Annotated in this window: 57 protein-coding genes and 1 tRNA gene (2 of these 58 cut by a window edge); 20 read left to right on the top strand and 38 right to left on the bottom strand. The window is 58.3% G+C overall.

Annotated elements, in window-relative coordinates:
• The 7 genes from J3P75_RS14995 to J3P75_RS14965 all read right to left on the bottom strand — a co-directional run.
• A protein-coding gene (locus J3P75_RS14995; RefSeq protein WP_434707239.1) for a phage tail protein crosses the window boundary here: on the bottom strand, positions 1-145 show its beginning. The gene continues 332 nt to the left of window position 1, outside the view; 145 of the gene's 477 nt are visible here — the first part of the coding sequence; its start codon is at positions 143-145; its stop codon lies off the left edge, out of view.
• A gap of 34 nt (positions 146-179) precedes the next feature.
• Positions 180-494 carry a phage holin, lambda family gene (locus tag J3P75_RS14990; RefSeq protein ID WP_434707238.1) on the bottom strand — a complete coding sequence of 105 codons (315 nt, stop codon included), beginning with the start codon at positions 492-494 and terminating at the stop codon, positions 180-182.
• 45 nt (positions 495-539) lie between these two features.
• Positions 540-752 (bottom strand): tail protein X, encoded by a 213-nt coding sequence (locus J3P75_RS14985; protein WP_434707237.1) that lies wholly within the window; start codon positions 750-752, stop codon positions 540-542.
• Positions 752-1,222, bottom strand: a complete 471-nt coding sequence (locus J3P75_RS14980) for a head completion/stabilization protein (RefSeq protein ID WP_434707236.1) — start codon at positions 1,220-1,222, stop codon at positions 752-754. The genes J3P75_RS14985 and J3P75_RS14980 overlap by 1 nt, the downstream gene beginning before the upstream one ends.
• Before the next feature lie 118 nt (positions 1,223-1,340).
• Complete coding sequence (locus J3P75_RS14975; protein ID WP_434707235.1) at positions 1,341-2,039, bottom strand: terminase endonuclease subunit; 699 nt, start codon at positions 2,037-2,039, stop codon at positions 1,341-1,343.
• A 10-nt stretch (positions 2,040-2,049) separates the two neighbouring features.
• A complete protein-coding gene (locus J3P75_RS14970) occupies positions 2,050-3,057 on the bottom strand; it encodes a phage major capsid protein, P2 family (protein WP_434707234.1) in 1,008 nt (335 codons plus the stop codon).
• Positions 3,058-3,089: 32 nt separating this feature from the next.
• Entirely contained in the window at positions 3,090-3,920 is an 831-nt protein-coding gene (locus tag J3P75_RS14965; RefSeq protein WP_434707233.1) for a GPO family capsid scaffolding protein, read from the bottom strand.
• Positions 3,921-4,075: 155 nt separating this feature from the next.
• On the opposite strand from J3P75_RS14965, the gene J3P75_RS14960 reads away from it, so the two are divergent.
• Together J3P75_RS14960 and J3P75_RS14955 are read left to right on the top strand one after the other, a co-directional pair.
• Complete coding sequence (locus tag J3P75_RS14960) at positions 4,076-5,833, top strand: terminase ATPase subunit family protein (RefSeq protein ID WP_434711307.1); 1,758 nt, start codon at positions 4,076-4,078, stop codon at positions 5,831-5,833.
• 11 nt (positions 5,834-5,844) lie between these two features.
• Entirely contained in the window at positions 5,845-6,855 is a 1,011-nt protein-coding gene (locus J3P75_RS14955; protein ID WP_434711305.1) for a phage portal protein, read from the top strand.
• Positions 6,856-6,880: 25 nt separating this feature from the next.
• On the opposite strand, the gene J3P75_RS14950 is transcribed toward J3P75_RS14955, so the two are convergent.
• The 3 genes from J3P75_RS14950 to J3P75_RS14940 form a co-directional block, all read right to left on the bottom strand.
• Positions 6,881-7,270 carry a hypothetical protein gene (locus J3P75_RS14950; protein WP_434707232.1) on the bottom strand — a complete coding sequence of 130 codons (390 nt, stop codon included), beginning with the start codon at positions 7,268-7,270 and terminating at the stop codon, positions 6,881-6,883.
• 130 nt (positions 7,271-7,400) lie between these two features.
• Positions 7,401-7,910: a hypothetical protein gene (locus J3P75_RS14945; RefSeq protein WP_434707231.1), complete on the bottom strand. Its 510-nt coding sequence runs from the start codon at positions 7,908-7,910 to the stop codon at positions 7,401-7,403.
• Between the two features lie 1,090 nt (positions 7,911-9,000).
• Complete coding sequence (locus J3P75_RS14940; protein ID WP_434707230.1) at positions 9,001-10,005, bottom strand: hypothetical protein; 1,005 nt, start codon at positions 10,003-10,005, stop codon at positions 9,001-9,003.
• Positions 10,006-10,497: 492 nt separating this feature from the next.
• Here J3P75_RS14940 and J3P75_RS14935 point away from each other — a divergent pair.
• A tRNA-Leu gene (locus J3P75_RS14935) sits at positions 10,498-10,584 on the top strand.
• Between the two features lie 66 nt (positions 10,585-10,650).
• On the opposite strand, the gene J3P75_RS14930 is transcribed toward J3P75_RS14935, so the two are convergent.
• The 8 genes from J3P75_RS14930 to J3P75_RS14895 all read right to left on the bottom strand — a co-directional run bounded on the left by J3P75_RS14930 (position 10,651) and on the right by J3P75_RS14895 (position 16,595).
• On the bottom strand, positions 10,651-10,809 hold the full coding sequence (locus J3P75_RS14930) for a hypothetical protein (protein ID WP_434707229.1): 159 nt from the start codon (positions 10,807-10,809) through the stop codon (positions 10,651-10,653).
• A gap of 268 nt (positions 10,810-11,077) precedes the next feature.
• Positions 11,078-11,308, bottom strand: a complete 231-nt coding sequence (locus J3P75_RS14925; protein WP_186529111.1) for a hypothetical protein — start codon at positions 11,306-11,308, stop codon at positions 11,078-11,080.
• Positions 11,309-11,426: 118 nt separating this feature from the next.
• Entirely contained in the window at positions 11,427-11,657 is a 231-nt protein-coding gene (locus J3P75_RS14920; protein WP_090283254.1) for a hypothetical protein, read from the bottom strand.
• Between the two features lie 102 nt (positions 11,658-11,759).
• Entirely contained in the window at positions 11,760-12,797 is a 1,038-nt protein-coding gene (locus J3P75_RS14915; RefSeq protein WP_434707228.1) for a DNA topoisomerase IB, read from the bottom strand.
• A 70-nt stretch (positions 12,798-12,867) separates the two neighbouring features.
• On the bottom strand, positions 12,868-13,947 hold the full coding sequence (gene modC, locus J3P75_RS14910; protein ID WP_434707227.1) for a molybdenum ABC transporter ATP-binding protein: 1,080 nt from the start codon (positions 13,945-13,947) through the stop codon (positions 12,868-12,870).
• 3 nt (positions 13,948-13,950) lie between these two features.
• Entirely contained in the window at positions 13,951-14,631 is a 681-nt protein-coding gene (gene modB, locus J3P75_RS14905; protein ID WP_434707226.1) for a molybdate ABC transporter permease subunit, read from the bottom strand.
• Positions 14,632-15,399, bottom strand: a complete 768-nt coding sequence (modA, locus tag J3P75_RS14900; RefSeq protein ID WP_434707225.1) for a molybdate ABC transporter substrate-binding protein — start codon at positions 15,397-15,399, stop codon at positions 14,632-14,634.
• Positions 15,400-15,530: 131 nt separating this feature from the next.
• Positions 15,531-16,595, bottom strand: a complete 1,065-nt coding sequence (locus J3P75_RS14895) for an NAD(P)H-dependent flavin oxidoreductase (RefSeq protein WP_434707224.1) — start codon at positions 16,593-16,595, stop codon at positions 15,531-15,533.
• A 260-nt stretch (positions 16,596-16,855) separates the two neighbouring features.
• Between J3P75_RS14895 and acuI the strand changes: the two genes are divergently transcribed.
• A complete protein-coding gene (gene acuI, locus J3P75_RS14890) occupies positions 16,856-17,839 on the top strand; it encodes an acrylyl-CoA reductase (NADPH) (RefSeq protein ID WP_434707223.1) in 984 nt (327 codons plus the stop codon).
• A gap of 19 nt (positions 17,840-17,858) precedes the next feature.
• Here acuI and ada read toward each other — a convergent pair whose 3' ends face one another.
• The 4 genes from ada to J3P75_RS14870 all read right to left on the bottom strand — a co-directional run bounded on the left by ada (position 17,859) and on the right by J3P75_RS14870 (position 20,185).
• The gene (gene ada / locus J3P75_RS14885) at positions 17,859-18,926 is read right to left on the bottom strand and encodes a bifunctional DNA-binding transcriptional regulator/O6-methylguanine-DNA methyltransferase Ada (protein WP_434707222.1); all 1,068 of its coding nucleotides are present in this window, start codon (positions 18,924-18,926) and stop codon (positions 17,859-17,861) included.
• An 81-nt stretch (positions 18,927-19,007) separates the two neighbouring features.
• Positions 19,008-19,679 carry a DNA oxidative demethylase AlkB gene (gene alkB / locus J3P75_RS14880; RefSeq protein WP_434707221.1) on the bottom strand — a complete coding sequence of 224 codons (672 nt, stop codon included), beginning with the start codon at positions 19,677-19,679 and terminating at the stop codon, positions 19,008-19,010.
• An 8-nt stretch (positions 19,680-19,687) separates the two neighbouring features.
• Positions 19,688-19,852 (bottom strand): hypothetical protein, encoded by a 165-nt coding sequence (locus J3P75_RS14875; protein WP_203422154.1) that lies wholly within the window; start codon positions 19,850-19,852, stop codon positions 19,688-19,690.
• Positions 19,853-19,882: 30 nt separating this feature from the next.
• The gene (locus J3P75_RS14870) at positions 19,883-20,185 is read right to left on the bottom strand and encodes a DUF1883 domain-containing protein (protein ID WP_007912251.1); all 303 of its coding nucleotides are present in this window, start codon (positions 20,183-20,185) and stop codon (positions 19,883-19,885) included.
• A 210-nt stretch (positions 20,186-20,395) separates the two neighbouring features.
• Here J3P75_RS14870 and J3P75_RS14865 point away from each other — a divergent pair, with 210 nt between their 5' ends.
• Positions 20,396-20,752 (top strand): hypothetical protein, encoded by a 357-nt coding sequence (locus J3P75_RS14865; protein WP_203417816.1) that lies wholly within the window; start codon positions 20,396-20,398, stop codon positions 20,750-20,752.
• 71 nt (positions 20,753-20,823) lie between these two features.
• Positions 20,824-21,054 (top strand): hypothetical protein, encoded by a 231-nt coding sequence (locus tag J3P75_RS14860; RefSeq protein WP_090283265.1) that lies wholly within the window; start codon positions 20,824-20,826, stop codon positions 21,052-21,054.
• Positions 21,055-21,057: 3 nt separating this feature from the next.
• Here the strand turns inward: J3P75_RS14860 and J3P75_RS14855 are convergent, their stop codons facing one another.
• Entirely contained in the window at positions 21,058-21,345 is a 288-nt protein-coding gene (locus J3P75_RS14855) for a hypothetical protein (protein WP_434598389.1), read from the bottom strand.
• Positions 21,346-21,482: 137 nt separating this feature from the next.
• Complete coding sequence (locus J3P75_RS14850) at positions 21,483-21,668, bottom strand: hypothetical protein (protein WP_090283267.1); 186 nt, start codon at positions 21,666-21,668, stop codon at positions 21,483-21,485.
• A gap of 256 nt (positions 21,669-21,924) precedes the next feature.
• Between J3P75_RS14850 and galU the strand changes: the two genes are divergently transcribed.
• Both galU and gorA read left to right on the top strand, forming a co-directional pair.
• Positions 21,925-22,764 (top strand): UTP--glucose-1-phosphate uridylyltransferase GalU, encoded by an 840-nt coding sequence (gene galU / locus J3P75_RS14845; protein ID WP_053120371.1) that lies wholly within the window; start codon positions 21,925-21,927, stop codon positions 22,762-22,764.
• Between the two features lie 128 nt (positions 22,765-22,892).
• Positions 22,893-24,251: a glutathione-disulfide reductase gene (gorA, locus tag J3P75_RS14840; RefSeq protein ID WP_434707220.1), complete on the top strand. Its 1,359-nt coding sequence runs from the start codon at positions 22,893-22,895 to the stop codon at positions 24,249-24,251.
• Here gorA and J3P75_RS14835 read toward each other — a convergent pair.
• Complete coding sequence (locus J3P75_RS14835; protein WP_434707219.1) at positions 24,248-25,255, bottom strand: DNA-binding protein; 1,008 nt, start codon at positions 25,253-25,255, stop codon at positions 24,248-24,250. The two genes, gorA and J3P75_RS14835, sit on opposite strands and share 4 nt — an antisense overlap.
• Before the next feature lie 176 nt (positions 25,256-25,431).
• On the opposite strand from J3P75_RS14835, the gene J3P75_RS14830 reads away from it, so the two are divergent.
• The 3 genes from J3P75_RS14830 (at position 25,432) to ahpF (ending at position 28,757) form a co-directional block, all read left to right on the top strand.
• Positions 25,432-26,370 (top strand): site-specific integrase, encoded by a 939-nt coding sequence (locus J3P75_RS14830; protein ID WP_093101773.1) that lies wholly within the window; start codon positions 25,432-25,434, stop codon positions 26,368-26,370.
• A 137-nt stretch (positions 26,371-26,507) separates the two neighbouring features.
• Positions 26,508-27,071, top strand: a complete 564-nt coding sequence (gene ahpC / locus J3P75_RS14825) for an alkyl hydroperoxide reductase subunit C (RefSeq protein WP_101157203.1) — start codon at positions 26,508-26,510, stop codon at positions 27,069-27,071.
• 123 nt (positions 27,072-27,194) lie between these two features.
• Positions 27,195-28,757, top strand: a complete 1,563-nt coding sequence (gene ahpF / locus J3P75_RS14820) for an alkyl hydroperoxide reductase subunit F (RefSeq protein ID WP_434707218.1) — start codon at positions 27,195-27,197, stop codon at positions 28,755-28,757.
• A gap of 273 nt (positions 28,758-29,030) precedes the next feature.
• Here ahpF and gloA read toward each other — a convergent pair whose 3' ends face one another.
• Entirely contained in the window at positions 29,031-29,552 is a 522-nt protein-coding gene (gloA, locus tag J3P75_RS14815; RefSeq protein ID WP_434707217.1) for a lactoylglutathione lyase, read from the bottom strand.
• A 138-nt stretch (positions 29,553-29,690) separates the two neighbouring features.
• Here gloA and J3P75_RS14810 point away from each other — a divergent pair, with 138 nt between their 5' ends.
• A complete protein-coding gene (locus J3P75_RS14810; protein ID WP_434707216.1) occupies positions 29,691-30,209 on the top strand; it encodes a DUF4946 domain-containing protein in 519 nt (172 codons plus the stop codon).
• 216 nt (positions 30,210-30,425) lie between these two features.
• Here J3P75_RS14810 and J3P75_RS14805 read toward each other — a convergent pair whose 3' ends face one another.
• The 3 genes from J3P75_RS14805 to J3P75_RS14795 form a co-directional block, all read right to left on the bottom strand.
• A complete protein-coding gene (locus J3P75_RS14805) occupies positions 30,426-30,791 on the bottom strand; it encodes a histone-like nucleoid-structuring protein, MvaT/MvaU family (protein ID WP_203417824.1) in 366 nt (121 codons plus the stop codon).
• Positions 30,792-31,024: 233 nt separating this feature from the next.
• A complete protein-coding gene (locus J3P75_RS14800; RefSeq protein WP_434707215.1) occupies positions 31,025-32,560 on the bottom strand; it encodes an EAL domain-containing protein in 1,536 nt (511 codons plus the stop codon).
• 98 nt (positions 32,561-32,658) lie between these two features.
• Positions 32,659-33,531, bottom strand: a complete 873-nt coding sequence (locus J3P75_RS14795; protein ID WP_434707214.1) for a LysR family transcriptional regulator — start codon at positions 33,529-33,531, stop codon at positions 32,659-32,661.
• 76 nt (positions 33,532-33,607) lie between these two features.
• On the opposite strand from J3P75_RS14795, the gene J3P75_RS14790 reads away from it, so the two are divergent.
• Together J3P75_RS14790 and hppD are read left to right on the top strand one after the other, a co-directional pair.
• Complete coding sequence (locus J3P75_RS14790) at positions 33,608-34,546, top strand: DMT family transporter (protein ID WP_434707213.1); 939 nt, start codon at positions 33,608-33,610, stop codon at positions 34,544-34,546.
• A gap of 248 nt (positions 34,547-34,794) precedes the next feature.
• Positions 34,795-35,871 carry a 4-hydroxyphenylpyruvate dioxygenase gene (hppD, locus tag J3P75_RS14785; protein WP_101157216.1) on the top strand — a complete coding sequence of 359 codons (1,077 nt, stop codon included), beginning with the start codon at positions 34,795-34,797 and terminating at the stop codon, positions 35,869-35,871.
• 126 nt (positions 35,872-35,997) lie between these two features.
• Here hppD and rarD read toward each other — a convergent pair whose 3' ends face one another.
• The 4 genes from rarD to J3P75_RS14765 all read right to left on the bottom strand — a co-directional run bounded on the left by rarD (position 35,998) and on the right by J3P75_RS14765 (position 41,830).
• The gene (gene rarD / locus J3P75_RS14780; RefSeq protein WP_434707212.1) at positions 35,998-36,879 is read right to left on the bottom strand and encodes an EamA family transporter RarD; all 882 of its coding nucleotides are present in this window, start codon (positions 36,877-36,879) and stop codon (positions 35,998-36,000) included.
• Between the two features lie 169 nt (positions 36,880-37,048).
• Positions 37,049-39,160 carry an acyltransferase family protein gene (locus J3P75_RS14775; RefSeq protein ID WP_434707211.1) on the bottom strand — a complete coding sequence of 704 codons (2,112 nt, stop codon included), beginning with the start codon at positions 39,158-39,160 and terminating at the stop codon, positions 37,049-37,051.
• Between the two features lie 110 nt (positions 39,161-39,270).
• Positions 39,271-40,284 carry an aldo/keto reductase gene (locus tag J3P75_RS14770; protein ID WP_434707210.1) on the bottom strand — a complete coding sequence of 338 codons (1,014 nt, stop codon included), beginning with the start codon at positions 40,282-40,284 and terminating at the stop codon, positions 39,271-39,273.
• A gap of 232 nt (positions 40,285-40,516) precedes the next feature.
• Positions 40,517-41,830: an MFS transporter gene (locus tag J3P75_RS14765; protein WP_394597022.1), complete on the bottom strand. Its 1,314-nt coding sequence runs from the start codon at positions 41,828-41,830 to the stop codon at positions 40,517-40,519.
• Positions 41,831-42,001: 171 nt separating this feature from the next.
• Between J3P75_RS14765 and J3P75_RS14760 the strand changes: the two genes are divergently transcribed.
• From J3P75_RS14760 to J3P75_RS14745, 4 genes are all read left to right on the top strand, one after another.
• Entirely contained in the window at positions 42,002-43,120 is a 1,119-nt protein-coding gene (locus J3P75_RS14760; protein WP_434707209.1) for a sugar diacid recognition domain-containing protein, read from the top strand.
• 216 nt (positions 43,121-43,336) lie between these two features.
• Positions 43,337-44,476 (top strand): glycerate kinase, encoded by a 1,140-nt coding sequence (locus tag J3P75_RS14755; protein WP_434707208.1) that lies wholly within the window; start codon positions 43,337-43,339, stop codon positions 44,474-44,476.
• Positions 44,477-44,673: 197 nt separating this feature from the next.
• Positions 44,674-46,299, top strand: a complete 1,626-nt coding sequence (locus J3P75_RS14750; protein WP_434707207.1) for a methyl-accepting chemotaxis protein — start codon at positions 44,674-44,676, stop codon at positions 46,297-46,299.
• Positions 46,300-46,340: 41 nt separating this feature from the next.
• Entirely contained in the window at positions 46,341-47,528 is a 1,188-nt protein-coding gene (locus J3P75_RS14745; RefSeq protein WP_434707206.1) for a pyridoxal phosphate-dependent aminotransferase, read from the top strand.
• Between the two features lie 143 nt (positions 47,529-47,671).
• On the opposite strand, the gene J3P75_RS14740 is transcribed toward J3P75_RS14745, so the two are convergent.
• The 5 genes from J3P75_RS14740 to J3P75_RS14720 form a co-directional block, all read right to left on the bottom strand.
• On the bottom strand, positions 47,672-48,649 hold the full coding sequence (locus J3P75_RS14740; protein WP_434707205.1) for a 2-hydroxyacid dehydrogenase: 978 nt from the start codon (positions 48,647-48,649) through the stop codon (positions 47,672-47,674).
• 12 nt (positions 48,650-48,661) lie between these two features.
• Entirely contained in the window at positions 48,662-49,960 is a 1,299-nt protein-coding gene (locus J3P75_RS14735) for an MFS transporter (protein ID WP_203417838.1), read from the bottom strand.
• Between the two features lie 58 nt (positions 49,961-50,018).
• Entirely contained in the window at positions 50,019-51,044 is a 1,026-nt protein-coding gene (locus J3P75_RS14730) for a sugar kinase (RefSeq protein ID WP_434589040.1), read from the bottom strand.
• A complete protein-coding gene (locus tag J3P75_RS14725) occupies positions 51,037-51,819 on the bottom strand; it encodes a sugar phosphate isomerase/epimerase family protein (RefSeq protein ID WP_434707204.1) in 783 nt (260 codons plus the stop codon). The genes J3P75_RS14730 and J3P75_RS14725 overlap by 8 nt, the downstream gene beginning before the upstream one ends.
• 151 nt (positions 51,820-51,970) lie before the next feature.
• Entirely contained in the window at positions 51,971-52,999 is a 1,029-nt protein-coding gene (locus tag J3P75_RS14720; RefSeq protein ID WP_434707203.1) for a LacI family DNA-binding transcriptional regulator, read from the bottom strand.
• Between the two features lie 213 nt (positions 53,000-53,212).
• On the opposite strand from J3P75_RS14720, the gene J3P75_RS14715 reads away from it, so the two are divergent.
• On the top strand, positions 53,213-54,016 hold the full coding sequence (locus tag J3P75_RS14715) for a hypothetical protein (protein ID WP_434707202.1): 804 nt from the start codon (positions 53,213-53,215) through the stop codon (positions 54,014-54,016).
• A 29-nt stretch (positions 54,017-54,045) separates the two neighbouring features.
• A protein-coding gene (locus J3P75_RS14710) for a hypothetical protein (RefSeq protein WP_434707201.1) crosses the window boundary here: on the top strand, positions 54,046-54,843 show its 5' portion. It continues 1,296 nt past the right edge of the window; the window shows 798 of its 2,094 coding nt (coding positions 1-798); it begins with the start codon at positions 54,046-54,048; the stop codon falls past the right edge of the window.

Genomic DNA, 54,843 nt, shown 5'->3' with positions numbered 1-54,843 from the left:
CGAAGCTGTACTCGAACGACAGCGTCTGCGCGGCGGTGCAGCGGATCTTGCCGTTGTCGATGAAGATCAACAGTCGGTCGGGGTTGTGCTTGAGTTCGGCCACTGTGGCGAGCAGGTGCGCTTTCAGGCTGTCGGGCTTGTTCATTGGCGGACCTGTTGGTGATGGTAAATCATGTCCGCTAGACCTTGCGGTTGAAAAACTTCTTGGCTGCAGCACGGGTGCCTTCAACGCCCAGAAGGCCGATCACACCCCCGAAAAAAGGTGCGGCAGAAATGGGAATCCCCAGCAGCGAAAGCCCATGACTGGCCGACAGAGCGAGTGCGCCGCAAAGGGGAGCCTCGATCGCCATTCGGCGCACGGTGCCGCTGCCATAGATCACGCGAAGGCCCGCGATGACTACGGCCAGCAGGCCGGAGTAAATGGCGGACCAGTTCTGTTCGAGCCAGGCGGCGAGCCAGGCCCAGGTGTCGGGACGGTCAGGCATGCGTTTCATTCCATGATCCAGAGTGGTTGGGTCCAAGGGCGCGGTGCGGGCGGTTCAGTCCCATAGGTTCGCCATTTGCCGTTGCGGGGCGGCGGCTTGGGCTTCTGGCATTTGCACCAGGAGGCCTTGCGGCAAGGTCGGGCCGTGGTCGGCAAGGCCGGGGTTGGCTTCGAGTACTGCTTCGGTCACGCCGGCGGTGCGGCCGTAGTGACGCCAGCACAGGGCATCGACGGTGTCGCTCTGCTGGGCGCGGATGCAGACGACCATCAGATCAACTCCACGGTGGTGCGGCCGAGGCCGAGAAAGTCGCGCACGGCCCAACGTTGGTCGCGGCGCAATTCGTCGATGCTCGGGGTCAGTTCGTCGGCGTTCTGGTTGCCGCTGTTGGTGCTGTCGTAGGAGCGGTAACGCTCGCAGATCTCCGCGCCGGTCGCGGCGTAGATCGCCCGTTGATAGAGGTGAACGAGTTCAGATTTGTCCTCGATTTGTTCGGCTGGTACGTCCGTGAGGGTGGCATAGCCTTCGGCCTGTTTGGCGCGGCGCCATTTGGCGAACTCACGGTTCACGCTGATGGCCGCAGCGATGGTCGCGGTTTCCAGTCGGATAGGCGTGACGCTGGAGTCGATACGCAAAGTGCCGCGCACGTCGTCGAGGTCGATCGACGGCCAGAAGGGGTCGGTGTTGATGTGGCCGCTGGTGGCCGGATTACCGCTGCTGCCCGCTACGAATCCGCTCATGAATCTGCGCTCTGTTGTAGGTCGCCGGTGGTCGAGGCTTCACGTACAGGACGAGTGTACTGGCCGATCCGCCCCGAGCCGGCGGGGTGCGTGGGGACGCTCGGTTAGCTGCCCTGATTCACTGACCAGAGCCAGCAAGTTTGTTGAGCAAGCGTTCGGCCCGCTCCAGATCCTTTTTGCCACCGCAGGCGTCGTGCAGGTCGATGGCTTTTTTCAGCAAGTCGATGCCGGCTTGAACCTGGCCGGGTTGGCCGGGCTTTTCGTCGGTAATGCCTTCGAGTGTTGCGCGGCCCATGGCGAGGAACAGCTTTGCGCGGGCCTGATCGGGCATGTCCTCGGCGTCGGTAAGTTCCGCGGTACGGTGCAGAATGGCTAGGTCAAACGGTTCGCCGACTTTCAGCGCCTTGAGCGCGACGGTGGCAACTTCTTCCGCGACCAGGCAGCCGGTGGTGCGTTCGAACCGGTCAGGCATGATCAATTTGTGTTTGAGCACGTAGTCGGCAATGTCGAGGGCGCCGCTGAAGTCTTCGGCGTCGATGCGCCACACCATAATGGTGGTCAGCACTTCATCCTGTGCGCCTTTGCCGCCCTCGAGCACGCCTTGCACGTAGGGGATGTAATCGGGCAGCAACTGACGCTTGAGTTCGGCTTTGCCCTGATTGGATTGCACCTGTTTCAGGCGCAGACGGTCCTGCAGCAGTTGATTGAGCTGATGTTCGTAGGCCGTGGCGCCGGCCATGGTTTGAGTGGGATTGGCCGCTGCCGCTTCGATGGCGGCACTGACACGAACAAAATGGCGACGGCAGGGATTGGTCATGGTGTCCGCCTCAGCTCAGGGTGATGTTTTCGGCCATAGCGGCGCAGCCCAGGTCTTCGATCACGTAGCTTTCGTTGACTGATTCGAAGTTCTCGATGCGGTCGCGTTTGGCGTTGTCGACGACGGTTCGGCGGCGGGTGCCTTCCTGCCAGTAGATCGACAGGTTGTCGAGGCGAGTCACCAGCAGGCCGTTGGCCGGGAAGTGCGGTACGCGCACAGCCGGCAGATTGCCCAAGCGCTTTTGGCTGGTGACGATGTCAGCAGCGAGCATTTCGGTCGGCGCTTGGGTTTTGTTGATGATCGGGAAGTATTTGTCGGCCAACAGCTGACGGCCGCAGATGACCACCAGATCGGTATCTTCCTGATACCAAGGGTCGATGAACTCGTTGACCATGCTGACAACCAGCGCATCGATGTTTTCGAAGTCCTTGCCGGCGCCGATCTCGATCTTGCCACTGCCTGCCACAACTTCGGCCATGACGCGGGCTTCGTTCTCTACGCGCATTTTTTGCAGCCAGCCGATGTTGACGTCCTGTAACAGCGGGTTGGTGGCCGGGTTCGACGTGGCGGCGCGACTGGTACCGTTCCAGCCGATCATGATCCGGTTGAGTGCCTGAACTTTGATGATCGCGTCGCGGATGCGCGCTTGGAAGTCTTTGAACTTCGCCCACTGATCCAGCTTTTGGTAACGCAGGCCGGTGTCGAAGTTGGTTTGCGTGCAGGTGTACCCGCGATTGTCCAGGCTGCTCGGATCACGGGGTTCGCGATCCTTCACGGTGGTGTCGGTGGTACTGGCAATGGTGCCGTCGATACCGATGCCGATCTTCTCACCGGACTGCTCGGACACGCCGTAGATGTTGATCGAGGTGAGGAACGCGCTTGATTCCTGAATGCGGGTTTCGAGCGTTTGGGCAACGCTCGGTGCAGCGGTGAATTTGGTGGTGACGTCGCTCACGCCGTGCAGTTGGGCGAGCTGTTGCAGGTACGCGTTAAAGAGAACGCGTGTGTCGTTGCGCATGATGGTCGTCCTTGGTTATGCGGGGCTGACTTTCAGCAGTCAGTCACTACCGAGTTGTCGCCGCCGGTTACCGGAGGGCGCGTTTTCTGGTTGGGATCCTGGGTGGTGGAAAGTTGGGTTTTCAGTTCGGTGAAGTCTTTGCTCAGTTGATCCAGTCGGATCTGTAGGCTTGTCGAAAACTTTTTCTCGGCTGCCATTTGCGCGGGCAGATCCTTGACGTGTTCGGCGACGGTTTCGACTGCTTGGCTGATTTGAGCGAACTCGGTGTCATCCTTGCTCTGCTTGCCGCCGAGCAGGTTTCTGACCGTGCTGAGTAGGTGAGCGCCGATGCTCGGTTTTTCTTCGAATTCCTCGAACGTCAGCTCTGTTTCCAGCGCCTCGGTGAACATCGAAGTCGCAGAGTAGTGGCGATCCTTGAACGGACTGACGTCCGGTTTCTGGGCCGAGAACGACAAGACGTCGGTGCCAAGGCTGGCCGGTGAGTCAGTCACACCGAGACCCACGATGTAGGCCTCACCGGTATCGGCGAAGCTGTCGTCGATTTCGATTGAGGTGTAGATCTTCTGTTTTGCTTTGTTCATGGCGATCAGGTCAGCCGTCGGCTCGACCTGGGCGAACAGGGCCAGTTTCTTTTGGCCGTTGATGTCCACTTCCTCGGTTCTCACCGCCAGAACATCGCCGTAGGCCTTGAATGGGCTGTCGGGCAGCAAGCTGCGGAAATGCTCAAGCCAGATTCGCGCGCCGTAAGTGGATGGGTTGAAGTTCTTCGCAGCCTGTTCCAGCCAGTTGCGTTTGATGGTGCGCTTGTCCGAGGTGGCGCCCTCGACGGCGACGCGGAACCAGTTGCTGCGGAATTTCTTCATTCCGTGAAGTCCTCAATTGTGGGGGTGCTGAATGCCTGCGATGAGGGGCATGGTCGTGACGCGCGCGAGTTGCGGCAATGAGGCGGGACTGTAGGGAAGGGCGGTACAAGAGGCGGCGCTATTGAGTCTTCGGCATGGGCGGCAGCATCGCGGCCATGACTACGACCGCACTGCTGCCCATGGATCCGCGCCGCCAATCCAAGTTTCTGTATTGGATGGGGTGGCGCGTCTGGGAGATTGCCGAGGCTACGGGCGAAAAGGAAAAAACGCTACACAGCTGGAAAGCCCGAGACGAGTGGGACCGCGCCGACAATGTCGAGCGCATCGGCGGGGCGCTGGAGGCACGGTTGGTGCAACTAATCCTTAAGGAGGGGAAAAGCGGCGGCGATTTTAAAGAGATTGATTTGCTGCACCGGCAGTTGGAGCGGCAGGCGCGCATCCAGCGCTTTCAGGGCGGCGGTACCGAAACCGACCTAAATCCGAACCTGGCCAAGCGCAACGCCGAGCCGAAGAAGAAGGCCGTCAAAAACGAGATTGATGAAGACCAGATCGAGCTGCTGCGCGAGGCCTTCATTGATGGCTGTTTCGATTACCAAAAAGACTGGTACCGGGCTGGCAATCAGCGCACTCGCGTCATCCTCAAGAGCCGGCAGATCGGAGCGACTTACTACTTTGCCCGTGAGGCGTTCATTGATGCGCTGGACACCGGGCGCAACCAGATTTTCCTGTCGGCTTCGAAGAACCAAGCCTACCTGTTCCGGGGCTACATTCAGGCGTTCTGCCGCGAGATTATCGGCGTCGAGCTGACTGGCGATCCTATCGTTTTGCCCAACGGCGCCGAGCTTTTTTTCCTCGGTACCAACGCGCGTACCGCCCAAGGCTACCATGGCAATTTCTACTTCGATGAATTCTTCTGGACGTTCAAGTTCGAGGAGCTGAACAAGGTCGCCTCGGGCATGGCGATGCACAAGAAGTGGCGCAAGACCTACTTTTCCACGCCATCGAGCATGGCCCATGAGGCGTACACCTTCTGGACGGGCGAGCGCTTCAACAAGGGCAAGCCCGCCGCGCAGCATACGAAGGTGGATGTGTCCCACGGCGCGCTCCAGCAGGGCCGGTTCTGTGAGGATCGATTGTGGCGGCAGATCGTCACGATTCTGGACGCGGAGCGGGGCGGTTGCGATCTGTTCGACATCGAAGAGCTGCGCCGCGAATACAGTCCCGAGGCGTTCGCCAACCTGCTGATGTGCGAGTTCGTCGACGACGGAGCGAGCATCTTTCCGCTGACCCTGTTGCAGTCGTGCATGGTGGACAGCTGGGTGGAGTGGGCCGAGGACTACAAACCTTTCGCAATGCGCCCGTTCGGCGACCGTCAGGTCTGGATCGGTTACGACCCGGCCGAGACGGGCGACTGCTCCGGCATGGTCGTGGTCGCGCCGCCGCTGGTACCGGGCGGCAAATTCCGCATCCTCGAACGCCACCAGTTCCGTGGCATGGACTTCGCCGCGCAGGCCGCGTTCATCAAAAGCGTCTGCGATCGCTACTGGGTGACCTACATCGGGATCGACGTGACAGGTCTGGGCAGCGGCGTGGCCCAGCTGGTGCGCCAGTTCTTCCCGGCGGTGACCACCTTCAGCTATTCCCCCGAAGTCAAAACACGCCTGGTACTCAAGGCTTACGACGTGATCCACAAGGGCCGGCTCGAATTCGATGCCGGCTGGACGGACATGGCCCAGTCGCTGATGGCGATCCGCAAAACCGTCACCGCCGGCGGACGCCAGTACACCTACACCGCCGGCCGCAACGACAACACCGGCCACGCCGACCTGGCCTGGGCGCTCTTTCACGCATTGCACCACGAACCGCTTGAGGGGCAGACCACTGCCAACACCGGGCGCATGGAGATTTACTGATGACCGAACAAATGGCCAACCAGACGTTGCCCGCGACCACATCCGCCACCGGCGCCGGGACTCAGGTGTTTTCCTTCGGCGAGCCGACGCCGGTGCTGGGTGGTCGGGAGGTTTTCGACTATCTGGAGTGCTGGTTCAACGGGCGGTGGTATGAGCCTCCGCTGTCGCTGGATGGGCTGGCCCGGTCGGTGGGGGCGAGCGTGCATTTGCATTCGGGTTTGATGTTCAAGCGCAACCTGTTGAGCAAGACGTTTATCCCGCATCCGCTGTTATCACGGGCTTCGTTTGAGCAGTTTGCGTTGGACTTCTTGTGCTTGGGCAATGGTTACCTTGAAGGGCGGCGTTCGCGGTTGGGTGGAGTGCGCAAACTGGAGACGCCGTTGGCCAAGTACATGCGTGCGGGGCCGGATGGGCAGTTTTACCAGGTACGCGGGTGGAAGGATGAGCATGCGTTTGAGCCGGACAGCATTTTTCACCTGCGTGAGGCGGATCTGCACCAGGAGATTTATGGGTTGCCGGAGTGGATCAGCGCTTTGCAGTCGGCGTTGTTGAATGAGTCGGCGACCTTGTTTCGGCGCAAGTATTACGAGAACGGAAGTCATGCCGGGTTCATCCTTTACATGACTGATGCGGCGCAGACCGAGGCGGACATTGATGCATTGCGCAAGGCGTTGAAGGAATCGAAGGGGCCTGGCAACTTCCGCAACCTGTTCGTCTACTCGCCGACCGGCAAGAAGGACGGGATTCAGTTGATCCCCGTCAGCGAGGTGGCGGCGAAGGATGAGTTTAACTCGATCAAGAATCAGACACGGGATGACGTGCTGGCTAGCCTGCGCATTCCACCGCAGCTGATGGGCATTGTGCCGCAGAACGCGGGTGGGTTCGGGTCGATTCGGGAGGCGGCGCAGATCTATACAGCCAATGAGCTGGAGCCGATACAGGCGAGAATGGCCCAGTTGAATGGCTGGTTGGACGAAGATGTTATGCGGTTCAAGCCATATAATCTGGACCCGGTCATTTAGACCGGGACGCAGTTTTCGGTCAATATCAATCGTCAAAAACGACATCGCGTTGGTCGATCATTCCGTCATTGGAAATTGATATCTGGAATCGTTTAAAAAGGGTAAAAAATTCCACAATAGGCATCTCAAATCGGATTTTACGGACTTTAAGCGGTTCGCCTGAATAAACAGCCGCTTTAACGTTCTCGTAGCCTTCGTATTCTGTTGCCAGAATGGTTACGTCAATATCAGTGACTTGGCTCTTTCCCGCCAATTCAGTTGAGTACGTTTCTATACCTACGAGAGACTCACCCTCCTTTAGCAGCCCTTTGTTTGCAAGATATTTGTGGATGGTATTGACGTCATGGTGGTCAGCCGCAGCAGTTCCTTTGAAATCGTTGTATTGGACGCTTGCGTGAAAGTTTTCCTTGCCCATGTATGCTACTCCTATTTTTTCTTTGTTGGTATTGCGTGATCGAGCACAAATTCAATTTTTGGTCGCTGTGCATCGGTGTTTGGCTTAGGTTTTTGCTCTTCCTTTGGACTGTCTTTTTTATCACTCATCGCTACGCTCCTTTGGTGGCTAAAATCAAAAAGTAAATAATCAGTGAGGCTGAGAGAAGATACGCTGATGCGGATATTTCTTTGTAGGCACTAAGTAGGAGCTCTGTCTTTTTATCCAGTTGTTTTCTGGCTATTTGCTGAGCTTCTTGGCAAGTTTTAGCCATTTGATAATACGATGTAATAAGATCTTCTTTCTCAATTATTTGAGTGGTCAGGTCGTCTATTGCAACCCGAGGGCTTCTAGATAATTGGATGCTGCGAAATAATCTGGCACAGGCTGAAAATAATGCAATGTAAGTTAGTACTGAAAGAGTTATAAATATATAGCTAAGCATGCCGGACACGGGGAATATCTTGGTGGACGCTGCGTTGTTCAAAGCTGTGTAACCCACGATGGTGATGCTGAGTATGCTAAGGAATCTTCCTGCCTTCTCTTCGAGCTTTTTGAATCGATCAAGCTCTTCATTTAACGCTTGTCGAGATAAGTCGTAAAGAAACTTATATCTTTCCATTAGTGCGGCTCTTATTGCGCGACGTTTTTTTGCTAAATTATTAGTTCTTTTTTAAATTTTTTCTGAAAAAAATTTTGAGCAATCTAGTTTATGGCTTTTTGCTATCCTCTTCGAGCCTACGTTATCTGTATCAGAAAATCACCCCTAGAAGCGTCCCCAAAAAATTCTCGCACCAATATGGCTCGTAAAATGACTGGCTGGGTGAGTGCCAACTTCGCGCGCACCGTCGTCCCCCCACCTCGCCTGCGGGCTAAATGGGTCTTTTTTTCCGCAGTCCTGCACTTGGCCAAGCGCCCCCACAGCCGGGCGCTGTAGTGGTGGCGTCGAAGGTCAAAAAGCCCGCGGATCCCTGCGAAGGGTGGATGTCTGACAGGGGACCTGGCGAAGCGGAAGGCAGGTAGACGAAACCTTCCGATGCGGGTTTTTCAGGAACGCCATCGGAGAAAAGTAATGTGGTAATTCGCATATCTGGCCACCGGCGAAAGCCCCGTATTCATTAGCTTTGCTCGCCTACTTCGAAAAGTAACTTTGAGTAATGAAAAAGGTAATGTGGCTGTAAGTGGTTGAATTAAAAGGAATTAATAAAAACGAATATTACTTCCTTAAAAGGTAATTACCTTACTTCTACATTACTCAAAAATTACTTCATGCTCATCCTTTGCAGCCCAGTGAAATCAAGGCTTTCAGCCAGCTTGACCGCTCGGCTTACCAAAATTACCTTTTTCCGATGCCTCTCTCGAAAAAGGAACATTGCCTATCAGGCGGTACAGCCGATCACCTCGCCACTCACTCAAGCAGATGACGAACAGACATTCGTGCGCAGCCGTTTTACCCGCGACAAAAACGTTTGTGGGAAGTGCTTGGGATTGGAGCGACAGGTGTGTGTGCCGACGATACGAGAGGTATGTCGCTTGTCCCGCCTGGGGAAAAAGAAATGGGGTGATACGAAAATGGTACGCGCGATTCTTGATGATGCAGGAGGCTACGGATTTAGCGGTCTACAGGATTAGCCATTCCAATCAATCATCGGATCGCATAGAAATCCGAAACAGTGCCGATGGACTGAGGTCATTCGGCACCGAACCTATACTTAACCCTCAGACGGTAATCGGACCTGCCGATACTGAAGCGGAAGATTCAACTGGTGGGTTAAATATTTGAGATATCGCTCATCTTCGGCACTCAGGTTCGTCCGTCCAACTGCTACCAGACGGATTGCTTTTTCTGAGGGTTCATCCCAGTAATATGCGTATTCGAGCAGTTGCCCTATTGCCAAGCGAAGGACTCTGCGGGTACAAAAATCTGACTTGACCTCGAAAAGAATTTTTTCCGTTGCAGTCGTTACGGTTACATCGATGAAATTTTCTTCAAAGACGATGCTCGAATCTGGGTACTCAATCTTCAACTCCTCATGTAGAGCTGCCTGCATCATCCCGTGCTCCGGGGAGCATTCTCGCCCCGAACCTCCGCTGTTAAAATAGCTATCTTGAATGGGGGGGGAAGTTTGACCTACCCTGGCTGGGCGGCGTGTTCGCACGTCTTCTGGCAGGAATTCTTCATCATTTAGCTCAACTAGCTGATAGCGGTTGTATTGTTGCACTGGGTCTCCGGCTGCAGCAAAAGTGTTGGGTGGAAACCACTCAACATCTTCAGGGCGGAACCGGACATTCAACACGTAAGGAGCCCATTCACCATTTCCCAAGCCACTTCTATTGCCATTTACGGCATCTATTTCTTTCAACATGCGGTCGTACCAGCCCATCCGCTTGTAATGATCCAGGGCAGCGACGCCTTGAGCATCATCTAGGAACTCGATATGGCGAATACGGGCTACATAACGGCGGCCATGAGGTGCGAGGGTATAGAGCACGACATCACCGGCACGTTCACCCTTGGCTAGCCGCGACTCCCAGCCTTTGTTGACGCCCTGAAGAAAGCCATATTGCCAACCGCCAATTTGCCATTCAAATCGAAAAAGCCACTCTTCATGGCCATAACCATGGTGTGAGTAAAACGTTTCAGGTGCTTCAGCCGCGCTCCTGGTGGGGTATTGCCAATTAGATGCGTTATCGCAGATCCGCGTGATATAGCTCATTACAGTCCTTGTCGTTGAGTTGAGGCGAAACGCCATCAGCCAGCATGGCAAAAAGGATAATTCAATCCAAGCGATTTCGGGGGCGGGAGAGTCATGGCAAAAAATGGAGGGGGTATGGTTTGGACAAGCGAAAATCGTTCCGCAACCCCAAAGCTCGGCCTTGAAAGGCGTGGTCTGGCGCCCGAATAAAATCAGTAGCTTGCGGAACGCATCACGTGCTAACCTATTGATCTACTTAGCTTTGTAGCGTGGATTGCAAATCCACCTACGCCGGTTCGATTCCGACCTCGGCCTCCACTTTGAACAAGCTCCGTAGATCCATGATTTACGGAGCTTTTTTATTTGCATTGCGCTGCAAGATTCAGTCTTGAAATACAGCCATTGCAAACTTGCTTCAACGGGAAGTGATGTATATATTTCCCGCACTGCTTCAAGGGCTGGATCCTGTCAGGATTGCTGCTCTGATGCAGGCAACAGCAGCACCGCGCTACCGCCCGAATGGCGAAACTGGTAGACGCATGGGACTTAAAATCCCCCGCTCGTAAGGGCGTGCCGGTTCGATTCCGGCTTCGGGCACCATGAATATGAAGGGCCTGCATGAGATATCTCATGCAGGCCCTTTTTTTTGCTTCGCAGTTACCAGGTTCAGCGCGAATTCATCTCTTTGCTGAGTCGAGTGGACTTTACCCTGCGCCTGCGCATCCAGCTCGCGAGTGCATGTAGCGGATGCAGAACGGCCGCAAGCGCGCCCACAACCAGGATTGAAAAAAGCGTGATCAGCGCGAGGCCTTCGTGCGAGAACATGGTGGGTTACTCCTGTAGTCACTATGCTGGAACCCGCAGGCTAGACGCTTTCGTTGATATTTGCGGTGAACGTATGTTCATCTTTTTCCGGCTGGATTGTGCTACGGGAAAATCGCGTGGGGGCTGGCGGGGTAAAAAGCGATGTCGGCTTTTGACTGGCGGGAAACCGGTCAAGACGGGAAAACAATCCTCACACGCAAGCGAACTGGCGGTGACTGCAGCGTCACCGCTCGTGCAGTTAACCTCGCGTCCGCTTGTTCAATCGCGGTCATCTGAACCTGGGCAATGGTCGATCGATGGGTTTCAACGTCGATAGCGTATTGCGAATCAACGGAGCATCCTTTTCGATGTCGTTGAGCCGGTCGCGGATGCGCAGGGCGGTTGGGTGGCCGCCTTGATGATCGACCCAGTCGGCGATTTCCTTGCAGGCGGCTGCGAGCCGGGCCTGGCGAGCGTCGAGCAGGGTGAGGAGGGTGGTGATGGACTCTTTTTCGGACATGGAACACCTCCGTTCTATCTAAGCTGAATGGCAGCAAAAAGCCCGCGCTGGCGAGCCTCATGCCGTGGGGGTGCTGCTCCCTCAGCTGGTTTGAGTATAGACCCGCTTTTGATCGATATCAGGCGCAGGGCCGGCGGGCAACTGACGGGGCGCTGGCTGCGTTCAGCCGCTGACATTCATTTTCCGCGTCGTACTCTTTGTCGTAGCCATCGCCGATGAAGCCGCCTGTGCGCGTGTCGCGGATTCGAAACCAGCTTTGCGCTTCAGCGGGATCTTGCTGACTGTCCCCGGCGCGGCGGCCGTGGATAATGATTTTGGTGCAACGCTGCACGACGAAAATGTCTTCCATGGCGCCACCGCACTGATTCGTGTCACAACAACTATAGAAGCCTGTAGCGATTGCGCAAAAAATAGACAGTTCAGAGCATCGGCTGCCAGCTCAAGTCAGACATCAACTGGCGTCCGCCACCTCGATCATTTGTTCAAGAAACATCGCCAGCGCCACTTCCTCGGTCCGTAAGCCTTTGCGCACGCGCGGTTTCGGCAGTTCGGCAAGGGCGCCGCGCATGAATTTTTCCACCACGCCGGGATGGATGTAGCACTTGCGGCACACCGCCGGGGTGTTGCCCAGTTGCTTGGCGACGTTTTTCACCATCTCCACCACGTGCCGTTTTGCCTCGGCTTCGGACTCCCATTGCAGTTCCCGCAATGTCGACAGCGCCAAAGCGCTGCCGGCCCAGGTGCGGTAATCCTTGGCGGTGAAATCGGCACCGGTGAGGGTTTTCAAGTAGGCGTTGACGTCTGACGAGGTGACGGAGTGGCGTTCGCCGTTTTCGTCCAGATACTGAAACAGGTTCTGCCCGGGTATCTCCAGGCAGCGCTTGATGATGCGCGCCAGCCGTCGGTCCTTGACGGTGATCTGGTGTTCAATGCCGCTCTTGCCGCGAAACTGGAACAGGATGGCACTGCCATTGACCTCGACGTGGCGGCTGCGCAGAGTGGTCAGGCCGTAAGAACGGTTGTCGCGGGCATACTGCGTGTTGCCGACCCGAATCAGCGTAGCGTCGAGCAAGGTGATGACGGTGGCCATGACTTTGTCGCGACTGAAGCCGGGCGCCGCCAGCAGCGCTTCCAGTTGCTTGCGCAGCTTTGGCAACGCCAGACCGAAATCGCGCAGCCGCGAATACTTGTCGGCATCGCGCACCTCACGCCAGCGTGCATGGTAACGATACTGTTTGCGGCCGCGCGCATCGCGGCCGGTGGCTTGCAGATGACCGCACGGGTCCGGACAGATCCACACATTGGTATACGCCGGAGGGACGGCGAGGGCGTTGATCCGTTTGATTTCATCCGGGTCGGTGATGCGTTGTCCCGACGGTGAGAAGTAGCAGAACTTACCGCGCAGTTTCTTGCGAGTGATACCGGGCTGGGAGTCATCGACGTAATGCAGATCGGATGGCAGTGCAGCAGTCAGCTCGGTGTCGGGCATGGCAAGGTCCTTGGGTGGCAGCGGTCAGTAAAGTCATTGACCGCACGCCATTGCCGTCGTGCCAAATGATTCAGGCCAGGACCGCGACCGCTTTGATCTGCGCCCACAACCGCTGGCCCGGATGCACACGCAATTGGTCTCTGGAATAGCGGGTGATCCGTGCGAGCAACGGCGTGCCGCCGGCATCCAGGCGAATCAGCACGTGCGCGGCGTTGTCGGCTGCTTGCTCGCCGATCACCGTGACGGGCAGTCGATTGAGAATGCTGCTGGATTCGCTGTCATGCAGCGCCAGGCTGATGTCCCGCGCATGCACCTTGCAGCGCAGCGTCTGGCCGATATTCATCGGCGCATGCGTGACGCGAATGCTCATTTCGGTAGCCGGCAGTTGCAGACTCAGCAATTGATACTGCGCATCGTAGGCGCTGACCTGGCCTTCGATGATCACGCCAGCGTCATCGCCCAGCGCCATTGGCAAGTCCAGCCGTGCGAGGGTTGCGCCGATCGGGCCGCTGGCCAACACCTTGCCTTCGCTGAGCAACACCAGATGATCGGCCAGCCGCGCCACTTCGTCCTGGGCATGGCTGACGTACAGCACCGGAATGTCCAGTTCGTCGTGCAGGCGCTGCAGATAAGGCACGATTTCGTTTTTGCGCTGGCTGTCGAGAGCGGCCAGCGGTTCGTCCATCAGCAACAATTTCGGACTGGTGAGCAAAGCGCGGGCGATGCCGACACGCTGCCGCTCGCCGCCGGACAAATGCTCTGGGTGGCGTTCCAGCAGATGCGCGATGCCCAGCAGTTCGGTGGCTTGCGTTATCTCGACCTGACGCTGTGATTTGTTAATACGTTTGAGGCCGAACTGCAAATTGGCCATGACCGACAGATGCGCAAACAGGCTCGCTTCCTGGAATACATAGCCGATTGCTCGCTTGTGCGGCGGGACGAAAATGCCGTTTTCGCTGTCTTGCCAGACCTCGCCGTTAACCTCAACAAAGCCTTGCCCGGCGCGTTCGAGTCCAGCGATACAACGCAGACAGCTGGTCTTGCCTGAGCCTGAAGGTCCATAAAGCGCGGTCACGCCGCGTCCCGGCACATGCAAGTCGACATCGAGGCTGAACCCCGGCCAGACGGTTCTCAAATGAGCATCGATCATCATTCAACTCCAGCCCGCGCGGGTCTTGCGGCTGGAATACAGCGCCAGCAACACCAGGAACGAAAATATCAGCATTGCCCCGGCCAGCCAGTGGGCCTGTGCGTATTCCAAGGCTTCGACGTGGTCGTAGATCTGCACGGAAACCACACGGGTCTTGTCGGGAATATTGCCACCGATCATCAACACCACGCCAAATTCACCGACGGTATGAGCAAAGCCGAGGATCGCGGCGGTGACGAAACCGGGGCGGGCCAATGGCATCGTCACGCTGAAAAACGTGTCCCAGGGACCGGCGCGAAGAGTAGCGGCGACTTCGAGTGGACGTTGGCCAATGGCGGAAAAGGCGTTTTGCAACGGTTGCACCACGAACGGCATGGAATAAATCACTGAACCGATCACCAGTCCCGTGAAGCTGAAAGTCAGCGTGCCCAGGCCCAGCCATTGGGTGAATTGGCCGAGAAAGCCGTTCGGGCCCATCATCAGCAACAAGTAAAAACCGATGACGGTGGGCGGCAGGACCAGCGGCAGGGCGACGATCGCCCCGATCGGGCCACGCAGCCATGAGCGGGTGCGCGACAACCACAGGGCAATCGGTGTGCCGATCACCAGCAGGATCGCCGTGGTCACCGACGCCAGTTTCAGGGTCAGCCAGATCGCGGCGAAATCGTCACTGGTCAGCGCCATTTACAGTTGATAACCGTAGGATTTGATCACCGCAGCGGCTTTCGCGCCTTTGAGGTATTCGACCAGTGCCTTGGCGGCGGGATTGTCTTTGCCTTTGTTCAGTATCACGGCGTCCTGTTTGATCGGATCATGCATCTCGGCCGGCACGACCCATGCCGAACCGCTGCTGACTTTACCGTCCTTGTAGATCTGCGACAGGGCGACAAAACCCAGTTCGGCGTTGCCGGTCGAAACGAATTGATAAGCCTGTGTGATGTTTTGTCCCTCAACCAGCTTGGCTTGGGTAGCTTCGGTCAGTTTGAGTTTGGCCAGTACCTGGGTGGCCGCCAGGCCGTAGGGCGCAGCTTTCGGATTAGCGATGGACAGATGCTGGTACTGGTTTTTCTGTAAAACTTCGCCAGCGTCATCGACATAACCTGCTTTCGCCGACCACAGCGCCAGGGTACCGATCGCATAAGTGAAGCGCGAACCTTTGACGGTGTCGCCTTCTTTCTCGAGCTTTTGTGGGGTGCTGTCGTCGGCGGCAAGGAACACTTCGAACGGCGCGCCGTTTTTGATTTGCGTATAGAACTGGCCAGTGGCGCCGTAGGCTGCAATCAGTCTATGGCCGGTGTCTTTTTCGAAGTCGGCGGCGATGGCCTGGATCGGCGCGGTGAAATTCGCGGCCACTGCCACTTGTACTTCATCGGCCAAAGCGCCACTGCTGGCGAATACAGCGATCAGAGACGCCAGGCAGGCAGGGACAAATCGTGAGGCACGCAGGGTCATGCAACAGCTCCGTGGTTGGCGTGTAAGCCGGGCAGCACTGTCAGGTGAGGCTGCTTCGCGGCAAGTGTGCTTTCGCTATATACGGAAATATATAGCGAAAGCAGGCCAAACAGGAAATGTTCTGTGCCACGTCAACGATGCTTGAGTTTCGCCAGTGCGCCTTCGGCCAACTGCCGGGTCAGTTCAGCACTGTCTGTATCCTTGCCCAGCGTGAACGCCTGACCGGCCCATAGGTTGGCGAACTGTTCCTCTTTCACCGCGCGCAAAGGCATCAATGCCCCGCCAGCCAGGGGGAACGCCGGGGCTTGAGCCGACATCGGGCCGAGTTCGCGCATCACCCGGTTGAGAATGCCCCTTGCTGGCCGCCCGGTAAAAAGGTTGGTGATCGCGGTTTCGCTTTCCTTGGCGGTGCGCAGCGCCTTGTGGTGGCTGGCGCTGATTTTCGCTTCGGTCGTAAACAGATAAGCGGTGCCGACCTGTACGGCTGAGGCGCCGAGCATGAATGCTGCCGCCACGCCGCGCGCATCGGCAATGGCGCCTGCGGCAATCACCGGAATTTTTACCGCATCGACCACCTGTGGCACCAAGGCAAACGTGCCGACCTGACTGCTCAGGTCCTCGCTTAAGAACATGCCCCGATGGCCGCCGGCCTCGTAGCCCATGGCGATGATTGCGTCGCAACCGTGCTGTTCCAGCCAGACGGCTTCATCAACCGTAGTGGCCGAAGAAAGGATTTTTGCACCGGTAGCCTTGACCCGCTCCAGCAGGGATTTCTCCGGCAGGCCGAAATGGAAACTCACCACCTCGGGCCGGAACTCTTCCAGCACTTCGCAGGCCGCCGCATCGAAAGGTGCACGGTTGGACACCGGCGTCGGTGCGTCGAAATCGACGCCCAATTCGCGGTAGTACGGCTCCAACAGGCTTTTCCATTCGCGCGCGCGCTGCTCATCGGCTGTCGGTGGCTGATGACAGAAGAAATTGACGTTGAATGGCTTGCTCGTGTGTTGGCGAATGGTTTTCAGTTCTTCGCGCAATTGCTCGGTACTCAGCATTGCCGCCGGCATTGATCCCAATCCACCCGCATTGCATACGGCGATCACCATGGACGAATTCGTCGCGCCGGCCATCGGCCCCTGGATGATCGGTAATTCGATGCCGAGCAAATCTACGATGCGAGTGTCTGGCCATGGGCTCATGAAGCTGTTCTCCGAACGAGGAAGCGGGCAGGGACGGCAGAAGCGGTTTGTAACAGCAAACGCGCGTTTCGAGCCAGTCCGAAATTGAGAACAACCCATGCAGTTTTTCAGCGCCGAAAGACCCCGCCACTTGTCCTGCGTGCGCAGCTGCGCCTTCTCCTGAGGCAGATTCGCTGTTTGGCCCATGGTCGAATGCGGCAATGTGTTTCGATGTGCTATTAAACGGCACGACATTCTGAAAACAGTCATGCGAGGCAGTCATGTTCAACGCCATTGTGATCGACAAAGACGACAGCGGTTACCGCGCCAATCTGCGGCAACTTGACGAAGCGCAATTGCCTGAGGGAGACGTTTCGGTAGCTGTCGCCTATAGCACGCTGAACTTCAAGGACGGTCTGGCGATTACCGGCAGCAGCCCGGTGGTGCGCAAGTTTCCGATGGTGCCGGGAATCGATCTGGTCGGTACCGTGGAGCACAGCTCTCATCCGGATTACCAGGTCGGCGACCAGGTGCTGCTCAATGGCTGGGGCGTTGGCGAAAATCATTGGGGCGGTCTGGCACAAAAGGCGCGGCTCAATGGCGACTGGCTGATTCCTTTGCCCAAGGCTTTTACGTCGGCGCAGGCCATGGCGGTTGGTACGGCCGGTTACACCGCGATGCTGTGTATTTTGGCGCTCGAACGCAATGGTGTGACGCCAGCCCAGGGTGAGGTGCTGGTCACCGGCGCCAATGGCGGTGTTGGCAGCTTCGCGATCGCGCTGTTGAGCAAACTCGGTTATCGCGTGGTGGCGTCCACCGGGCGAGTGTCGGAGCATGAATATCTGCGGCGATTGGGCGCCAGCGAAATCATCGACCGCGCGACGCTGTCCGAACCGGGCAAGCCGTTGGCCAAGGAGCGCTGGGCCGCCGTGATCGATTCCGTCGGCAGTCACACCTTGGCCAACGCCTGCGCCAGCACTCGCGCCGAAGGCACCGTCGCCGCCTGTGGTCTGGCGCAAGGCATGGATTTCCCGGCATCGGTGGCGCCGTTCATCTTGCGCGGGGTGACGCTTGCCGGCGTCAACAGCGTGACCCAACCGAAAGCGCGACGTTTGCAAGCGTGGGAGCGGCTGGCCGAGGATCTGGATTTCTCGCTACTGAGCTTGATCAGCCATGAGATCGGCCTGAGTGAGGCCATCGCCGCCGCGCCGCAGTTGCTGGCGGGGCAACTGCGCGGACGCGTTGTGGTTGACGTCAATCGCTGACTTGAACGAGCGCCGGACGCTAAGGCTGGGTTTCCCGCTCAAGCAAGTGCAGTTTGCGCTCAACGCCCCAGCGATAGCCTGACAGGTTGCCATCGCTGCGCACCACACGGTGGCAAGGGATCGCCACCGCCAGCCGGTTGGCCCCGCAAGCCTGCGCCACCGCGCGCATCGATGTTGGCGCGCCGATGCGTTGGGCGATCTGCGCGTAACTGGCCGTCTGCCCCGGCGGTATCTCACGCAGCGCTTGCCATACGCGCTCCTGAAACGCAGTGCCGCGCACATCAAGCGGCAAGTCCAGGCCGATCGCTGGCGCTTCGACAAACCCCACGACCTGGGCGATGAGTTGCTCGAACCCGGTATCGGCGCCGATCAGGTTGGCCAGACGGAACTGATCCTGCAGATCACACACCAGACGATGTGGATCGTCGCCCAACAGAATCGCACATACTCCGCGATCGCTTTGCGCAACCAGAATCGCCCCGAGCGAGCATTGGCCGACGGCGAAGCGGATATCCATGTTCTTGCCGGCGGCGCGGTAATCGCCGGGTTTCATACCGAGCAATTGATCGGCTGATTCATAGAAGCGGCTATTGGAATTGAATCCAGCGTCATATAGCGCTTCAGTCACCGATCCAGCTTTTGCCAGGTGTTGACGCAACTTGCGCGAGCGGTGCGCGGCGGCGTAGCCCTTGGGCGTCAAACCGGTTACGGCTTTGAAGATGCGGTGGAAATGAAATGGGCTCAGGCCAGCGGTCTGGGCCAGGTCGCTGAGCGCCGGCACTGTCTCGGCGGCCTCGATGTGGCGGCAGGCGATGGCGATAGCCTTGGCATGCTGCGCGGCGATGTGGCTCTGATCCATGCCGGCGCGTTTGCTGGCTCGGTAACCGGCGGCCTCGGCCTGTTCAGCGGTGTCGAAAAACTCGACGTTCTGCGGCTTCGGCAGGCGCGAGAGGCTGCTCGGCCGGCAATAGACGCCCGTGGTCTTTACCGCATAGACGAATTGCCCGTCCGCTGTCGGGTCGCGGGCCACCACTGCGGCCCAGCGCGGATCGGTTTCGATGCTGATGGTGTTGGCTAGCGTGTCCATAGGGGGGTAATCCGTTGACCTGTTTGATTCAGGTTAACTGGCGTCGATTGCCTCGACACTCCGGGCCTTGCGGTCAAACTTTCACGCGCTGCCGGCGACGCGAAAGGTGAGGTTGATGCGACGTTCGCCCAGGCGCGGATGATAGCCTGGCTTGATCGGCAATACGCCGTGGAATCGCAAGCGGTCAACGCCGCCCCAGATCACCATGTCGCCATGCAGCAGCGGGATGCGCTGGCACTTGTCACTGCGTTCAAAGCCGCCGAACAGAAACATCGCCGGCAAGCCCAGCGACAACGAAACGATCGGCGCGGCGTAGGCTTTTTCATCCTTGTCCTGATGCAAAGACATTTTTGCGCCAGAGACATATTGGTTGATCAGGCAGGAATCGGCCGCAAAATCAGTGAATCCGGCTTGCTCTGCGGCGGTGCGCGCCAGATCAGTGAATCCCGCGGGTAATGCAGGCCAGGCCAGACCGCTAAGCGGATCGACGCTTGAATAGCGATAACCCCTGCGATCGGTGATCCAGCCCAGGCGTCCGCAACTGCTGGTGCCGACCGACATGCTGAAACCGCCGGGGGTGACCATATGGCGGAGCGGGGCGGCCGCAAGCACCGTGTCCAGCTCCGACAGCAGCCGATCAATCTGTGACAAGGCAAACCCGCGCAACACCCACGATTGCTCGCCGATCTGCTCGGCCCGGGCTTGCTGGACGGGCTCGTGGTCGGCGAACAGGTCAAACATGGTCGGTTGCATGGTGTCGATTACAGCGCTTTGCTGACCTTGATGTCACTGACTTCTTCGTTTGTGTGCATTTTTTCAAGGGCCGCTTTCGCTTCCTCTTCAGTGCCGTTTTCAAGCTCAGCGAACTCGAAAAGTTGCTTCCCGTCGAGCTTGTACTTGATGACGTATTTGATCTTCTGCGCCACGGTCATGTTTCCTTTTCTGGTAAGCGTTTATCAACTGAGTTTGGTGCTGGAGCGACGAATGATCTTGATCGAATGGGTCAGCGTCGGCTTGCGCGTCACGCTGATTGCGCGGCGGTTGACGGTGTCGATGGTGATGTTCCAGAAACCGGTGCTCGGCGCGGTGATGCGGGCCGGGAACGTATCGAAGGCACCGCCGTGATAAGTGTGGCGGCCGCCATTTTTGAAACTGCGGAAGTTGGCGTCGTTCATCAAACGGATGTTGCACATTTGCGAGCACTGAATGACGACAATGTCGTCTTCGTTGAGGTGTTCGCGCTGGTGAATGAATTTCATGGGCGCCTCCAGAAGGGCTTTTGCTACAAAATCAAAACGATAGCTTGTCGATGAGCGCAGTTTATCAGCCCGCACGGGTTATTATCTGGCCGTCGGGCATCGGTTTGACAATTTTCAACAGATATTCGCAATCGGATGCGGGTTAAATGCAAAAGGCGTCGGAGAAAAACAGCGTTTGTGCTGTCGGACGGTCTTTAACGGAGGTTTTGTATGAAGTGGGGTGTGGTGTGTCTGCCGTTGATATTGGCGGTCGGTGGTTGTGCGAACGTTTCCGAGATCAATGAAACGCTGCCGACCATGAGCGTAATCTCCGGCAAGAAGCCCCAGGAATATGCTGAGTGTCTGGCCGAAAAGCTGGCCGACAGCCGCGGCGCGCTGCAAGTGCAGCCGCACAAGGAAGGCGTGCGAGTGATCGTGCCGGGCAAACTTTCCACCGGTGCGGCGGCCGTCTTCGATATCGAGGATCGCTCCGGCGGCAGCAGCATCAAATTGCACGAGCGCATGTCGAATGTGCCAGTGCGTCCGCATGATGTGCAAAAAGCCGCCAACGCCTGTATTTCCGGCTGATAGACTTGTCGTCGTCAGCACCGATGCCGTCGCAGTGATGCTGTGACGGCATTGTCATTTCTGGAGTCGCGATGAAGCGAGAGCACGTTCGGGAGCGCCATGCAGAGGGCCTTATCTCTGCCACCCATGTCATTCAGAACCCGGCCAATCCGGGCGAATGGATCGTGTTTTTCAAGAAAAGCGCCGGTCGCAGTTATTTTCTGGTGGACGAAAACGACGAAGTCGAATCGTTCAGCCGTCTCGACGATTTGATCGAAGTTGTCCGTGGACTCGGGATCAAATTCGCCGAAATTCATATGTAGCGGTTATTTGCACACCACGATGACGCTGCGGTTTTTGTAGTTGCCGACATCCACGCCCAAGGTCTTGTCATCCTCTGTGGGAGCGGGCGTGCCGTCTGTACCGACGATGCGATAACCGGTGCCGGCGCACGATGCATCGGCCTTTTCGTAGCACATTGCCCAGGAGTTGGCTTCGCCGGAGCAATCGATCGCCAGGCCTTGTTCGCCGTTGTTCAGGTAGGCGGGGCGCGAGGTGGCGCACCCGGCCAGGGTCAATACTGCGATGATGGTAAGCAGGTTTTTCAGGGTCATGTTCAGGTCTTCAGCAAGGGGGGCTAGACGCTCTGACAGCGCCGCGTCGAAAAGGTTATAGCGATTGGCCACTTGTTTGTCCGCAGGCATGAAAAAGCCCTGCGCGATGGCAGGGCTTGATAGTTGTGGCGCGGCCGTCAGTCCTGATCCTTGCCGCGGCGCTTGGCCGATGCTGGCGTGTCGGTAAACACTGCCGCCACATCGGTGGCCATTTGTTCGCTGTCGAAAGGCCCGGCAATGTGCTCACCATTCGTGGTGGTCAGCGTCCACTTGCCGTCTTTCTTGTCGATCACATACCCGTTGACGATTTTTACCGCAGCCATCTATCTGTCTCGTTCGCTGGTTCAAAGTCGCCATGATACCGGCAAATGCGCACATTGGGGGCCGATCAGGGTATGGTGATCCGGGTCGTCCGGTTCTTGAGCTACGCTGAATACGCTGCTGAAAATCTGGATGGAACTATCGGCACGAATATTTCTCTATCTTGGCATCGGTTAGCCAGTGCGGGGCATTGTAAGGTGCACGCCGCCTGATTAGACTGCGCCGAAACTCGTACACACAGCCTTTTCAAGGACTTATATGATCAAGAAATGCTTGTTCCCAGCAGCCGGTTACGGTACTCGCTTCCTGCCAGCGACTAAAGCCATGCCTAAAGAAATGCTGCCGGTGGTAAACAAGCCACTGATCCAGTACGGCGTTGAAGAAGCGCTGGACGCTGGTCTGACGGAAATCTCCATCGTGACCGGCCGTGGCAAACGTGCTCTGGAAGACCACTTCGACATCAGTTACGAGCTGGAAAACCAGATCAAAGGTACCGACAAAGAGAAATACCTGGTCGGTATCCGCAAGCTGCTCGACGAGTGCTCGTTCTCCTACACCCGTCAGACTGAAATGAAAGGCCTGGGTCACGCGATCCTGACCGGTCGCCCGCTGATCGGTGACGAGCCGTTCGCCGTGGTACTGGCGGATGACCTTTGCGTGAACCTTGACGGCGACGGCGTGCTGACCCAGATGGTCAAGCTGTACAAGCAATTCCGCTGCTCGATCATTGCCATCCAGGAAGTCGACCCGCAGGAAACCAGCAAGTACGGTGTCATCGCCGGCGAAATGATCCGCGACGACATTTACCGCGTACACAGCATGGTCGAGAAGCCAAAGCCGGAAGACGCGCCGTCGAACCTGGCGATCATCGGTCGCTACATTCTGACGCCGGACATCTTCGATCTGATCGAACAGACCGAGCCAGGCAAGGGTGGCGAAATCCAGATCACCGACGCCCTGATGAAGCAGGCCCAGAACGGCTGTGTGATGGCTTACAAGTTCAAAGGCAAGCGTTTCGACTGCGGTGGCGCCGAAGGCTACATCGAAGCGACCAACTTCTGCTTCGAGAACTTCTACAAGACTGGCAAGGCTTACTAAGAGCGCTTGACTGGTCTGCAAGAAAAACCCGCTTCGGCGGGTTTTTTCGTTTTGCGCCCCCATATCAGCGGCAACGCTTGCCCAATCAGCGTCTGCGGGTATGCTGAGCGCCTGCCCAGGAGATAGAAATGGCCTACGATTTTGATCTGTATGTGATTGGTGCCGGTTCCGGCGGTGTGCGTGCTGCGCGTTTTGCAGCCGGTTTCGGTGCGAAAGTGGCGGTGGCCGAGAGCCGTTATCTAGGTGGCACCTGCGTCAACGTTGGCTGTGTGCCGAAAAAGCTGTTGGTGTACGGCGCGCACTTCGCCGAAGACTTCGAACAGGCGTCGGGTTTCGGCTGGAACCTCGGTGAAGCGAATTTCGACTGGGCGACGCTGATTGCCAACAAGGATCGCGAGATCAATCGCCTCAACGGCATTTATCGCAATCTGCTGGTCAACAGCGGCGTGACGCTGCACGAAGCGCACGCAAAAATCGTCGGCCCTCATGAAGTCGAAGTGAAGGGTGAGCGCTTCACTGCTAAAAATATTCTGATCGCCACCGGCGGCTGGCCACAGATTCCAGAGATTCCCGGCAGCGAACATGCTATTGGCTCCAATGAGGCGTTTTTCCTCAAAGAGCTACCCAAGCGTGTATTGGTCGTTGGTGGCGGTTACATCGCAGTCGAGTTCGCGGGGATTTTCCATGGCCTTGGCGCGAACACCACGCTGTTGTATCGCGGCGATCTGTTCCTGCGCGGTTTCGATGGCGCGGTGCGCAAACATTTGCAGGAAGAGTTGACCAAACGCGGCATGGATCTGCAGTTCAACGCTGACATCGCGCGGATCGACAAGCAGGCTGACGGCAGTCTGAAGGCCACGCTGAAGGACGGTCGCGTGCTCGAAGCCGATTGTGTGTTCTACGCCACGGGCCGTCGTCCGATGCTCGACAATCTGGGCCTGGAAAACACCGGTGTGCAGCTGGATGACAAAGGCTTCATCAAGGTCGACGACGAATATCAAACTACTGAGCCGTCGATTCTGGCGCTCGGTGATGTGATCGGTCGTGTGCAACTGACGCCGGTGGCGCTGGCGGAAGGCATGGCCGTGGCGCGGCGCCTGTTCAAGCCGGAGCATTACCGTCCGGTGGATTACAAGATGATTCCGACGGCGGTGTTCAGCCTGCCGAATATCGGCACGGTCGGCTTGACCGAAGAGCAGGCGCGCGAAGCAGGGCATGAGGTGGTGATTTTCGAAAGCCGCTTCCGGCCGATGAAGCTGACGTTGACCGAGTGTCAGGAGAAGACCCTGATGAAGCTGGTCGTCGATGGCAAGACCGATAAGGTTCTCGGTTGCCACATGGTGGGTCCGGATGCCGGCGAAATCGTCCAGGGGCTGGCCATCGCGTTGAAGGCTGGCGCGACCAAGCGCGACTTCGACGACACGATCGGGGTGCACCCGACGGCCGCCGAAGAGTTTGTCACCATGCGTACGCCGGTCAGCGCTTAGGCGCCTTTCGGTTCTGGCGCTGCCGCAACGGCAGCCGCCAGACGCTGGCTTTCTTCCAGGCTGGCCTGAGCTTTGGTCAATTCCTTTTCCAGTGACTGGTTGAGCTGCGTTTGCTCCTCGACGCTCTGCTTGAGTGCCTGGCTCTCCAGTGAGGCGACGCGCAGCCGTTCCTGGAGGAGGGTGCGTTCGCTGTCGACGCGCGTGGCTTGTTCGAGCAACTGATCCTGGCGCAGATTGCTCTGCTTGAGCTGATCCTGCAGCAGACTCAGCTCGCGCTGGGTGCCACGGTTTTCGGTGAGCAGGCGCTCGTTGTCGCGGTGCAGCTGAGTGATCTCGTCCTGACGCATCAGCGCGCTTTGTTGTGCCTGACGCAGCTCGGCCTGAATCTGCTGCACCTGACCTTCGTGACGGCTCTGTTCCTGCTCGCGTTGTTCCTTGCTGGCGTTGCGGTAGTGCTCCAACGCATCGCGGGCGTGCAAGTGCTTTTCTTCCAGCGAGCGGATCTGCTCGTCCTTGTCCTGCAAGCGTAATTCAAAATCGGCCAAAGCCTGATTGAGGCCGGCGTTACGCGTCTGCTCGGTTTGCAGCATCGAGCGTGTGCTGTTCAGCGCTTCAGATTCGCGTTCCAGTGCAGCGCCTTGAATGTCGTGCTCGTGCTCGAGCTTTTCCAGTGCCTGACGTGTCTGCGCAAGCTCTGTTTCCAGTGCTTCACGCTGTACCTCGAACTGTTCGCGGGCCTGCTCGATGGGCTCCTGTGCCTGCTCTTTCAGGCGCTGCGCAAGGCGCGAGACGAGGGCGGCCAGTTCATCATCGATCGGCTCAGCGGAGGCTTCAGCCGGTTGTGCGCCGTCATCCAGCTCTTTCAGATAGCGGTGGATTGTGGTTTTTGAGCCAGTGTTGCCCATTTCGATGCGTACTGCGTCGATGCTCGGGTGTTCGCCACGGGCCAGAATTGCGGTGCGCGCGATTTGCACCAGGGCTTTGGTAATGCCGCCACGGGCCATGTGAACTCCTACGGTTACGTACTGTGGTACATGCCACTCATAAGCCTAGTGTACCATGCTGGGATAAAAGTGAAATCCATCGTGAATTACAGGCGGGATATTCTGGTATTACCCAATGTCACACGGCAAAATACGCGCCTGTCTCTTCAAACCAGTACGCCAGCGAGAAAAAGCCCATGAGCGATCTGGATCGCTATCTGCAAGCCGCCACCCGCGATAACACCCGCCGCAGCTATCGCGCGGCCATCGAGCATTTCGAAGTGAAGTGGGGCGGGTTTCTGCCGGCGACCGCAGACAGCGTTGCGCGCTATCTGGTCGCTCACGCTTCTGAGCTGTCGATCAACACCTTGAAGCTGCGCTTGTCGGCGCTGGCGCAGTGGCATAACAGTCAGGGCTTCGCCGACCCGACCAAGGCACCGGTGGTGCGCAAGGTGTTCAAGGGTATTCGCGCGTTGCATCCGGCGCAGGAGAAACAAGCCGAGCCGTTGCAGTTGCAGGACTTGCAGCGGGTCATCGATTGGCTTGAGCAGGAGGGACAAACCGCGCGCGAGCAACAGGATCGCCCGGCGTTGCTCAAGGCGTACCGCGATCGCGCGTTGATCCTCTTGGGATTCTGGCGTGGCTTTCGCAGCGATGAGCTGTGCCGCCTGCAGATCGAGCATGTGCAAGCGCACGCCGGCAAAGGCATCACCTTGTATCTGCCGCGCAGCAAGGGTGATCGGGAAAACCTCGGGCAGACCTATCAAGCCCCGGCGCTGCTCAAGCTGTGTCCGGTGCAGGCCTATATCGACTGGATCACCGAGGCGGCGCTGGTGCGCGGGCCGGTGTTTCGCAGTATCGATCGCTGGGGCAACCTGAACGAGGCGGGGCTGCACGCCAACAGCATCATTCCGTTGCTGCGCCAGGCGCTACAGCGCGCCGGGATCGCCGCCGAGGGTTACACCAGTCACTCGCTGCGGCGCGGCTTCGCCACTTGGGCCCATCAGGCGGGTTGGGACCTGAAGTCGCTGATGAGTTACGTCGGCTGGAAAGACATGAAATCGGCGATGCGCTATGTTGAAGTCAGCCCATTCCAGGGAATGGCTCGGATTATGGATAAGCCGGATCAAGCGTAGAGATCGTTTTCTTCTATTAATACAGTCAGCTAATAGCGAAAACAAATCAGCAGCATCAGGTTTGCCAATGAGCGTTCCGTCGAGTGAGTGGGTAGGATTCACCCATCAACTTCATAACCCCTGACGGAGAGTCATCGATGCCTATCATCAACAGCCAAGTAAAACCGTTCAATGCTACCGCATTCAAAAACGGCGACTTCGTTCAAGTCTCGGACGCTGACTTGAAAGGCAAGTGGTCCGTGGTGTTCTTCTACCCAGCCGACTTCACCTTCGTTTGCCCAACCGAACTGGAAGACCTGGCCGACAACTACGCTGAGTTCAAGAAGCTGGGCGTAGAGATCTACAGCGTGTCCACCGACACTCATTTTGCCCACGCTGCCTGGCACAACACTTCGCCAGCCATCGGCAAAATCGAATACACCATGATCGGTGACCCGACCCACGTCATCTCCCGCAACTTCGACGTGCTGATCGAAGAAGCTGGCCTGGCTGACCGTGGCACCTTCGTGATCAACCCTGAAGGCCAGATCAAAATCGTTGAACTGAACGATGGCGGCGTTGGCCGTGACGCTTCCGAGCTGCTGCGCAAGATCAAGGCTGCTCAGTACGTCGCTGCACACCCAGGCGAAGTTTGCCCGGCCAAGTGGAAAGAAGGCGAGGCCACTCTGGCTCCGTCCCTGGACCTGGTCGGCAAGATCTAAGTCTGTGACACGCAACGCAGGGCGGCACGCCGCACCTTTCTAGTTAGCTGCACCGCCCAATAAAAATGCCCGGGCGAGATTCGCTCGGGCTTTTTTTCGCCTCAAATAAAGGAAATCGCCCGTATGTTGGACGCCAATCTTAAAGCCCAGTTGAAATCGTACCTGGAACGGGTCACCCAGCCGATCGAGATCGTTGCATCCCTCGACGACGGTGCGAAATCCCGTGAAATGCACGACCTGCTGAAAGACGTTGCCAGTCTTTCCAGCCAGATTACTTTGATCGACAACGGTGACGATGCACGCAAGCCATCGTTTTCGATCAACCGCCCAGGCGCCGACATCAGTCTGCGTTTCGCCGGTATTCCGATGGGCCACGAATTCACCTCGCTGGTGCTGGCCCTGTTGCAAGTCGGCGGTCACCCGTCGAAAGCCAGTGTTGAAGTGATCGAGCAGATCCGCTCGCTCAAAGGCGAGTTCAGCTTCGAGACTTACTTCTCGCTGTCTTGCCAGAACTGCCCGGACGTGGTCCAGGCGTTGAACCTGATGGCCGTGCTCAACCCGAACATCCGCCACGTCGCCATCGACGGCGCGTTGTTCCAGGACGAAGTCAACGATCGCAAGATCATGGCCGTGCCGAGCATCTACCTCAACGGTGAGAACTTCGGTCAGGGCCGCATGGGCCTGGAAGAGATCCTCGCCAAACTCGACACCGGCGCCATTGAGCGTCAGGCCGAGAAAATCAATGCCAAAGACGCTTTCGACGTACTGGTCGTCGGCGGTGGCCCGGCTGGTGCTTCGGCAGCGATCTATGCGGCGCGTAAAGGCATTCGCACTGGCGTTGCGGCGGAGCGTTTCGGCGGTCAGGTGCTCGACACCATGGCTATCGAGAACTTCATTTCCGTACAGGAAACCGAAGGGCCGAAGCTGGCGACCGCGCTGGAAGAACACGTCAAGCAATACGACGTCGACATCATGAACCTGCAACGCGCCGACCAGCTCATCCCTGGCAAGAACGGCGAGCTGCATGAAGTCCGCTTCGCCAGCGGCGCAAGCCTCAAAGCCAAGAGTGTGATCCTGGCGACCGGTGCGCGCTGGCGCGAAATGAACGTGCCGGGCGAGCAGGAATACCGCAACAAAGGCGTGGCGTACTGCCCGCATTGCGACGGTCCACTGTTCAAAGGCAAGCGTGTCGCGGTGATTGGCGGCGGTAACTCCGGCGTTGAAGCAGCCATCGACCTGGCGGGCATCGTCTCGCACGTCACGTTGCTGGAGTTCGACGTCCAGCTGCGCGCCGATGCCGTGTTGCAGCGCAAGCTGCACAGCTTGCCGAACGTCACCGTGATCACCAGTGCGCAAACCACTGAAGTCACCGGTAACGGCGAGAAGGTCAACGGTCTGCGCTACAAGGATCGTACGACCGACGAGTTGCGCACGGTCGAGCTGGAAGGCATCTTCGTGCAGATCGGTCTGCTGCCCAACACCGATTGGCTCAAAGGCACCATCGAGCTGTCGCCGCGTGGCGAGATCATTGTCGATAACCGTGGCGAGACTTCCATCCCGGGGATCTTCGCTGCCGGTGACGTGACCACCGTGCCGTACAAGCAGATCGTGATTGCGGTAGGCGAGGGCGCCAAGGCTTCGCTGAGTGCTTTTGATCACCTGATCCGCACCTCGGCGCCGGCATAACAGCCTGGCCGGAAATAAAAAAACCCGTGAGTGATCACGGGTTTTTTATTGTGCGTAAAAAGCGGCCCCTCATCGGAACGCCGCCGGCCCAGCCCTCTCCCGAGGGAGAGGGAGCCGATCGAGGTGTCTGGCGTTGTGCATCGACCTGAAAAAACCGGCCGATCATGAATTCAACGCCAATCGTTCAGGTCGGCGTAACTCTCCAATATCCCCCAATCAGTCCCCTCTCCCTTTGGGAGAGGGTTAGGGTTAGGGTGAGGGGCTTTTCAGCTTTTACAACGGCGCAGGCTGAATGATCTCAACCCAGTAACCATCCGGATCCTTGATAAACGCCAGGCTCTTCATCCGTCCATCAGTCAGGCGCTTCTGGAAATCGCAGCCCAGTTCTTCGAAGCGCGCACACGCCGCCACGATGTCCGGCACGGAAATACAGATGTGGCCGAAACCACGCGGGTCGGTATTGCCGTTGTGATAGGCGAAATCGGCATCGTTCTCGGTGCCGTGGTTGTGGGTCAATTCGAGAATCCCCGGAATCGACTTCATCCATTCGGTGCGAGCAGCGGCGTCAGTCGGGATCTGCGATTTGTCGACCAGCGCGAGGAAGTACAGGCTGAATTCGGCTTCCTGGAAGTCGCGTTTTTCGACCAGCGAAAAACCCAGGACGCGGGTGTAAAAGTCCAGGGACTTGGTGATGTCTTTGACGCGCAACATGGTGTGGTTGAAAACGAAGTGGCGGGTTGCGCTGTCCGGGGTGGCGGTGACGCCAGGGAATGTGTTGAGTTCGTGCAGGCTCATGAGCCCTCCAATAACTATGGGCGAGTGATGGGTGCAATGATACGCATGCCTGCCGACATCGCCAAATGAAAGGGCAGGCTTGCCCTGCGCCCGGGCGAGCCTCAGACTTTACCGCTCAATTTGCGAGTGCTTGCGGCAATGATCCGACTGTTCAAATCCCTCTGTGTGTGTTCTGCCTTGTCGTTTGTGGCTGTGTGCGTGTCCGCAGATGAGCCGAGTATCACCTGGCCAGCCGGCTGGCAGGTCGAAGCGCTGCCTGCGGCGAGTGAGAAGGTTGCCCGTCAACGAGCGGTAAAAACGGACGCCGATGGCAATCAGGTAATGGTGATGGAACTGACCATGACCGAGGTCGAAAAGGACCATCAAGTCAATTTGCCGGGCGTGCTGCTGGAGATGCGCAAATCGATTCAGAAAGACTTTTTCCAAAGCGGCTACCAGAGTGTCTGCAACAAAGTGCACGCTGCGACACTGGGATCTTTGTCTGCGCTGGAAACCACTTGTACGATCACTGAAAACGGACGCCATGTACTGTCGCAAACCCTCGTCGCGGCGGTCCAGGCGGACAAGGCCTACGTACTTTCCTATGCGGGGCAGGCCGAGGTTTATAAGGCCAGTGCGGACGAGATAGTGGCGGTGAGAAACAGCTTGAAACTTTAAGCCGCTGTTCTGAACGAGACGGTTAGATACCGGAAGGGATTAAGACTAAAGTTTAATCGTAGCGCCGCCCGGCAACATCAAGCAGCAAATTGTTTAGCCGCTGGCTCATAAACGTTACACAAAAGTCGCAACTTGTACGATGAAATTCATTTCATTTGTTAGATATTGTCAATAAAAAAGCCCCGCTTGATGCAGGGCTTTTAATCGATTGACGAATTAACCGCGCAACCACGAATCCACGGTGCTGGCACCGTATTGTTCCTTCCAGGCTTTCAGGCCGCGGTGATTGCCGCCTTTGGTTTCAATCAGTTCGCCGGTATGCGGATTCTGATAGACCTTGACCACACGAGCGCGTCGGGTTTTAGGTGCTGCAGCGGTCTGCAAGCCGGATTTTGCCGGGTTTGGATCGAGGATGGCGATGATGTCCTTCAGGCCTTTGCCGTAGGTTTTCATCAGTCCCTGGAGCTTCTCTTCGAATTCGATTTCTTTCTTGAGCCCGGCGTCGTTCTTCAGCGATTCCAGCTGCTTGAGCTGTTCCTGAAGGGCCTTTTCAGCTGCACGAAATTCAGCGAGTCTGGACAATATCTTTACTCCAATAGTGTGTTTGGCTGATACCAACCGCAAACAGAGCTATAAGCCAAGAGCCGTGAAGCGACTCGGTGATAATGGCTCACCTGCGAATTTTGCTCAGGTTGAAAAAATTGTAGTAGTTAATGCGCCAAGAGTAAATCCTGATGTTGTCTTGATGTAACAGTAGTGGTCTTTTGTATCAATTTGGTGCGCCTCATCGGTACGCTCGTCTTAAAACAGCTTAGTTAACGATGAATTAATGCTTCGATGAAATCCGCAGCGGGCATCGGTTTAGCAAACAGATATCCCTGGAGGAAATCGACATTATGCGCGGTCAGATAGTCGGCCTGTGCCTGGGTTTCGACACCTTCAGCAACAATACCCAAATCCAGCTTGGCCGACAGTTCGATAATCGTGTCGAGTATGTGCCGCGAGAGCGCGTCGATGCCGATCATGGCAACGAAGCTTTGATCGATTTTCAGAAAGTCCACATTGAATTTACGCAAGTAGGCAAGGCTGGAGTGCCCGGTGCCGAAGTCATCAATGGCGATCTTCACGCCCAGTGAATGCAGCTGTTCGAACAGTTGGCGAGTGATCTCGGTGGGTTCGATCAATTCGCGCTCGGTCAATTCCAGCACCAGACTGACGCTATCGGGCGCGAACGCGGCGAGAAACAGGCGACAGTCCTCCACCAGCTCGAGATCCCGGCAATGGCTGGCGGTGATATTGATGCCAATATGAAAGGGCGCAGTGAAGGTCGATGACAGTGGTCCCAGCAGCGCAGCGGTTTGCTGCATCAGTGCGCGAGTCATCGGCACGATCAGTCCCGAGTGTTCGGCGAACGGAATGAACAGGTCCGGTCGCACCAGGCCTTCTTTGGGGTGAGCCCAGCGCATCAGCACTTCGGCTCCGGACCAGGCCTTGCTGTCACCATGCACCACAGGCTGGAAGTAGGGCACGAACTCACCAGCCTCCAGCGCGCGAAGCATCTCGTGACTTGGCGATGTCGAGCGTTTCTGCACGACATGGCCGATCGCGCCGGAGACTACGCCGAAGAAGATCAGCAGGCTGAACAACGGCGGGTACTCAGCGGCCATGTAGCGCCAGGTTTCGCCTTGGGCAAAACCGGCGCTGACGCTAAACCCATAGCGCGGTGAAGCCAGCGTCGTTGGCGCAACGGGAAATGCGGGGAGGGCGCCGGTGTGGACTTTGCCGTCAGCCGCCAGCCAGTTTTCACCCACCTGTAGAACCAGCAGCGTTTGACGGCCGATCAGCCGCAGGATGTTGCTCAGGTGATAACCGTCCAGCGTGGTCAACGCGCCACCGCGGCCTTCGCTGAGCCGATACACTAGCAGCGCGGTGTCCGGTGTCACCGGGTTGCCGTTCATCAGCCACAATTTACCCTGGTTGTAGTCCCCGGCATTCACCATTTCCTGGTAGTCGCCGAACAGCGAGCTGCAATAGAGATTGTCGTCCCAGACCAGATTGGTCGAGCGCACAAACGGACGGCGGGTCACTTGTTCACGCAGGGCAAGCTTGACGCTTTCACAAGTCTGGCCGGCCAAGGGCAGCAACTCATGGGCCGCCTGGGCGGTGTTGTCGAGCATCAGCTCAAACTGGCGCAAAGCCTGATCGGCGGTTTCTTGCGAACTCTGTTTCAGCGTGCGTTGCGCCTGCGAGTGCAGAATTACGCAGCCCAGCACTAGCGGTACCAGCCCGCTCAGCAGCGTGACGATAATGCGCGTGCTGCGTTTGCGGCGGGGTCTGACGGTCAACGGCATGGGCGCATCCTGTCGCGGTGGGGTGGGGCGAAGCTCGGCGCGCTGTAAAAACACAGTCAGCAGAAGCGAGGATAGATCGAACGACGCGTTCGCGCTGCTCAGTGATGATTGATCCGCGTCGCCAGCTCGATGAACGCCAGCGTGGCGGGTGATGCCTGGCGCCGATCAAGAACCGCGAGTCCGACCTGACGCTTGACCGCAGGCAACAACGGCTTCTTGACGAAGGCCTTGTCTTGCGCTTGTGGTAATGAGCCTTCGGCGACGATGGTGATGGCGTCGCCTCGGCTGACCAGATCGAGCGTACTGAGCAGTTGCGCACAGCGGTAGCGGATATTCGGTTGCAGGCGTGCGGCCATGAACAGTCGCGACACCAGTTCCGAAGAGCCGGCCTCGGTGAGCACGAATGGCGCCTCGCATAAATCTTTCAGGCTTAACGCCGGGTGCCTTGCCAACGGGTGATCGAGCGGTAGCAGGGCGACCATCTGGTCTTCGATCAACGTGAATGTGTCGAAGCGCTCCTCTGGCAATACCACGAAGCCGATGTCGATGCGTCGCTCTTCCAGCCATTGAATCACCTGACGATCCGGACCTTCGTCAACGTGCACTTCGATGCCCGGGTGGGCTTCTCGATAGCGCCGCAGAATGGCCGGCAGCAGCGTGATCGACGAGGTCGGCCCGAATGAGCCGATGCGCAAGGTGCCGCTTTTCATCCCTCGCGCATCGGCGGCTTCCTGACGCAACGTATTGGCCAGACCGAGCATCGCACGGGCGCGCAGCAGCAATTGTTCACCGATGGTACTGAGCTCTACTTGCGACTGATGCCGGCGCAGCAGTTCAACGCCGAGTTCCTGTTCCAGTGATCTCATAGCATGGGACACCGCCGACTGGGAGATCCCCAAGCGATGGGCTGCCAGGGTAAAACCGCGCAGTTCGGCGACCAGCGAGAAGATCTCCAGTTGTGTAAAGGTCATGAGTGTTTGCTCATTTTACGATGAGTGTGAATGAGGCCGATCATAAAGCATCTGCAACCTTTCGAGCCTCGACTACATGCACAATGCTGGAAAAACACCATCCGACGTTCCGGTTTATCTGGCCCTCGCCGGGGTAACGATGATCTGGGGTGGCACCTTCGTCGCCGGCCGGTTTCTGGGCAGCAGTCTGAATCCGGTATTCGCGGCCAGCCTGCGTTTCTTGCTGGCCAGCTTGGCCTTGCTGGGCTTTTTATGGCTGACGCGAATTGCGCTTGTCCGCCCGACTGCCCGCCAGTGGTTGCGCTTGGCATTGTTGGGGTTTTTCGGGATTTTCTTTTACAACCTGTGCTTCTTCTATGGCCTGCAATACATCAACGCGTCGCGCGCTTCGTTGATCGTCGCGCTGAACCCGGCGGTAATCGGTCTTGCTTCGTGGTGGTTGTTCAAGGAGCGCCTGGGCTCAATGAAAACCGCAGGTATCGTGATCTGCATCGTCGGCGCCGCATTGGTGATCGTCAGCCGTAACCCGCAATTACTGGCGGCGACGCCCGACGCATGGATGGGCGATTTATTGATCTTGGGGTGCGTGCTGGGCTGGGGTGTTTATTCATTGTTTTCCCGTGAACTGAATCAGTCGTTAGGCCCGGTGCAGACGGTGACGTACTCGATCCTGATTGGCACGCTGATGTTATGCCTGTTGGCGGCAGCGCGCGGCGAACTGAGCTGGACAGCACTGAATGATCTGGGCGCGCCGCAATGGCTGAGCCTTGCCTACCTTGGTGTGCTCGGTTCAGCGCTGGCATACATCGGTTATTACCACGGCATCCGCAAGATCGGCGCGACGCGCAGTGGCGTGTTCATCGCGCTCAACCCGCTGACGGCGGTGATCTTCGGCGCGCTGCTGCTGGGCGAACAACTGACGCCGACCATGTGCGTGGGCGGTGCGCTGATCCTCGGCGGCATCTACCTGTGCAACAAACCCCTTGCGACAGACGCAAAAAAGCGGATTTCATAGGGGCAGCAGACAAGCCGGTTTACGCTGTGTAGAATCGGGTTACGCATACAATAATAATCGTCTTCTGGTAGCAGAAGCCTCGCCCGCAAGAGCCTTGGGTCGACAATGAAGATATTCGGGTTTCAACTGATCTACGGTGACTTCCTCGCCCGCAGTGTGCGCGGCATTTCCTGCGCGCCGCCCAGCGCTCTCAGCATGACTCGCCAATAAACCCCCGGTTGATTGATTAGAAATGATGAGGCGTCACCATGGCAGATTTATACGAAAACCCAATGGGCCTGATGGGCTTTGAGTTCATCGAGTTCGCATCGCCGACTCCTGGCACGCTGGAGCCGATCTTCGAGATCATGGGCTTCACCAAAGTCGCCACCCACCGTTCCAAGAACGTGCACCTGTACCGTCAGGGCGCGATCAACCTGATCCTCAACAACGAACCGAACAGCGTCGCCTCGTATTTCGCCGCCGAACATGGCCCGTCCGTTTGCGGCATGGCGTTCCGCGTCAAGGATTCGCAAAAGGCCTACAGCCGCGCACTGGAACTCGGCGCCCAGCCGATTCACATCGAAACCGGTCCGATGGAACTGAACTTGCCGGCGATCAAAGGCATTGGCGGTGCGCCGCTCTACCTGATCGATCGTTTCGGCGAAGGCAGTTCGATCTATGACATCGACTTCGTGTTCATCGAAGGCGTAGACCGCAACCCGGTCGGTGCCGGCCTGAAGATCATCGATCACCTGACCCACAACGTTTATCGCGGTCGCATGGCCTACTGGGCGAACTTCTACGAGAAGCTGTTCAACTTCCGTGAGATCCGCTATTTCGACATCAAGGGTGAGTACACCGGCCTGACCTCGAAAGCGATGACCGCACCGGACGGCATGATCCGCATCCCGTTGAACGAAGAATCGTCCAAGGGCGCCGGGCAGATCGAAGAGTTCCTGATGCAGTTCAACGGTGAGGGCATCCAGCACGTCGCGTTCCTTACGGACGATCTGATCAAGACCTGGGACCAGTTGAAGAAGATCGGCATGCGCTTCATGACGGCACCGCCGGACACCTACTACGAAATGCTCGAAGGGCGCCTGCCGAACCACGGCGAGCCGGTCGATCAACTGCAATCGCGCGGTATCCTCCTCGATGGCGCATCGGAGCAGGGCGACAAGCGTCTGCTGCTGCAGATCTTCTCGGAAACCCTGATGGGCCCGGTGTTCTTCGAATTCATTCAGCGCAAAGGCGACGATGGTTTCGGTGAGGGCAACTTCAAGGCACTGTTCGAGTCGATCGAGCGCGACCAGGTGCGTCGTGGTGTGCTGACGACCGAGTAAACCGCTGCACCGATGAACATTGTGGGAGCTAACCTGCTGGCGATAGCGACTTCAGATTCAGCATAAAAGTTGACTGACAGATCGCAATCGCCAGCAGGCTGGCTCCCACATTTTTTTGTGTTTGGCTTATGGGCGGCTTTGTCGCATCAGGTGCTTGAAGCCTTCGAAAACCAGCACCACCACCGCCATCCAGATCGGGATATAGGTCAGCCACTCCCCGGACTTGATGCTTTCACCGAGCAACAGCGCCACGCCGAGCAGCAGCACCGGCTCAACATAACTCAACAAGCCGAACAGACTGAACGGCAGCAAGCGGCTGGCGATGATGTACACCACCAACGCTGAGGCACTTATCAGGCCGAGCAGCGGAATCAGCCAGAGCAACCCGGGATATTGGTCAAACACGCCCAAGCCTTGCTCGCCGCCTTGCACAAACCACCAGGCGACCGGGAGCATCAAGGTCATGTCGACCCACAAACCACCGAGGTTGTCGGTCTTCAGGTATTTGCGCAGCACGAAGTACAACGGATAGCCAACCACGACCACCAGAGTTGCCCAGGAAAAACCGCCCACCTGATACAACTCGTTCAGCACGCCGAGGCTGGCAAAAAACACGGCGATCTTTTGCAGATACGACAGGTTCTCGCCGTAGGCGATGCGCCCGGTCAATACCATCGCCAGCGGCAGCAGGAAATAACCCAGCGAGACATCAAGGCTGTAATCGTTCAGCGGCGCCCACATGAACAGCCACAGCTGCACGCCGAGCAACGCGGCCGAGGTGATCAAGCCGCCGATCAATTTCGGCCTCGCCGCCATCAAGCGTACCAGCTCGATAACCCGCCGCCATTCCCCGGATACCAGCATGAACACGGTCATGCACGGCACGGTCAGCAGCATGCGCCAGCCGAAGATTTCCACACCGCTCAACGGCGTGAGCAACGAAGTGTAGTAATACATGACGGCAAACAGCACCGATGCCGAAACCGATAGAGCGATACCTTTAGCCAAGCTGTCCTCGCAGGTTGAGGGTTGAACGGGGCGCGAAGGATACGTGGTTTTTGTGCTGAATATTGATCGGTTGCTCAATATTCTTCACAGGCATCAACCGGATCGCCGCGCCATCAGCATAGCTGCCCTATGCGCTGTGGCAGCGAGCCTGCTCGCGAAGCGCTTAAGATCACTGACCACCCTTCAGCGGATTACCAAAGCGCTTGAGATACATTTCACCAAACCGGTAAGACGCGTAATCGGTCATGTGACCGAGGTCACGATAAACCGGCAAGCCATCGACCGTGGTCGCGCAAGCGCCATCCTTGCATTGCAGGCTTTTCGGATCGATGACGATCAGGCTCGGGTATTCGCCCTGCAGTTCGCTGAACAACCGGGCCAATGTCGGATCTTCGTCATTTGACCAAGGCACCGATGCGCATTGAATGCTCTGTTCGGCACTGCCGAGCAAGCCGCGCAACTTCACCTGTTTCAATAAACACTCGTTGATCCCCGTCGGCATCGGCAGGGTATTCATCAGGAACACCGGTGTTGCGCCCGATTTGACGATGATGTCCAGGGCTTGGCGGAGCGCCACGCCGAGGCGTTGTTGCGACAGTTCGACACTGCGCGGATCCTCCAGGCGGGTAACGATGGCATCGGTGAGATAGGCCTCCCAGAACTGCCCGATGATCACGTAGCGGAAATGATGGCTGGCGATCATTTCGTAGTAGCGTTGCGCAGCGTTGTGGCATTTCTGATACAGCGCGTTTTTCGCTTTGTACCAGTTGTAGAGGTAGATGTTCGGCAGCGCCAGGCAGGCCGGATAGCCCTGCGCGAGGACGGCGAGGTTCGCGTCCTTGGCCAGCGTTTCAACGAAGCCCCAATAATGATTCGAGTAGGAATCCCCCATCAACAGAACCTGAGGGCTGGCCTGTGCGGCGCCCATGATGCAGCCAGGATCGGCACCGTCGCTGACGCCCAGACATGCTTCGCGGTTGGCCGGCACTGATGCTTTCAACCCGTTGAACAGATTGTTCGAGCCCTGATTGAAGCGGTTCGGCCAGCCCTCGTTCCGGTCACCGGCCGAGTGCAACAGCGACAAGGCAATCGCCGGGACGATCATCAGCCAGATCAGGGTTTTGCCAAAACCTGCGCGCGCCTTGCGGAAACGCTTTTCGATCAGCACGAAGGACAGATAGCCAATGACGAAGGTCGCGCCGAAGTACCCCACCTGCACCAGCGGGGTGAGGGCGATGCCCAGGTAGCTCGTCACGGCGAGAATCGGCCAGTGCCAGACGTACAGCGAATACGAGAGCGTGCCGATAAACACCAGCGGCCGGAACGCCAGCAATTTTGAAGTCACGCTGGCATCGCCGATGCCGCGAAACAGCAGCACGGCCGTGGCCAGGCACACGGCGATGGCGTGGTAGCCGGGGAAACCCGACAAGATATCTTCACGCGTCGCGCAGTAAAACAGCGTTGCCAGCGCCAGCGCACAGATCAGCGAAGCGTTCAGGCGCTTGAGCCGGAAAGTCTCGCGGCTGAAAATCACCGCGCAGGAGCCGATCATCAATTCAAAGATGCGCGCGGTGAAGAAGTAATAGTTGCGGTCGGGATAGGTGTACGACAGGTACAAGGCCAGTGCCATTGCCGCGAGGGTCAGACCCAGCACGGTGGCCTTGAAAACTTTTTTCGCCACATAGCGGTGGAGCAGCCAAAGGCCCAACGGCAAGGCCAGATACCATTGCCATTCGATGGCCAGCGACCAGGTGTGCAGCAACGGCAGGCTTGCGGCATCCGGCGTCGCGTAGCCGCTGGTCACTTTGGAAAAGTACTGATTTGAAATCAGCAGCGATGTGTATTTTTCGCTTTTGAGAAAGTCGACGTAGTCGCTGGGCAGATACAGCAGCGTGGTGACCAGCAACGTGACGATCAGCAGGGCGATGATCGCCGGTTGCAGGCGCCAGATGCGTCGCGTGTAAAAACCGCTGAAGCTGAACGTGCCCTTGTCCAGCGAGGTCATGATGATCGAGGTGGTCAGGTACCCGGAAATCACAAAGAAGATGTCGACGCCGATGTATCCCGACGGAAACAACGCCAGGCCGCCGTGGAAGATCAACACCAGCAGCACGGCGATGGCGCGCAGGCCGTCGATATCGGCGCGGTACTCAATCGAAGGTTTGCGCCCGATGGCCGTTGCCGTCTCTTCGGCGTGAAGCTGGGAATGCAGATGGTGCTGGTCGCCGGGATTTTTCAGCAGAGCAGGCTTCGCGGGGGCCTCGACGGAGCGATCGAACATACAGTTATCCCTGGCAATTTTGCGCCGATCAATCCAGTTTCCGTTTGATCGCGCTGAATTCAATGAAAAACAGCCGATTGTATCGGCTGTTCTACATTAGGGAAGACCTGTTATGCCTGATGCGGTTTGCGCCCGGACACGAAATGGCTGACATCGTTGAAACCCGGTGTCGAAGCATGTCCCGGCGTGACCAGCGAATCGATGAACGCCTCGTCTTCGGCGCTGATCTTCACCGCCTGCGCCTTGGTATAGGCATCCCACTGCGCCTCGGTCCGCGGCCCGACAATCGCCGAGGTCACGGCGCTGTTGTTCAGCACCCAGGCAATCGCAAACTCGACCATGCCGACCCCGCGCTGCTCGGTGTACTGCTGAATCTGCTGGGCAATGCGCAACGACTCGACGCGCCACTCGGTTTCCAGAATGCGCTTGTCCTGGCGCCCGGCGCGGCTGTTGACGTCCGGTTGCACATCCGGCGCGTACTTGCCGCTGAGCACGCCGCGGGCCAGCGGGCTGTAAGGTACCACGCCGAGGCCATACGTTTGCGCAGCGGTAATCTGCTCGGTCTCGGCCTGACGGTTGACGATGTTGTACAGCGGCTGGCTGATCACCGGGCGGTCAACGCCGAGTTTGTCTGCAACGCGAATAACCTCGGCGATTCGCCAGCCGCGATAGTTCGACAGCCCCCAATAGCGGATCTTGCCTTGGCGAATCAGATCGCCAATCGCCGAAACGCTCACTTCAAGCGGCGTGTTGTGGTCTTCGCGGTGCAGGTAATAGATGTCGACGTAGTCAGTGCCGAGCCGAGTGAGGCTGGCTTCGAGACCATTGAAGATATGTTTGCGGCTCAAACCGCTGCGGTTCGGCACGCCGTCCACCGGACCGAAGCCGACCTTGGTGGCCAGCACCCATTCGTGCCGATGCCGGGCGATTGCCTCACCGACGATCTCTTCGGAACGGCCGTTGGTGTAGACGTCGGCGGTGTCGATGAAGTTGATCCCCTGATCCCAGGCCTTGTCGATGGTGCGCAGCGAATCTTCGGCGCTGGTCTGTTCGCCGAACATCATTGTGCCGAGCGTTAACGTCGAGACCTGCAGTCCGGAGTGGCCGAGTGTGCGGTAGCTCATGGCGAAATCCTTTTTGGCGGTGGGAGAGGGATCAAATACCAGATGCGGATGAGGGGGCAAAGTGAATTTACAAGATCAAAAGCCCTGCCCTGGGCGCGATGGTACGACTAAAAATGTGGGAGCTAGCCTGCTAGCGATGATGGCGTCACAGTCAATACCTGTATGACTGAAAGACCGCTATCGCTAGCAGGGCTAGCTCCCACAGGGATGGTGCAGTGTTCGAGAACTCAGCCTAAGCCCGCAACGTCCGCGTCATCCGCAACGCCAGCAAACTCCCGCCGACAATCACCGCCGCCAGCAGATACAACGCCGCATCCGTCGAGCCAGTACTGTCCTTGACCCAACCCACCAGATACGGGCTCAAGAACCCGGCCATTTGCCCCATCGAGTTGATCAACGCCAGACCACCCGCCGCAGCGCCGGCGCTCAGCATGGCGGTCGGCACTGGCCAGAACATCGGCAACCCGGTCAGCGCACCCATGGTGGCAATGGTCAGGCCGAGAATCGCAATCGCCGGATTTGCCGCGAAGTTGACCGCGATCAGCAAGCCAATCGCGCCCATCAGCATCGGCACCACCAGATGCCAGCGGCGTTCCTTGCGCAGATCCGCCGAGCGGCCAACAACCAGCATGAACACCGCCGCCAGCAGATACGGAATCGCGCTCAACCAGCCGATCACCAGGTTATCGCTGAAACCGAGGTTCTTGATGATCGACGGCAGCCAGAAGTTGATCGCATAGACGCCGCTCTGGATGCAGAAGTAGATCAGGCCGAACGCCCAGATCGCCGGGTTCTTGAATACCGCCAGCAGTGAGTCGGAGGTGGATTTCGGTTTGTTCGCCAGGTCTTCGGCCTGATCGGCTTCAAGCACCGCGCGCTCGTGCGGGGTCAGCCATTTGGCATTGGCGAAGCTGTCGCTGAGCAGGAACCAGGCGAGGGCGCCGAGGATGACCGTCGGAATGCCTTGCAGCAGGAACATCCACTGCCAACCGGCGAGACCGCCCTGGCCGGCGGCGAAGTGATTGAGAATCCAGCCGGAGAACGGGCTGCCGAGCAGACCTGACACCGGAATCGCCGACATGAACAGCGCCATGATTCGGCCACGGCGGAACGTCGGGAACCACTGCGAGAGGTACAGCACTACGCCGGGAAAGAACCCGGCTTCGGCCGCGCCGGTGAACAGTCGCAGGGTGTAGAACTCGGTCGGCGTGGTGACGAACAGCAAGCAGGTCGACAGCGTGCCCCAAGTGATCATCATCAGCGCTATCCAGCGCCGCGGACCGAATTTGGTCAAGGCCAGGTTACTCGGCACGCCGCACAGCACGTAGCCGATGAAGAAGATTCCGGCACCGAGGCCGTACACGGTTTCGCTGAACTTCAGCGCGTCGAGCATCTGCAGTTTGGCAAATCCAACGTTGACCCGGTCGAGGTAGTTGAACAGGTAGCAGATGAAGATGAAGGGGATCAAACGCAGGGTGATGCGTTTGTAGACGGCGTTTTTACCGTCGGCGTCGATGGTCTGGGTAGCTGCGGCGCTCTGCGACATAGCGGCTCTCTCTTTATTATGATTTTTTGCGATGCAAAGGGTAACGTTGATCGCCCCGAGAGTCTCAGCCACCTTTGGCCGGATTGTCTTTGTGCCTGAGCACAGGGTTTGCCGGCAGACCCTGTGCGGGTGAACAATCGCACGCGCCGAAAATCAAGGATTGCCGCTGTCATGTTCGAACTTGATCACGACCTCGCCCAGGACATCGTCGACCGGGCGATGGCCATTTTGCCTTACAACGTCAACGTCATGGACAGCCAGGGGTTGATCCTCGGCAGCGGCGAACCAGAGCGCATCAACACTCGCCACGAGGGTGCGCAACTGGTGTTGGCCAATGGTCGCGTGGTGGAAATCGATGCGCAGACGGCGGTGCATCTCAAGGGCGTGCAACCGGGCATCAACCTGCCGCTGCTGCTCGATCAGCGCTTGATCGGTGTGCTTGGCATTACCGGTGAACCCGAGCAACTGCGCACCTACGCCGAACTGGTGCGCATGACCGCGGAAATGCTGGTTGGCCAGCGCAATCAGCAGGCGGAGCAGCAATGGCGACGCCAGCGTTGTGATGATCTGCTGGCGCTGTTGCTGAGCGAGGCGGGTGATTCGCCGCGGCTGGTCGACGAGGCGCAGCAACTGGGGCTCAAGCCGCAACTTACGCGGGTGCCTCATCTGTTCGAACTGGGTGCTGAGCACGGTCCGGGGCAAACCGTCGAGGCGTTGAGTGCCTGGCTGATGTCGCGTTACCCGGACAGCTGGTGCGTAAGTTCGGCGCAGTCATCGCTGCTGTGGTGTCGCCCGGCGAGTCAGCACATCGAGCACGAGCGCTTGCTGGAAAAACTCGATGGCCTCGGCTGGAAGATCCTGCGCATTGCCGTAGGCGGGCAGGCCGACGGGCTAGCCGGGCTGCGCCGCTGTTATCGGCGGGTCGGCGACTTGCTCGCCTACGGGCGCGAAGTCTTGCCGCAGTCGCGCGTGCTGACGCTCAACCGCTATCGTTTGCCGGTGATGCTCTGGCGCCACCGCAACGATGATGCGCTGGACGAACTGCTCAAACCGCTGCGCAAGGTGATCGCCAAGGACAGCAACGGTCAATTGTTGGCGACGCTGCGCAGCTGGTGCGAACACGACGGCCAGAGTCAGGCGTGTGCCGATGCCTTGGGCATTCATCGCAACAGCCTGCGTTACCGGATGGAGCGGATTGCCGAGTTGAGCGGGGTCGATCCGCTCAGGCTGGACGGGATGCTGGCGTTGTATCTGGGGGTGCAGCTTTTGCCGCAGACAGATCCGGGTTGATTGGGTGCCCTTCAGGACGTCATCGCGAGCAGGCTCACTCCTACCTTTGAAATACATTCCCCTGTAGGAGTGAGCCTGCTCGCGATGACGCCAGAAGCTGCAACATCGATCTTTTGTGAAAATGAACAACAATCCTCTCCAGCCGTTGTGCAACCGACCGGCGTCAACCTTCGCGGCCACTGGCAGCATGACGGACATCGCAACCGGAGATTTCCCATGAAAGTCGTCATCGCCCCCGATTCATTCAAGGACAGCCTCAGTGCTCAGGGCGTCGCCGAAGCCATCGCCCTTGGCCTGGCGCAGGTGTGGCCGCAGGCGACGCTGGTCAAATGCCCGATGGCCGATGGCGGCGAAGGCACGGTGGAGTCGATTCTGGCGGCCTGTGCCGGCGAATTGCGCCGCAGCCGTGTGCGTGGCCCGCTTGGTGCGCCGGTCGAGGCCGCGTGGGGCTGGTTGCCGCACACCCAGACCGCGATCATCGAAATGGCCGAAGCCAGCGGCTTGCAATTGGTGCCGCCAGGGCAGCGCGATGCGTGCATCAGCAGCACGTTTGGCACCGGCGAACTGATTCGCGCGGCGCTGGATGCCGGCGCACAACGGGTGATTCTGGCGATTGGCGGCAGCGCCACCAACGATGGCGGCGCCGGTGCGATGCAGGCGTTGGGGCTAAAACTGCTTGATGCGCAGAACCAGGCGCTGGTCCCCGGCGGACTGGCACTGGCGCAACTGGCGCGACTGGACCTTAGCGCAGTCGACCCGCGTCTGGCGCAGGTGCGTTTCGATATTGCTGCGGATGTGAATAATCCGCTGTGCGGTTCGCATGGCGCCTCAGCGATCTTCGGCCCACAGAAAGGCGCCTCGCCGGCTCAAGTGCAGCAACTCGATCAGGCCTTGGGGCACTTTGCCGAACTGTGCGCGCAGGCGCTGGGCAAAGACGTCCGCGATGAACCCGGCAGCGGTGCGGCGGGCGGGCTGGGCTTTGCCGCCAAGGCGTTTCTCGGCGCGCAGTTTCAGGCTGGCGTGGAAGTGGTGGCGGAGCTGGTGGGGCTCGCCGATGCGGTCAAAGATGCAGATCTGGTGATTACCGGGGAAGGGCGCTTCGACGCGCAGACCTTGCGTGGCAAGACACCGTTCGGCGTGGCACGGATCGCCAAACAACACGGCGTGCCGGTGGTGGTGATTGCCGGCACCCTCGGCGACGGTTATCAGGAACTGTATGGCCATGGCATCGACGCGGCATTCGCCGTGACCAGCGGGCCGATGACCCTGGAACAGGCCTGCGCCGAAGCGCCACGATTGTTGCGTGAACGCGCCACCGATATTGCTCGTGTCTGGCAGATGGCGCGGCGCATGTGAAATTCCCCAACGGTGTTTCATCCCTGAAACACCGATAAAAATACTTGCAACAGACCCGCAATCTTCCTCAAGCCTGGCCGATACAAAGATCAGGCGCGCACAAAACTCCCAAAACAGTGGCGCCGGACTGCAGCCCACCCCTACGGCTCAGTGATCATGGCATGGACGCTCGTAGCTTCTATCTTGAGAGTGCAGCCATGTCCTTGCGTAACCTGAATATCGCGCCCCGTGCCTTCCTCGGTTTTGCCTTCATCGCCCTTTTGGTGGTCGTGCTGGGTGTGTTTGCCGTCAACCGCATGTCGGTCATCCGCCAGGCGTCAATTGATATGAACACGACGCAATTGCCCAGCGTGGCCCATCTCAGCGTGATAACGGAAAACGTCCTGCGGATGCGCATTCTCTCGTTTCGCGTATTGGTCAATCGCGAACCTGCCGCGTTGCAGGAAGCGCAGGCGCGCATTGCCGCACTGGTAGACAAAGCTCGCAAGGCTCAAGCCGCCTATTCGCAACTGCACGCCGGCGAGGAAGAACGCGCGCTGTATCAGACGTTTTCGACCACGCTGGACAACTACGTGCAAGCTCAGAACCAGATGCTCGAGTTGTCGCGCCAGGACAAAATGGAAGAGTTGCGTACCCTGATCAACACGCGAATCAAGGAAGGCACCGACCAGATGGGCGAGCAGTTGAACAAACTGATCGCAATCAATGCCGCCGATGCCAAGACCGCATCAACTCGCGCCGGCGATTATTACGACAGCGCGATAACCGGGATCATCATTGTCGCGGTGATTGCAGCGTTGGCCACTGTATTGCTGGCCTGGCTGCTGACCCGCAGCATTGTCACACCGCTCAACCGTGCGCTGCTGGCGGCGCAAACCATCGCCGGCGGCAACTTGAGCAAAGCCATCGACGTCGACGGCAAGGACGAGCCGGCGCGCCTGCTCGAAGCCCTCGCAGCGATGCAGGTCAATCTGCGTCAAACCATCGAACAGATCGCCGGTTCCGCCACCCAATTGGGCGCGGCGGCTGAAGAACTCAGCGCCGTCACTGAAGAAGCCTCACGCGGTTTGCAGCAGCAGAACAACGAGATCGAACAGGCCGCCACTGCCGTCAACGAGATGACCGCCGCCGTCGAAGAAGTTGCGCGCAACGCGGTGTCGACTTCCGAAGCCTCGAACCAGTCGACCCACGCCGCCCGTGAAGGTCGCGATCAGGTGGTGAAAACCGTCGACGCGATCCAGACCATGACCCACGACGTACAGAACACCGCGCAGATGATCGAAGGCCTCGCCGCACAGGGCCGCGATATCGGCAAAGTACTTGATGTGATCCGTGCCATCGCCGAACAGACCAACGTGCTCGCGCTGAACGCGGCGATCGAAGCCGCGCGTGCCGGTGAGGCCGGACGTGGCTTTGCGGTAGTCGCGGACGAAGTCCGGGCGCTGGCCCATCGCACCGCGCAGTCGACCCAGGAAATCGAAAAAATGGTCGCTGGCATTCAGAACGGTACCGGCGAGGCGGTTTCGTCGATGCAGCAAAGCAACCAGCGCACCCAGATCACCCTGGAAATGGCCCGTGCTGCCGGCGTCGCGCTGGAGCAGATCACCCAGTCGATCCACCAGATCAACGAGCGCAACCTGGTGATCGCCAGCGCCTCGGAAGAGCAGGCGCAAGTCTCACGTGAAGTCGACCGCAACCTGGTGAACATTCGCGACCTGGCCACGCAGTCGGCGGCCGGGGCCAACCAGACCAGCGCCGCGACTCATGAACTGTCGCGTCTGGCGGTGGATTTGAATGCGATGGTGGCGCGTTTCGTGATTTGAGATACGGTGAAGGCTGGAAACCGCGCGATCAGGAGACGTACATGCGCTATTCAGCCTTGACCCAACGCATTGCCGGAGAGGGCGCCGCCGCCTGGCAGATCCACGACCGAGCGTTGGCGTTGCGCGCCGAGGGCGTCGATATTCTGCTGTTGAGCGTCGGCGATCCGGACTTCGATACGCCGCTGCCGATTGTCCATGGCGCCATCGACAGCCTGTTGGCCGGTGATACGCACTATGCCGACATCCGTGGCCGCCTCGAACTGCGCAGGCTGATTGCCGCGCGCCACTGCCAGCGCAGTGGTCAACGGGTTGACCCTGATCAGGTGATTGTCTTGCCCGGCGCGCAATGCGCGGTGTATTCGGTGGCGCAATGTCTGCTCGATCCCGGCGATGAGGTGATCGTCGCCGAACCGATGTACGTCACTTATGAAGGCGTGTTCGGCGCGTGCGGCGCGACGGTCATTCCAGTGCCGGTGCGCCCGGAAAACGGCTTTCGTGTCGACCCGGCGGATGTCGCTGCGCGCATCACCTCAAAGACCCGCGCGATGTTGCTCAACAGCCCGAACAATCCCAGTGGCGCCAGCTTGCCGCTGTTGATCTGGCAAGAACTGGCGGCGCTTTGCCTGCGCCATGATCTATGGCTGATCAGCGACGAGGTCTACAGTGACTTGCTTTACGAAGGCCAGCACATCAGTCCGGCGAGTCTGCCGGGCATGGCCGACCGCACGGCGACGATCAACAGCCTGTCGAAATCCCACGCCATGACCGGCTGGCGCATTGGCTGGATGATCGGGCCGCAATCGCTGGCCGAGCATCTGGTCAACCTGTCGCTGAGCATGCTCTTCGGTCTGCCGGACTTCGTTCAGAAAGCTGCACAGGTTGCGCTGCAAACCGATCTGCCGGAGGTGACGCAGATGCGCGAGGAATATCGCCTGCGCCGCGATCTGGTTTGCGAGCGTTTGCATGATTGCCCGGGCCTGCACCCGATCAGGCCGGATGGCGGCATGTTCGTGATGGTCGATGTGCGCCAGACCGGGCTCGGCGCCCAGGCGTTTGCCGAGCGATTGCTCGAAGGTTATGGCGTCTCGGTGCTTGCCGGGGAAGCGTTCGGGCCGAGTGCGGCGGGGCATATCCGCATTGGCCTGGTGGTTGACCGGGTGAAACTGGCCGACGCCTGTGCGCGGATTGCCTTGTGTGCGGCGCAGCTTTTACAGGCGCGCAGTGCCTGATGTTTCTGCATTGCCTGCGCCGGCCCAATCGCTAGCAGGCTAGCTCCCACACTGATTCGAGGCGGACACCTGCTTTGTGTTCGCCCCAAAACCCTGTGGGAGCTAGCCTGCTAGCGATGAGGCCAGAGCGGGCAATGTAGATCTCAGCCCTGCCACGCCGATGGATTCACCAGATTCGCCGGCTTCTCCCCAGCCAACGCCGCCAGCAGATTCTCCACCGCACACCGCGCCATCGCCTCGCGCGTTTCATGCGTCGCCGAACCCATGTGCGGCGTCGCCACCACATTGTTGAGCTGCAACAACGCCGAGTCATGACCGAGCGGTTCACGCTCGAACACATCCAGCCCCGCCGCACGAATGCGCTGATGACGCAGCGCCTCGATCATTGCCGCCTCGTCGACGACCTTGCCGCGCGAAATATTGATAAAAATGCTCTCCGGGCGCATCAAGGCAAACTGCTCGGCGCCGATCAACTTCTCAGTCTGTGCCGTCAGCGGTAAGGTCAGGCAAATGAAATCCGCCTGTCTGAGCAAGTCCTCGAGGCTGCGGTATTGCGCATCGAAGCGCTCCTCGACCGCCGGTTTGCGCGACTGGCTGTGATAGATCACTGGCATGCCAAAACCGAAATGCCCGCGCTGGGCCAGTGCCTCGCCGATGCGGCCCATGCCGATGATGCCGAGCGTCTTGCCATGTACATCGGTGCCGAAATGCGCCGGGCCGATGTTGCGGCCCCACTGGCCGCTGCGCACCATGTTGGCCAGTTCGACCACGCGCCGCGCCGCTGCGAGAATCAAGGCGAAACCGGTGTCGGCGGTGGTTTCGGTGAGCACGTCCGGGGTGTTGGTCAGCATGATCCGGCGGCGGCAGAGGTAGTCGATGTCGTAGTTGTCGACGCCGACCGACACGCTGGCAATGGCTTGTAGCTGCGGGGCCAGATCAAGCAACGCGGCGTCCAGCTTCAAACTCGCACCGAGCAAACCGTGAGCGCGGGGCAGGGCGTCGCGCAGCTGCATGAGGCCGTCGGCGTCGAGGCTTTCAATCAGCGTCACTTCGAACTGCTCTTGCAGACGCGCCATCAGCGCGGGCGAGAGTTTCTTGTACAGCACGACGTGTTTTTTCATGACAAAGTCCTTTCAGGAATGCGCCGGCACGCGTGGCGTGGCAACGGCTTTGGCGACGACGCGGTCACTGGCGCCGGGCTTGAGAAAAATCGTCAGCACCACCGACAGCAGCAACGCACCGCTCATCAACAGATAGGAGGCGCCGGGCGAACCGGTGGAGCTGTTCAGATAACCGACCAGATACGAGCCGCCGAACGAACCGAGCGCGCCCATGCTGTTGATCAGCGCCATGGCGCCACCAGCGACGTTGGCCGGGAGGATCTCCGGGACGATCGCGAAAAACGGCCCGTACGGCGCGTACATGCAGGCGCCGGCAATCACCAGCAACGTGTACGACCACCAGAAATGTTCCGCGCCGAGCGCGTAGGAGCCGTAGAACGCGATGGACGCGATCAGCAGCGGTGGCCAGACGAAGCGTTTGCGCTTCTGCAATTTGTCCGAACCCCACGACACCGCGAGCATGCCGATCACCGCCGCCAGATACGGCAGCGCCGACAGCCAGCCAGCCTCGATCATGTCCATTTTCGCCCCGGCCTTGAGGATCGACGGCAGCCACAACACGAAGCCGTAGACGCCGATGCTCCAGCAGAAAAATTGCAGCGCGAGAATGATCACCTTCGGCGAACGGAACGCCTCGGCGTAGTTCTTCACCGCTTTGATGCCGACTTGTTCCGCCGCCAGGGCACTTTCCAGATCATGCTTTTCCTGATCGCTGAGCCACTTGGCCTGGGCCGGACGATCATCGGCCAGACGCCACCAGATGAATGCCCAAAACACCGCCGGCAACCCTTCGATGATGAACATCCAGCGCCAGCTGAAGTGCTGCACCAGATAACCCGAGACCACCGACATCCACAGCATCGTCACCGGATTTCCGAGGATCAGAAAGGTGTTGGCCCGCGAACGTTCGGCACGGGTGAACCAGTGGCACAGATACACCAGCATCGCCGGCATTACAGCTGCCTCGACTACGCCAAGCATGAAGCGGATAACGATCAGCCAGTACGCGTTGGAGACCACACCCGTCAGGGTCGCGAGGCCGCCCCAGAGGATCAGGCTGACGAAAATCAGCTTCTTGACGCTGTGCTTTTGCGCATAGACCGCGCCGGGCACCTGAAAGAAGAAGTAACCGAGAAAGAACAAGGCACCGAGCAGCGAGGACAGGCCCGGGGTGATCATCAGGTCTTCGGCCATGCCGGAAGCGGCGGCGAAGCCATAGTTGGCGCGATCTAGATACGCCAGGCTGTAGGTGATGAACACGATCGGCATGATGTACCACCAGCGGCGGGTGGCGAGGGTAGCGTTTTTCATGGTCTTGCTCCTGAGCTTGTTGTTTTTGTCGCAGCAGGTTCAAACAATGGGCAGCCTGTCAGGGCCTCATCGCCCGCAGGCTGGCTCCCACAGAGTTAGTGGTCGACACAATCCCCATGTGGGAGCCGGCCTGCTGGCGATCGGCGGCCTCGAATTCACCGGATAATTCCAGGCGGGTAGGGAGGCCCTCCATATCCCCACGACTCTGCACCGCCCGACTGCCAATCCAGTTCGCGCGCTGCACCGCTTCGGGAACACTCTGATGCTCGAGCAGGGCGCTGATCAGACCCACCGCAAAACCATCACCGGCACCGACCGTGTCAACGACCTGGGCCACCGGTACGCCAGCGATAAAACCCTGATCGAGCTGCGTGCGGTAAAAAGCGCCTTGCGGCCCGAGCTTGATCGCCACCGCTTCGGCGCCTTGGTCGAGATAGAACGCGGCAATGTCCGCCGGGTCTTCAAAACCGGTCAGCAAACGGCCCTCGCTCAGCCCCGGCAAAACCCAATGGGCGAGGGCGGCGAGGCGGTTGATCTCGCTGATCATCTCGCGCTCGCTGGCCCACAGGCTCGGGCGCAGATTGGGATCGAAGGAAACGCTGTGCCCGGCATGGCGCATGCGGCTCATCAATTCAAACGACAATTCCCGCGCCGTGGCCGAAAGCGCGGGCGGAATACCGGTGGCGTGCAAATGGCGAGCGCTGAGCAAGTCTGCGGTGATCGATTGCGGCGACAAGTGACTGGCCGCCGAACCGCGGCGGAAATACTCGACCTGCGGGTCGCTGCCATCGTCATTGCGCGACTTGAACTGAAAACCGGTCGGATGCTGTTTATCAACGTCGACATGGCTGCAGTCGAGACCCTCCTTGATCAGGGTTTCGACCACGAAGCGCCCGAGGGAATCATCACCCACCCGGCTCAGCCAGGTGACATTGAAACCCAACCGCGAAAGCCCGATGGCGACGTTGCTGTCGGCACCGGCAATGCGTTTGTGAAAGTGTTCGACGGCTGCCAGATCGCCGCTCTGCTCTGCGACCAGCATCGCCATGGTTTCGCCGAACGAAAGAATATCGATCTCAGACATGGGCAGGCTCCAGACGCGATTGGCCGAGGCGGGCGAGGGCGGCGACATGCTCGGTGGTCAGTTGCAGCAGATCATCGCCCTGCAAGGGATATTCGGCCGCGCGCATAACGCCTTGGGCCATGTGCCGCAGCAGTTGTTCCCACAGATGCAGGTCGCTGACGGCGGGTGGTACCGCGACCAGTTTGCCGTCGGTGCGACGGGCTACGGCTTTGCAGTGCACATAACCGACATGTCGGCCGAGCAGGCGCGCAGCGCTGGCGGCGGACTGGTCCTGCCACTGCCAGTTGCCGATGTCGAAGGTCATTTTGATGGGCAGGTTGTGCTGCTCGACCGCCGCGAAAAAACGCTGAAACGGTTCGATACGCCCGCCGTACAGGGTCTGATCGTTCTCGACCAATAGCTGCACCGAGGTTTGCCGGAGACGTTCGGCCAGGGCTTGCAGATCGTTGGTATCGGTGAAGTAGCCGAGGGAGACTTTCAGCCATTTCGAACCGAACGCTTCGGCCTGTCGCAGCGCGGTAATCAATTCGGGATTGGGCTGCGCCTGCCCGGCCAGCCACAGTTCGGTCGGTGAGGAATAAATGCTTTGCAAGCCCTGCGCCTGGGTGGCCGCCGCCAATTGCGCCGGGTCTTCGCGGGTCAGCAGTTCTTCACGCCACTCAATGCGATTGGCCCCGGCCGCGGCCAGAACGTCGATGAAAGAGTCTTGCCCACGCTGGCGCACAAGCTCGGCGCCGTAGCTGGAGAGACTGATGGAAACGGCAGGTTTATTCATTGTTATTGACCTCTGAAACCGGTTTCATTTTGGTTCAAAAAAATATCGGTGAATTCTGTGTTGTTCTTGCGGGCGCCTTCGCGAGCAGGCTCACTCCTACAGGTGACCGCGTTCCAAATGTAGGAGCGAGCCTGCTCGCGAAAGCGTCAGCTCAAACACCGCCAACCCCGCGGGTAGACCCACGCTCAACCAGCACCGGCGCAAAATCCACCACCCGCGCGGCCTCATCATCCCCACGCAAACGCTTGAGCAGACACTCAAACGCCCGAGCGCCAATCTCCTGCGTCGGCTGCGCGAGCGCGGTAATCCCGCTGCCCACCAACGGATACCAGTCCAGATCATCCAGAGCGATCAGGCCGACATCCTCGAACAACCGCGAGCCGATCGCCCGCAATGCCGTGGTGGCCGTCAGTGCCGCCACGCCATTCGCGCAAAACAACGCTTTCGGCCCGTTACCGGGTGTGCTTAAAAATGATTGAAGTTGCCCTTGCAGGTCAGCGCCGGTTTCCAGCACTGCCCCGGTAAGGCCCGGACGCTGCGCAATCTGCGCCTGAAAGCTGCTGACGCGCTCGATCCGCGAACTGGTGCCGTCATACGGTTCGGTGACCAACACCAGATCGCGATAACCGCGTTGCTCAAGATGTGCCAACGCCATTTCTACTGCCTGCGGATTGTTCAGTCCGACCATATCGCTGTCGAGGCCGGCAACTTTGCGATCCACCAGCACCATCGGCATCTCGCGATGGAGTTCATGCAACTCGTCACGGTGATGGCCAAGAGTATTCACAATCAGCCCTTCGATGTTGTACGAGCGCAACAGTGCCAGGTGCTGGCGTTCCTGCTCGTCATCGCGATCGGTGTTGCACACCACCAGGCTGTAGCCGTGCGCACGGCAGGCGGTTTCCACCCCGTGCATCACGGCAATCGAATAAGGGTTACGGATATCGGCGACCAGCATGCCGATCAGGCGCGTGCGCCCGCGTTTCAGGCCGCGAGCCATCTGGTTGGGGCGGTAGCCGAGTTCGCTGATGGCCTGCTCGATGCGGAGGGCAATAGCGTCGGAGAGGAGGGCGCGGTCATCGCCGATGAAGCGCGAGACGCTGGCCTTGGATACGCCGGCGCGCTCGGCGACGTCGAGCATGGTGACGCGGCTGCGTTGGGCCACGGAGAAGTCGTTCATGGATGAGCCTTGTTGTTATGGGTCTAACTCTGAAACCGGTTTCAGGAGATACGATTTAAATGGAAGCCGTCAAGCGCTTTCATACTTTGCCGACGGTGAATTCCGACGGGCGGTCAACTTACCTGTCAGATCTGACAGTAGGCAGTTTGGCTGACAAGACGTTTAATTCTTTTGAACGTTTTTAGCAGTTACCAACGTCAAAGGGCTCGATATATGTCCAAGAAACGTCCGCTGAACTTCAAGCCTCCGAAGGTCATCGGAGTGGAAGATGCCGATATTGACCCGGACGGTTATATCCCGCTGCATTTGTTAATGGCAGGCATAGATGTGGTTGTTCCTCTCTGGCCGAGTTATGCAACATTGCCAGGCGATAGAGATCTTTTAACCGTATATTTCCAGCAGCCAGGACAACCACTGGTCGAAATTGAAAATACGTACACGCCAGCGGACATTGAACCGCAATTCATTATTCATATCGGTGCCCAGCACCTGCAAGTAAACGGTGTAGGTCAATTATGGTATTTAGTCCTCGACACTGTGGATCACCCCTCCATGTCGGAGCGCCGTAATCTGACTATTGACCATACGCCTATTCCAAATGATCTTAAGAGGCCTGATTGTCCAGACAAAAATTTCGATGGTTATCTCAATTGCTCTACTGACCCGCCGTTGTGGGAGGGCGTTCGAGTGTCTGTTCCTCCCTTGACTGGGTTCAAGCCAGGCGATCGAGTCGAATTGCTATGGAGGGGATATAACAGTTTGAATGGAAGCGGCGTGGAGTATGTGAGAGCTCGCAAAAAACATATACGCGCCCGATTGAGCGAGGCAGATATAAAAGATGGATACGCTCTGCTGATCGAACCTTACGATGTGCATATACAACCGATGGTAGCGAATGCATCGGCCGTTATTCAATATCGAATTTTTCGAGGTCGCAGACTCGTCGGAATATCCAGGAATGAGCTGGTTAAAATAGATCGGATTGAAGCAGGCGAAGAGTACCCATGCGGGCCGTAAAGGCATGGAGCGAACGATGGTCAATAGCAATGCTTGATAAAACAGTAAAAAAAGATTCGCCTAATGGCAAACGCATGGAGAAAATCATGAACGCTATAGTTGAAAAGGCCAACCTGTCCAGACAGGCGGTGTTGAAAGCGAAATCCACGGTAGATAACGCCCCTGAAGCGTTACTGCCGCCTGTTACCTTACCTGCACAGACATTGCTTCCTGATTTGCGCATTCCGATCGCCTCTCTGGTCAGTGATCTGGATTATCTGATTCCAAAGCCAACACTTGAAGACGATAAGGATGGAATTCAACCGCAGATTCGTAAAAAAGGTGATACAACATGGATTGATGTTATTGATTCAGCAGATCCAGACCATCCATACATTATGCCAGGCATTGTCGCTGACCGAGACTGGACAGTTCCGTATAAGATCCGGCGCAGCCTGTTCAGGGAGGAACTTACTCCCGAAACGCCTACAGAGTGGGAGTTTCGTTACATCTACTTTGCCGGGGGGACTAATGATACCGAGTCCGAATTAACCACCTTCGCGATCGATCTCACACCTCCCTATGTAGTCAAAACCCCACCGGCCAATCGCATTCCTGGCGCTCCAACGTGGCCTGCCGATCTGGGACCAAGTGATCCGATCGACGAGGCTTACCTGGAAGGCAAGACTCATATCATCGTCAAGCCCGTAATTCCCGCAAACTACCAAGCGACTGATGTTTACAAATTCTTCTTCGGCCCTGCGCCCGATCCAGGTCGTGATGCTCCAGTCTTTGAGGGTGTGCTTTCGGCGAATAATGATGCTGCAATTCCCATTCAAGTATTTGTC

The organism is Pseudomonas sp. R1-1 (assembly GCF_051132135.1).
Taxonomy (GTDB): Bacteria; Pseudomonadota; Gammaproteobacteria; order Pseudomonadales; family Pseudomonadaceae; genus Aquipseudomonas.
This window is presented reverse-complemented; position numbering and strand designations above follow the sequence as displayed.

What these genes read in the sequence shown, in the direction of transcription:
- J3P75_RS14775 (WP_434707211.1), bottom strand. Translation starts at nt 39,160, where the DNA reads ATGTTCGATCGCTCCGTCGAGGCCCCCGCGAAGCCTGCTCTGCTGAAA.
- J3P75_RS14965 (WP_434707233.1), bottom strand. Translation starts at nt 3,920, where the DNA reads ATGAAGAAATTCCGCAGCAACTGGTTCCGCGTCGCCGTCGAGGGCGCC.
- J3P75_RS14735 (WP_203417838.1), bottom strand. Translation starts at nt 49,960, where the DNA reads ATGAAAAACGCTACCCTCGCCACCCGCCGCTGGTGGTACATCATGCCG.
- J3P75_RS14970 (WP_434707234.1), bottom strand. Translation starts at nt 3,057, where the DNA reads ATGCGCAACGACACACGCGTTCTCTTTAACGCGTACCTGCAACAGCTC.
- J3P75_RS14760 (WP_434707209.1), top strand. Translation starts at nt 42,002, where the DNA reads ATGTTCGAACTTGATCACGACCTCGCCCAGGACATCGTCGACCGGGCG.
- J3P75_RS14915 (WP_434707228.1), bottom strand. Translation starts at nt 12,797, where the DNA reads ATGCCCGACACCGAGCTGACTGCTGCACTGCCATCCGATCTGCATTAC.
- J3P75_RS14790 (WP_434707213.1), top strand. Translation starts at nt 33,608, where the DNA reads ATGCACAATGCTGGAAAAACACCATCCGACGTTCCGGTTTATCTGGCC.
- ahpC (WP_101157203.1), top strand. Translation starts at nt 26,508, where the DNA reads ATGCCTATCATCAACAGCCAAGTAAAACCGTTCAATGCTACCGCATTC.
- modC (WP_434707227.1), bottom strand. Translation starts at nt 13,947, where the DNA reads ATGATCGATGCTCATTTGAGAACCGTCTGGCCGGGGTTCAGCCTCGAT.
- J3P75_RS14835 (WP_434707219.1), bottom strand. Translation starts at nt 25,255, where the DNA reads ATGGCCCGTGGCGGCATTACCAAAGCCCTGGTGCAAATCGCGCGCACC.
- J3P75_RS14980 (WP_434707236.1), bottom strand. Translation starts at nt 1,222, where the DNA reads ATGAGCGGATTCGTAGCGGGCAGCAGCGGTAATCCGGCCACCAGCGGC.
- J3P75_RS14725 (WP_434707204.1), bottom strand. Translation starts at nt 51,819, where the DNA reads ATGAATAAACCTGCCGTTTCCATCAGTCTCTCCAGCTACGGCGCCGAG.
- J3P75_RS14855 (WP_434598389.1), bottom strand. Translation starts at nt 21,345, where the DNA reads ATGACCCTGAAAAACCTGCTTACCATCATCGCAGTATTGACCCTGGCC.
- J3P75_RS14730 (WP_434589040.1), bottom strand. Translation starts at nt 51,044, where the DNA reads ATGTCTGAGATCGATATTCTTTCGTTCGGCGAAACCATGGCGATGCTG.
- modA (WP_434707225.1), bottom strand. Translation starts at nt 15,399, where the DNA reads ATGACCCTGCGTGCCTCACGATTTGTCCCTGCCTGCCTGGCGTCTCTG.
- J3P75_RS14950 (WP_434707232.1), bottom strand. Translation starts at nt 7,270, where the DNA reads ATGGGCAAGGAAAACTTTCACGCAAGCGTCCAATACAACGATTTCAAA.
- J3P75_RS14755 (WP_434707208.1), top strand. Translation starts at nt 43,337, where the DNA reads ATGAAAGTCGTCATCGCCCCCGATTCATTCAAGGACAGCCTCAGTGCT.
- J3P75_RS14895 (WP_434707224.1), bottom strand. Translation starts at nt 16,595, where the DNA reads ATGAGCCCATGGCCAGACACTCGCATCGTAGATTTGCTCGGCATCGAA.
- J3P75_RS14960 (WP_434711307.1), top strand. Translation starts at nt 4,076, where the DNA reads ATGACTACGACCGCACTGCTGCCCATGGATCCGCGCCGCCAATCCAAG.
- J3P75_RS14765 (WP_394597022.1), bottom strand. Translation starts at nt 41,830, where the DNA reads ATGTCGCAGAGCGCCGCAGCTACCCAGACCATCGACGCCGACGGTAAA.
- J3P75_RS14975 (WP_434707235.1), bottom strand. Translation starts at nt 2,039, where the DNA reads ATGACCAATCCCTGCCGTCGCCATTTTGTTCGTGTCAGTGCCGCCATC.
- J3P75_RS14830 (WP_093101773.1), top strand. Translation starts at nt 25,432, where the DNA reads ATGAGCGATCTGGATCGCTATCTGCAAGCCGCCACCCGCGATAACACC.
- J3P75_RS14870 (WP_007912251.1), bottom strand. Translation starts at nt 20,185, where the DNA reads ATGAAATTCATTCACCAGCGCGAACACCTCAACGAAGACGACATTGTC.
- J3P75_RS14750 (WP_434707207.1), top strand. Translation starts at nt 44,674, where the DNA reads ATGTCCTTGCGTAACCTGAATATCGCGCCCCGTGCCTTCCTCGGTTTT.
- J3P75_RS14860 (WP_090283265.1), top strand. Translation starts at nt 20,824, where the DNA reads ATGAAGCGAGAGCACGTTCGGGAGCGCCATGCAGAGGGCCTTATCTCT.
- J3P75_RS14745 (WP_434707206.1), top strand. Translation starts at nt 46,341, where the DNA reads ATGCGCTATTCAGCCTTGACCCAACGCATTGCCGGAGAGGGCGCCGCC.
- modB (WP_434707226.1), bottom strand. Translation starts at nt 14,631, where the DNA reads ATGGCGCTGACCAGTGACGATTTCGCCGCGATCTGGCTGACCCTGAAA.
- J3P75_RS14810 (WP_434707216.1), top strand. Translation starts at nt 29,691, where the DNA reads ATGATCCGACTGTTCAAATCCCTCTGTGTGTGTTCTGCCTTGTCGTTT.
- J3P75_RS14920 (WP_090283254.1), bottom strand. Translation starts at nt 11,657, where the DNA reads ATGGAAGACATTTTCGTCGTGCAGCGTTGCACCAAAATCATTATCCAC.
- galU (WP_053120371.1), top strand. Translation starts at nt 21,925, where the DNA reads ATGATCAAGAAATGCTTGTTCCCAGCAGCCGGTTACGGTACTCGCTTC.
- J3P75_RS14770 (WP_434707210.1), bottom strand. Translation starts at nt 40,284, where the DNA reads ATGAGCTACCGCACACTCGGCCACTCCGGACTGCAGGTCTCGACGTTA.
- J3P75_RS14930 (WP_434707229.1), bottom strand. Translation starts at nt 10,809, where the DNA reads ATGTTCTCGCACGAAGGCCTCGCGCTGATCACGCTTTTTTCAATCCTG.
- ada (WP_434707222.1), bottom strand. Translation starts at nt 18,926, where the DNA reads ATGGACACGCTAGCCAACACCATCAGCATCGAAACCGATCCGCGCTGG.
- J3P75_RS14925 (WP_186529111.1), bottom strand. Translation starts at nt 11,308, where the DNA reads ATGTCCGAAAAAGAGTCCATCACCACCCTCCTCACCCTGCTCGACGCT.
- alkB (WP_434707221.1), bottom strand. Translation starts at nt 19,679, where the DNA reads ATGCAACCGACCATGTTTGACCTGTTCGCCGACCACGAGCCCGTCCAG.
- J3P75_RS14955 (WP_434711305.1), top strand. Translation starts at nt 5,845, where the DNA reads ATGGCCAACCAGACGTTGCCCGCGACCACATCCGCCACCGGCGCCGGG.
- gloA (WP_434707217.1), bottom strand. Translation starts at nt 29,552, where the DNA reads ATGAGCCTGCACGAACTCAACACATTCCCTGGCGTCACCGCCACCCCG.
- J3P75_RS14940 (WP_434707230.1), bottom strand. Translation starts at nt 10,005, where the DNA reads ATGAGCTATATCACGCGGATCTGCGATAACGCATCTAATTGGCAATAC.
- hppD (WP_101157216.1), top strand. Translation starts at nt 34,795, where the DNA reads ATGGCAGATTTATACGAAAACCCAATGGGCCTGATGGGCTTTGAGTTC.
- J3P75_RS14985 (WP_434707237.1), bottom strand. Translation starts at nt 752, where the DNA reads ATGGTCGTCTGCATCCGCGCCCAGCAGAGCGACACCGTCGATGCCCTG.
- J3P75_RS14795 (WP_434707214.1), bottom strand. Translation starts at nt 33,531, where the DNA reads ATGACCTTTACACAACTGGAGATCTTCTCGCTGGTCGCCGAACTGCGC.
- J3P75_RS14990 (WP_434707238.1), bottom strand. Translation starts at nt 494, where the DNA reads ATGAAACGCATGCCTGACCGTCCCGACACCTGGGCCTGGCTCGCCGCC.
- J3P75_RS14715 (WP_434707202.1), top strand. Translation starts at nt 53,213, where the DNA reads ATGTCCAAGAAACGTCCGCTGAACTTCAAGCCTCCGAAGGTCATCGGA.
- acuI (WP_434707223.1), top strand. Translation starts at nt 16,856, where the DNA reads ATGTTCAACGCCATTGTGATCGACAAAGACGACAGCGGTTACCGCGCC.
- J3P75_RS14865 (WP_203417816.1), top strand. Translation starts at nt 20,396, where the DNA reads ATGAAGTGGGGTGTGGTGTGTCTGCCGTTGATATTGGCGGTCGGTGGT.
- ahpF (WP_434707218.1), top strand. Translation starts at nt 27,195, where the DNA reads ATGTTGGACGCCAATCTTAAAGCCCAGTTGAAATCGTACCTGGAACGG.
- J3P75_RS14850 (WP_090283267.1), bottom strand. Translation starts at nt 21,668, where the DNA reads ATGGCTGCGGTAAAAATCGTCAACGGGTATGTGATCGACAAGAAAGAC.
- J3P75_RS14800 (WP_434707215.1), bottom strand. Translation starts at nt 32,560, where the DNA reads ATGCCGTTGACCGTCAGACCCCGCCGCAAACGCAGCACGCGCATTATC.
- J3P75_RS14945 (WP_434707231.1), bottom strand. Translation starts at nt 7,910, where the DNA reads ATGGAAAGATATAAGTTTCTTTACGACTTATCTCGACAAGCGTTAAAT.
- gorA (WP_434707220.1), top strand. Translation starts at nt 22,893, where the DNA reads ATGGCCTACGATTTTGATCTGTATGTGATTGGTGCCGGTTCCGGCGGT.
- J3P75_RS14740 (WP_434707205.1), bottom strand. Translation starts at nt 48,649, where the DNA reads ATGAAAAAACACGTCGTGCTGTACAAGAAACTCTCGCCCGCGCTGATG.
- J3P75_RS14720 (WP_434707203.1), bottom strand. Translation starts at nt 52,999, where the DNA reads ATGAACGACTTCTCCGTGGCCCAACGCAGCCGCGTCACCATGCTCGAC.